Annotated in this window: 46 protein-coding genes and 1 tRNA gene (2 of these 47 cut by a window edge); 12 read left to right on the forward strand and 35 right to left on the reverse strand. The window is 70.5% G+C overall.

Annotated features, from left to right (window positions below):
* On the forward strand, positions 1-68 hold the final stretch of the coding sequence (locus Q9R13_RS08400) for an LLM class F420-dependent oxidoreductase (RefSeq protein WP_310964647.1). Its footprint begins 973 nt before the window's first position; 68 of the gene's 1,041 nt are visible here — the last part of the coding sequence; its start codon lies off the left edge, out of view; the stop codon is at positions 66-68.
* A gap of 63 nt (positions 69-131) precedes the next feature.
* On the opposite strand, the gene Q9R13_RS08405 is transcribed toward Q9R13_RS08400, so the two are convergent.
* A complete protein-coding gene (locus tag Q9R13_RS08405; RefSeq protein ID WP_310964648.1) occupies positions 132-3,350 on the reverse strand; it encodes a choice-of-anchor Q domain-containing protein in 3,219 nt (1,072 codons plus the stop codon).
* A gap of 138 nt (positions 3,351-3,488) precedes the next feature.
* On the opposite strand from Q9R13_RS08405, the gene Q9R13_RS08410 reads away from it, so the two are divergent.
* Positions 3,489-3,725: a hypothetical protein gene (locus tag Q9R13_RS08410; protein ID WP_310964649.1), complete on the forward strand. Its 237-nt coding sequence runs from the start codon at positions 3,489-3,491 to the stop codon at positions 3,723-3,725.
* Between the two features lie 60 nt (positions 3,726-3,785).
* On the forward strand, positions 3,786-6,323 hold the full coding sequence (locus Q9R13_RS08415) for a bifunctional FO biosynthesis protein CofGH (RefSeq protein ID WP_310964650.1): 2,538 nt from the start codon (positions 3,786-3,788) through the stop codon (positions 6,321-6,323).
* A gap of 27 nt (positions 6,324-6,350) precedes the next feature.
* Here the strand turns inward: Q9R13_RS08415 and Q9R13_RS08420 are convergent, their stop codons facing one another.
* The 5 genes from Q9R13_RS08420 to Q9R13_RS08440 form a co-directional block, all read right to left on the reverse strand.
* The gene (locus Q9R13_RS08420; RefSeq protein ID WP_310964651.1) at positions 6,351-7,220 is read right to left on the reverse strand and encodes a sugar phosphate isomerase/epimerase family protein; all 870 of its coding nucleotides are present in this window, start codon (positions 7,218-7,220) and stop codon (positions 6,351-6,353) included.
* A 10-nt stretch (positions 7,221-7,230) separates the two neighbouring features.
* Entirely contained in the window at positions 7,231-8,238 is a 1,008-nt protein-coding gene (locus Q9R13_RS08425) for an alcohol dehydrogenase catalytic domain-containing protein (protein ID WP_310964653.1), read from the reverse strand.
* Between the two features lie 36 nt (positions 8,239-8,274).
* The gene (locus Q9R13_RS08430) at positions 8,275-9,519 is read right to left on the reverse strand and encodes a sugar ABC transporter permease (RefSeq protein WP_310964654.1); all 1,245 of its coding nucleotides are present in this window, start codon (positions 9,517-9,519) and stop codon (positions 8,275-8,277) included.
* On the reverse strand, positions 9,519-10,283 hold the full coding sequence (locus Q9R13_RS08435) for an ATP-binding cassette domain-containing protein (RefSeq protein WP_458295168.1): 765 nt from the start codon (positions 10,281-10,283) through the stop codon (positions 9,519-9,521). The genes Q9R13_RS08430 and Q9R13_RS08435 overlap by 1 nt, the downstream gene beginning before the upstream one ends.
* Positions 10,284-10,415: 132 nt before the next feature.
* Positions 10,416-11,501 carry an ABC transporter substrate-binding protein gene (locus Q9R13_RS08440; RefSeq protein ID WP_310964656.1) on the reverse strand — a complete coding sequence of 362 codons (1,086 nt, stop codon included), beginning with the start codon at positions 11,499-11,501 and terminating at the stop codon, positions 10,416-10,418.
* 110 nt (positions 11,502-11,611) lie between these two features.
* On the opposite strand from Q9R13_RS08440, the gene Q9R13_RS08445 reads away from it, so the two are divergent.
* Together Q9R13_RS08445 and Q9R13_RS08450 are read left to right on the forward strand one after the other, a co-directional pair.
* Complete coding sequence (locus tag Q9R13_RS08445) at positions 11,612-12,691, forward strand: LacI family DNA-binding transcriptional regulator (protein WP_310964658.1); 1,080 nt, start codon at positions 11,612-11,614, stop codon at positions 12,689-12,691.
* Complete coding sequence (locus tag Q9R13_RS08450; protein ID WP_310964659.1) at positions 12,688-14,175, forward strand: FGGY-family carbohydrate kinase; 1,488 nt, start codon at positions 12,688-12,690, stop codon at positions 14,173-14,175. The genes Q9R13_RS08445 and Q9R13_RS08450 overlap by 4 nt, the downstream gene beginning before the upstream one ends.
* A gap of 49 nt (positions 14,176-14,224) precedes the next feature.
* On the opposite strand, the gene Q9R13_RS08455 is transcribed toward Q9R13_RS08450, so the two are convergent.
* From Q9R13_RS08455 to Q9R13_RS08480, 6 genes are all read right to left on the reverse strand, one after another.
* Positions 14,225-15,493: a cytochrome P450 gene (locus tag Q9R13_RS08455; RefSeq protein ID WP_310964660.1), complete on the reverse strand. Its 1,269-nt coding sequence runs from the start codon at positions 15,491-15,493 to the stop codon at positions 14,225-14,227.
* Between the two features lie 113 nt (positions 15,494-15,606).
* A complete protein-coding gene (locus Q9R13_RS08460; RefSeq protein WP_310964661.1) occupies positions 15,607-16,023 on the reverse strand; it encodes a hypothetical protein in 417 nt (138 codons plus the stop codon).
* A gap of 76 nt (positions 16,024-16,099) precedes the next feature.
* Complete coding sequence (locus tag Q9R13_RS08465; RefSeq protein ID WP_310964662.1) at positions 16,100-17,590, reverse strand: ABC transporter substrate-binding protein; 1,491 nt, start codon at positions 17,588-17,590, stop codon at positions 16,100-16,102.
* A 165-nt stretch (positions 17,591-17,755) separates the two neighbouring features.
* On the reverse strand, positions 17,756-18,529 hold the full coding sequence (locus tag Q9R13_RS08470) for an enoyl-CoA hydratase/isomerase family protein (RefSeq protein WP_310964663.1): 774 nt from the start codon (positions 18,527-18,529) through the stop codon (positions 17,756-17,758).
* A complete protein-coding gene (locus Q9R13_RS08475; protein ID WP_310964664.1) occupies positions 18,526-18,936 on the reverse strand; it encodes a carboxymuconolactone decarboxylase family protein in 411 nt (136 codons plus the stop codon). Before Q9R13_RS08475 ends, Q9R13_RS08470 begins: the two co-directional genes overlap by 4 nt.
* Complete coding sequence (locus Q9R13_RS08480) at positions 18,936-19,802, reverse strand: NAD(P)-dependent oxidoreductase (protein ID WP_310964665.1); 867 nt, start codon at positions 19,800-19,802, stop codon at positions 18,936-18,938. The genes Q9R13_RS08475 and Q9R13_RS08480 overlap by 1 nt, the downstream gene beginning before the upstream one ends.
* Positions 19,803-19,865: 63 nt before the next feature.
* Between Q9R13_RS08480 and Q9R13_RS08485 the strand changes: the two genes are divergently transcribed.
* Entirely contained in the window at positions 19,866-21,107 is a 1,242-nt protein-coding gene (locus tag Q9R13_RS08485; RefSeq protein WP_310964666.1) for a hypothetical protein, read from the forward strand.
* 19 nt (positions 21,108-21,126) lie between these two features.
* Here Q9R13_RS08485 and Q9R13_RS08490 read toward each other — a convergent pair whose 3' ends face one another.
* Both Q9R13_RS08490 and guaA read right to left on the reverse strand, forming a co-directional pair.
* On the reverse strand, positions 21,127-23,904 hold the full coding sequence (locus Q9R13_RS08490; protein WP_310964667.1) for an ATP-binding protein: 2,778 nt from the start codon (positions 23,902-23,904) through the stop codon (positions 21,127-21,129).
* 119 nt (positions 23,905-24,023) lie between these two features.
* Complete coding sequence (guaA, locus tag Q9R13_RS08495; protein ID WP_310965060.1) at positions 24,024-25,598, reverse strand: glutamine-hydrolyzing GMP synthase; 1,575 nt, start codon at positions 25,596-25,598, stop codon at positions 24,024-24,026.
* A 321-nt stretch (positions 25,599-25,919) separates the two neighbouring features.
* On the opposite strand from guaA, the gene Q9R13_RS08500 reads away from it, so the two are divergent.
* A complete protein-coding gene (locus Q9R13_RS08500; RefSeq protein WP_310964668.1) occupies positions 25,920-27,005 on the forward strand; it encodes an FUSC family protein in 1,086 nt (361 codons plus the stop codon).
* Between the two features lie 100 nt (positions 27,006-27,105).
* Here Q9R13_RS08500 and Q9R13_RS08505 read toward each other — a convergent pair whose 3' ends face one another.
* From Q9R13_RS08505 to Q9R13_RS08535, 7 genes are all read right to left on the reverse strand, one after another.
* Positions 27,106-28,836, reverse strand: coding sequence for a GMC family oxidoreductase (locus Q9R13_RS08505; protein ID WP_310965061.1), 1,731 nt, complete (start codon positions 28,834-28,836; stop codon positions 27,106-27,108).
* Positions 28,837-28,877: 41 nt separating this feature from the next.
* On the reverse strand, positions 28,878-30,500 hold the full coding sequence (locus tag Q9R13_RS08510) for a succinic semialdehyde dehydrogenase (protein ID WP_310964669.1): 1,623 nt from the start codon (positions 30,498-30,500) through the stop codon (positions 28,878-28,880).
* Positions 30,501-30,625: 125 nt separating this feature from the next.
* Positions 30,626-31,540 carry a non-homologous end-joining DNA ligase gene (ligD, locus tag Q9R13_RS08515; protein WP_310964670.1) on the reverse strand — a complete coding sequence of 305 codons (915 nt, stop codon included), beginning with the start codon at positions 31,538-31,540 and terminating at the stop codon, positions 30,626-30,628.
* A gap of 43 nt (positions 31,541-31,583) precedes the next feature.
* Entirely contained in the window at positions 31,584-32,180 is a 597-nt protein-coding gene (locus Q9R13_RS08520; protein WP_310964671.1) for an HAD-IA family hydrolase, read from the reverse strand.
* A 4-nt stretch (positions 32,181-32,184) separates the two neighbouring features.
* Positions 32,185-32,988 carry an inositol monophosphatase family protein gene (locus Q9R13_RS08525; RefSeq protein WP_310964672.1) on the reverse strand — a complete coding sequence of 268 codons (804 nt, stop codon included), beginning with the start codon at positions 32,986-32,988 and terminating at the stop codon, positions 32,185-32,187.
* Between the two features lie 156 nt (positions 32,989-33,144).
* Positions 33,145-33,726, reverse strand: a complete 582-nt coding sequence (gene pth, locus Q9R13_RS08530; protein WP_310964673.1) for an aminoacyl-tRNA hydrolase — start codon at positions 33,724-33,726, stop codon at positions 33,145-33,147.
* Positions 33,727-33,745: 19 nt separating this feature from the next.
* Positions 33,746-34,420: a 50S ribosomal protein L25/general stress protein Ctc gene (locus Q9R13_RS08535; protein ID WP_310964674.1), complete on the reverse strand. Its 675-nt coding sequence runs from the start codon at positions 34,418-34,420 to the stop codon at positions 33,746-33,748.
* Between the two features lie 215 nt (positions 34,421-34,635).
* Here Q9R13_RS08535 and Q9R13_RS08540 point away from each other — a divergent pair, with 215 nt between their 5' ends.
* Together Q9R13_RS08540 and Q9R13_RS08545 are read left to right on the forward strand one after the other, a co-directional pair.
* On the forward strand, positions 34,636-37,209 hold the full coding sequence (locus tag Q9R13_RS08540; protein ID WP_310964675.1) for a M1 family aminopeptidase: 2,574 nt from the start codon (positions 34,636-34,638) through the stop codon (positions 37,207-37,209).
* A gap of 170 nt (positions 37,210-37,379) precedes the next feature.
* Positions 37,380-38,123 (forward strand): GAF and ANTAR domain-containing protein, encoded by a 744-nt coding sequence (locus Q9R13_RS08545; RefSeq protein WP_310964676.1) that lies wholly within the window; start codon positions 37,380-37,382, stop codon positions 38,121-38,123.
* Positions 38,124-38,148: 25 nt separating this feature from the next.
* Here Q9R13_RS08545 and Q9R13_RS08550 read toward each other — a convergent pair whose 3' ends face one another.
* The 5 genes from Q9R13_RS08550 to Q9R13_RS08570 all read right to left on the reverse strand — a co-directional run bounded on the left by Q9R13_RS08550 (position 38,149) and on the right by Q9R13_RS08570 (position 42,178).
* Entirely contained in the window at positions 38,149-39,129 is a 981-nt protein-coding gene (locus tag Q9R13_RS08550) for a ribose-phosphate diphosphokinase (protein WP_310964677.1), read from the reverse strand.
* Between the two features lie 57 nt (positions 39,130-39,186).
* A complete protein-coding gene (gene glmU, locus Q9R13_RS08555; protein WP_310964678.1) occupies positions 39,187-40,671 on the reverse strand; it encodes a bifunctional UDP-N-acetylglucosamine diphosphorylase/glucosamine-1-phosphate N-acetyltransferase GlmU in 1,485 nt (494 codons plus the stop codon).
* A gap of 42 nt (positions 40,672-40,713) precedes the next feature.
* Positions 40,714-41,154, reverse strand: a complete 441-nt coding sequence (locus tag Q9R13_RS08560; protein WP_310964679.1) for an SRPBCC family protein — start codon at positions 41,152-41,154, stop codon at positions 40,714-40,716.
* A gap of 91 nt (positions 41,155-41,245) precedes the next feature.
* Positions 41,246-41,324: transfer RNA gene (locus Q9R13_RS08565), tRNA-Gln, on the reverse strand.
* Between the two features lie 149 nt (positions 41,325-41,473).
* Positions 41,474-42,178: an acetate uptake transporter family protein gene (locus tag Q9R13_RS08570; RefSeq protein ID WP_310964680.1), complete on the reverse strand. Its 705-nt coding sequence runs from the start codon at positions 42,176-42,178 to the stop codon at positions 41,474-41,476.
* Positions 42,179-42,312: 134 nt separating this feature from the next.
* Here Q9R13_RS08570 and Q9R13_RS08575 point away from each other — a divergent pair, with 134 nt between their 5' ends.
* The gene (locus Q9R13_RS08575) at positions 42,313-43,272 is read left to right on the forward strand and encodes an acyl-CoA desaturase (RefSeq protein WP_310964681.1); all 960 of its coding nucleotides are present in this window, start codon (positions 42,313-42,315) and stop codon (positions 43,270-43,272) included.
* Positions 43,273-43,405: 133 nt separating this feature from the next.
* Positions 43,406-44,002 (forward strand): TetR/AcrR family transcriptional regulator, encoded by a 597-nt coding sequence (locus Q9R13_RS08580; RefSeq protein ID WP_310965062.1) that lies wholly within the window; start codon positions 43,406-43,408, stop codon positions 44,000-44,002.
* A 15-nt stretch (positions 44,003-44,017) separates the two neighbouring features.
* Here Q9R13_RS08580 and Q9R13_RS08585 read toward each other — a convergent pair whose 3' ends face one another.
* Both Q9R13_RS08585 and Q9R13_RS08590 read right to left on the reverse strand, forming a co-directional pair.
* Positions 44,018-45,061 (reverse strand): tellurite resistance/C4-dicarboxylate transporter family protein, encoded by a 1,044-nt coding sequence (locus tag Q9R13_RS08585; RefSeq protein ID WP_310964682.1) that lies wholly within the window; start codon positions 45,059-45,061, stop codon positions 44,018-44,020.
* A complete protein-coding gene (locus Q9R13_RS08590; RefSeq protein WP_310964683.1) occupies positions 45,058-45,846 on the reverse strand; it encodes a methyltransferase domain-containing protein in 789 nt (262 codons plus the stop codon). The genes Q9R13_RS08585 and Q9R13_RS08590 overlap by 4 nt, the downstream gene beginning before the upstream one ends.
* Before the next feature lie 101 nt (positions 45,847-45,947).
* Here Q9R13_RS08590 and Q9R13_RS08595 point away from each other — a divergent pair, with 101 nt between their 5' ends.
* Positions 45,948-46,472 carry a MarR family winged helix-turn-helix transcriptional regulator gene (locus Q9R13_RS08595; protein ID WP_310964685.1) on the forward strand — a complete coding sequence of 175 codons (525 nt, stop codon included), beginning with the start codon at positions 45,948-45,950 and terminating at the stop codon, positions 46,470-46,472.
* On the opposite strand, the gene Q9R13_RS08600 is transcribed toward Q9R13_RS08595, so the two are convergent.
* From Q9R13_RS08600 to Q9R13_RS08630, 7 genes are all read right to left on the reverse strand, one after another.
* Positions 46,466-49,066, reverse strand: a complete 2,601-nt coding sequence (locus Q9R13_RS08600; RefSeq protein WP_310964686.1) for a hypothetical protein — start codon at positions 49,064-49,066, stop codon at positions 46,466-46,468. The two genes, Q9R13_RS08595 and Q9R13_RS08600, sit on opposite strands and share 7 nt — an antisense overlap.
* Entirely contained in the window at positions 49,063-50,490 is a 1,428-nt protein-coding gene (locus tag Q9R13_RS08605; RefSeq protein ID WP_310964687.1) for an FAD-binding oxidoreductase, read from the reverse strand. The genes Q9R13_RS08600 and Q9R13_RS08605 overlap by 4 nt, the downstream gene beginning before the upstream one ends.
* A gap of 142 nt (positions 50,491-50,632) precedes the next feature.
* A complete protein-coding gene (locus Q9R13_RS08610) occupies positions 50,633-53,434 on the reverse strand; it encodes an AAA family ATPase (protein WP_310964688.1) in 2,802 nt (933 codons plus the stop codon).
* A gap of 114 nt (positions 53,435-53,548) precedes the next feature.
* Positions 53,549-55,369, reverse strand: a complete 1,821-nt coding sequence (locus Q9R13_RS08615; protein WP_310964689.1) for an ABC-F family ATP-binding cassette domain-containing protein — start codon at positions 55,367-55,369, stop codon at positions 53,549-53,551.
* A 10-nt stretch (positions 55,370-55,379) separates the two neighbouring features.
* Complete coding sequence (locus Q9R13_RS08620) at positions 55,380-56,294, reverse strand: 4-(cytidine 5'-diphospho)-2-C-methyl-D-erythritol kinase (protein ID WP_310964690.1); 915 nt, start codon at positions 56,292-56,294, stop codon at positions 55,380-55,382.
* A 109-nt stretch (positions 56,295-56,403) separates the two neighbouring features.
* A complete protein-coding gene (gene rsmA, locus Q9R13_RS08625; RefSeq protein WP_310964691.1) occupies positions 56,404-57,282 on the reverse strand; it encodes a 16S rRNA (adenine(1518)-N(6)/adenine(1519)-N(6))-dimethyltransferase RsmA in 879 nt (292 codons plus the stop codon).
* A 32-nt stretch (positions 57,283-57,314) separates the two neighbouring features.
* Positions 57,315-57,671: the 3' portion of a transglycosylase family protein gene (locus tag Q9R13_RS08630; RefSeq protein WP_310964693.1), read on the reverse strand. Its footprint extends 801 nt past the window's final position; the window shows 357 of its 1,158 coding nt (coding positions 802-1,158); its start codon lies beyond the right edge, outside the window — the gene reads right to left on this strand; its stop codon occupies positions 57,315-57,317.

Consider the following 57,671-nt stretch of genomic DNA (forward strand, 5'->3'; position numbering starts at 1 on the left):
TCAATGTCACCCCCGTGGGCGACGACCCGGCCGCGATCGTCACCCAGCTCAAGGAGTGGGTCGGCTGAGCGGTGCAGCGTGAGGGTCGCGCCGAGTTGAGCGCAGCACGCCGATGCTCGCTGAAGACCCGCTCAGCGATGCACCTTCAAGATCACCCTGCTCGAGGTGCCAGCGGCGTTGGTCGCGGTCGCGGGTCGCAGGACCCGGAACCGGTAGGTGCCTGCCCGGCGCTCCTTGACCGCGATCACGAAGCCGACCCTCCTGGTGTGGTCGGGCATCCGCTGGCGTCGGATCCTCGCGTGGATTGCCAGGGTCTTCCAGGCCCCGTGCACGCGTCGCTGGAGATAGACGAGCTGGCCGCTGCCGGCCGGACGGACCGTGCCGTACACCCGCGCTCGCGTCTGCCGGGCCACTCGGCCCGGCCTCACGGCGGCCTGCACGACCTGGCGGACGGCGACCGTGTCCACCGCGCTGGTCGAGGCGCGCCGGGTGCTGCTGCCGGCGTACCGCCAGCGGTACTGCGTGTTCACCCTCGGCGAGACCCGAGCCGAGGCGGCACCCGATGCGTTGGTGGTGCTGGCGTGGCAGGAGCCGAACGCGCCCGTGGTGCCCATGCGTGAGCACAGCTGCACCTGCGCCCCGCGCACCGGCCCTCCCGCGCTCAGGACGGTGCGGACGGTGAGGTGACCGCCGTAGCCGATCGTGCTGTGCATTGCCGTGGAGGGTGTCAGGGTGGTCGCTCTCGGCGGCGCGGTTCGAGGATCGACTGCCCCGATGTCGCAGCCGGTCTCCGGCCTCGCCGTGCCGCGCTGGTCGACGCGGAACGCCGCACCAGCGCAGTCGGTGTCACCGGCGGCACCGATCGCCGGGCTGGTCCGGGCGGGCAGCAGCGTGTCGGTGGGTCCGCCGTTGTCGGCGAGCGCTCCGAGCCCTGCAGGCACCCCGACGATGTCGTGGTCGGCTGCCGATAGGGCACAGCTGGTGTCGTCGGACAGGTTGTGGCCATCGGACTCGATCACGCTCGCGACCGGGTCGTCGGCCGCGCAGTTCGCGGTGGTCGAGCCGGCCTTGTTCGACGCGATGGCAGTGTCGGCCAGCTTCAGCTGCGCGGCGAACCCGATCGAGGCGCCGGCCTGAGCGGGTCGACCCTCGCCCTCTTGCGCGGTGGCCAGATAGACCCCGGCGCCATGACCGCCCGCGTCCACGGTGTTGCCTGCGATGGTGCTGAACCCGAGCTCTGCGTCCGCTGCCAGCAGGAAGAGACCGCCGCCCGCGGAGCCCGCCCCGGTTGCCGAGTTGCCCGCGACCGTGCTGTTGGTCAGCTTCAACGAACCGAACTGTGCCCCGATCCCCGCACCGACACCGCTGGTGACCGTATTGGCGGCCACTGTGCTGTGACGCACATCGAGGCGACCTCCATCGACGAAGATCCCGCCACCGGCGTCGGTGGCGGTGTTGCCGGTGACGGTCGAGTGGTCGAGGACAAGGCTTCCCTCGACCTCCGCGCCGCCGCCCTGCTCAACTCCGGAACCGCCGCGGAGCGTCACGCCGTCAACGGTGACGCCAACGACGCCGACATCGACCACCCTGTCGCCGGCGGAGCTCTGCTTGATCGTGGTGAGTCGTGCTCCCGCGCCGTCGACGGTGAGTGCCTGCGCGAGATCCAGCTGACCCTGGGTCAGCGTGTAGGTGCCCTTCGGCAGCGTGATCGTGCCGCCGGGTGCGACGGCGGCGACAGCCTCGCGCAACGAGCAGCTGTCGGCGGTGTACCCGGGATAGTCGCCATAGCAGATCCCGTGACCGTCGGGGTCGTCGAACCGGGTGACGCTGAGCGTGGTCGGCTGCGGTGGGACACCCGCCATGGTGAGCGGAACCTTGACGTCACCCGAGAGGGCCTTGATCGTCAGAACGGCGTGATAGTCGCGCAGCGCGCCCGGGCTCGCGGAGACTCCCACGTCGCAGCCGCCACCGCCGAACTCCTCGGGAACCAGGACCGCCAGGCTGCAGCTGTTCCCGGTCGGGGTGAGCTGGAAGGAGGAGGCGTCGGGCCCACCGATCGAGACGTCACCGAGATAGTTCGCGCCCGTGACCGCGGAGAGGTGCACACCTCCGGTGGCCGTGCTGCCGATCCGCACCTGTCCCAAGTCCCCACCCGAGGGGGTCACGGTCGCCGCGACCTCCCCGACCTGGGCGTTGTAGGCGCCGATGTCGCAACCGTTGGACGCTTGCCTGAACTCGCGCTGGTCGGTGAGGCCGCACCAGCCGGACACGCCCCTCCCGCGGGCGTCGCCCGGCGAGATGATCGTCGGGGTCGGGCCGCCGTTCTCACTGAAGAACTGGACCTTGGTGATCGGGCCGTTGGGCACGATGTCGGGGTTCTCGCCGGTCATGAGGGTGCAGTTCCCGTCGACCAGGTTGTTGCCACTGGCCCCTCCACCCGACTCCCAGCCTGAGCCGTTGCAGTTCGCGGTGTTCGCGCCATCCGGGTTGTCGACCACGATCGTGTTGACCGCCGCCAGTGGTGCACTCGAGTCGATGCCCACCCCATTGCCCATGATCGTGTCGTTGGCCAGGTTTCCGTTGCCGTCGTTCTCCAGGCCCGCACCGGTGTTGCCGGTGAAGGTGGACTCATCGATCGAATACTCACCAGCGGCGTCGACTCCGGTCTGGTTCGCGGTGAACAGGCTGCCGTCGACCTGCATCTCGGAGTAGTCGGGGTCGCCGTAGAAGGAGACCCCTTTCGAGGTGAAGTTCTGGGCGACCACGTCGCGCAGGTCGAGGTTGGTGTTGCCGGCGCTGATCCCGATGGCCGGTGCGCCGGCGCCACTCCCGTCGACGGTCAGGTTGCGCAGGGTGACCGCACCGTAGGACGAGGTTGGCCCGTCGTACGCGCTGATCATCGCGTTCGGGACGTCGTGGCCGCAGCTGGAGTCCCAGGTGAAGCTCGCCATCTCGGCATCGGGAACGTTCTGGACGACGGGGCCGGGCTCATCGAGGAAGGCGCCCGGACCGATGCCCACCAAGGCGATGGAGCGGTAGATCGTGCTCCCGGTCGGCGGCGCGATCGAGATCGGGCAGTAGGCACCCGGAAGGAGCTCGATCGTCACGGGGCCGACCTGGGCGTTGTTCTGCTTCAGCGCAGCGGCCAGCGCCTCAGGCAGAGTCAGGCAGGCGGGTCCCCCCGTCGAAACGGTGCCTCGGCCGCAGGCCACGATGATGTTCGGGTCGGTGGGATAGCCCTCGATGCCGCTGCCGGCGTACGACGACGGGGCTGGGCCGAGGGCCACCAGCCCTCCGGCGAGCGCCAGGGCGAGGACTGCGACGCGGGCACGGAGAGCAGACAAGTGCATAGGGCCTCCAAGGCCGTTGACTTACCCAACCAACCACCGGCCCGTCGGGTCGTACATAGCCCGAACGGGTCAATCGGCTCACCACACAGGGGGCAGGTCGGCGCCGGGCGTCGGCCCGGGCACTTCCGTGAGGCAGGGGTGACCAGCCTCGGTGTCACCCCCCGTCGGCAAGTCGCTGATCACCAGCGCGCGGCAGAGCTCGGTGTTGGACAGGCCGCGCACCAGCGGGTCGAGGACGTCGGGTGGACGGCGCTGGTCCTCGGGATCGGCGTGATGGTGCCGGGCATCGCCGGGTTCCTCGTCTCCATGCTGGCGCTCGCGTGGTTCCTGGTCGTCGGCATCGTTCTCGCCGTCGGTCGACCCGTGACCGACTGAGCACCGACTGAGTCGCGGACCGCGAGCGAGGAGCGCCCGGCGTCTGGATAGCCTGCTGGGATGACTCCCACGGCTCACCAGGTACGCCGGGCGCTGGCTCGGGCCGAACGCGGCGCCCTGCTCGACGAGTCCGAGGCCGAAGTGCTGCTCGCCGCCCGCGGCGAGGACCTCGAGCGACTGTCCGTCGTGGCCGGGAGGGTGCGGGACGCGGGCCTGGTCGACGCGGGTCGGCCCGGAGTGGTCACCTACTCGCCGAAGGTGTTCATCCCGGTCACCCGGCTGTGCCGGGACAAGTGCCACTACTGCACGTTCGTGGAGACCCCCGGGCAGGCGGCCCGGGACGGCAGGGCGCCGTACCTCACGCCGGACGAGGTGCTCGAGATCGCGCGCCAGGGCGCCGCAATGGGCTGTGCGGAGGCGTTGTTCACCCTGGGTGATCGTCCCGAGGACCGCTGGCCCGAGGCGCAGGCCTGGCTGGACGAGCAGGGCTACGACTCGACGCTGGCCTATGTGCGGGCGTTGGCGATCCGGGTGCTGGAGGAGACCGGACTGCTGCCGCACCTGAACCCCGGCGTGATGTCGTGGCAGGAGATGAACCGGCTCAAGCCGGTCGCGCCCTCGATGGGGATGATGCTGGAGACGACATCGCGGCGGCTGTTCGAGACCCGGGGCGAGGCGCACTTCGGCTCACCCGACAAGGACCCCGAGGTGCGGCTGCGGGTGCTCGAGGACGCCGGTCGTCTCTCGATCCCGTTCACCACCGGGCTGCTGATCGGGATCGGGGAGACGCTGGCCGAGCGCGCGGAGTCGATCTTCGCGATCCGCAAGGTCGCGCGAACCTTCGGGCACATCCAGGAGGTGATCATCCAGAACTTCCGGGCCAAGCCCGACACCGCGATGCGGCACGCCGACGACCTCGGTCTGGAGGAGTACGTCGCGGCGATCGCGGTCACCCGGGTCGTGCTCGGCCCGAAGGTGCGCCTGCAGGCGCCGCCGAACCTGACCGACCTCGCTGAGTGCACCCGGCTGCTCGCCGCGGGCGTCGACGACTGGGGTGGGGTCTCGCCACTGACTCCGGACCACGTGAACCCCGAACGTCCCTGGCCCTCATTGGAGCGGCTCCGCTCGATCACCGCCTCCGCCGGCTTCGGTCTGAGGGCGCGACTGACCGCGCATCCGACGTACGTCCTCGGCGGCGAGCCGTGGCTGGACCCGCGGATCTCGTCGCACGTGGCCGCGCTGGCCGACGACGAGGGGCTGCTGCGCGAGGGCGCGCGGCCGGTCGGGCTGCCCTGGCAGGAGCCGGACGGCGGCTTCGCCCATGCCGGGACCGGTCACGTCGACCTGCACCGCGACGTCGATACCATCGGCCGGGCGGCGGACCGGCGCGGCGACTTCGACACCGTCTACGGCAGCTGGGACGAGTTGCGCGCCTCGATGGATGGTGCCGGGGATGGTGTCGGGGAGTCGGGCTCCGCATCCGCGACTCGGTCGGTGGCCGGGCGCCCGCTCGACGGCCGGGCCGCGCTCGCTGCGGCCGAGGCAGACCCGGGCAACCTCTCCGACGAGCACGCGATGACCTTGATGACCGCCGAGGGCGAGCTCCTGGACCAGGTGATCGGGCTGGCCGACCAGCTACGTCGGGACGCCGTCGGCGACGAGGTCACCTACGTGGTCAACCGCAACATCAACTTCACCAACGTCTGCTATGTCGGCTGCCGGTTCTGTGCGTTCGCGCAGCGTCGTACCGACAGCGATGCGTACTCGCTCTCGCTGGACCAGGTCGCCGACCGGGCCGAGGAGGCCTGGGGGCTGGGCGCGACGGAGGTGTGCATGCAGGGCGGCATCGACCCGGAGCTGCCCGGTACGGCGTACTTCGACCTGGCCGCGGCGGTCAAGAAGCGCGTTCCCGGGATGCACGTGCACGCGTTCAGCCCGATGGAGATCGTCAACGGGTCCTCGCGCACCGGGCTGTCGTTCGAGGACTTCCTGATCAAGGCCCGTGAGTCCGGGCTGGACACCATCCCGGGCACCGCCGCGGAGATCCTCGACGACGAGGTCCGCTGGGTGCTCACCAAGGGCAAGCTGCCCACCAGCACGTGGATCGAGATCGTCAGCACGGCCCACCGGGTCGGCGTCCGCTCCAGCTCGACGATGATGTACGGCCACGTCGACAACCCACGGCACTGGGTCCAGCACCTGCGCGTGCTGTCCCGCATCCAGGACGAGACGGGCGGCTTCACCGAGTTCGTGCCGCTGCCCTTCGTGCACAACTCCGCACCGATCTACCTCGCCGGCGTCGCCCGACCCGGCCCCACCCTGCGGGACAACCTCGCCGTGCACGCGATGGCCCGGATCATGCTGCACGGCCGGATCGACAACATCCAGACCAGCTGGGTCAAGCTCGGCGTCGACGGCACCCGCGCCATGCTCAATGCCGGAGCCAACGACCTCGGCGGCACCTTGATGGAGGAGACCATCTCCCGGATGGCCGGCTCGGAGTACGGATCGGCGAAGACCGTCGAGGAGCTGGTCGACATCGGCGCCGGGATCGGCCGCCCCGTCGTACAACGCACCACCACCTACGGCCGCCCCTGACGCCGAGACGTCTCGCCCAGCACGCAGTCAGTGCTGGTCGATGGACGCGACCGACCTCAGCTGGCCGCGGATGTAGGAGTTGGCGTGGGCGGCGAGGTCGTCGCCGTCCGACCAGAGGTTGCGCCAGATGCCGAGCGTGTTGCTCAGGTCCGGGTGCACCACCGCCGAGGAGAACGACTCGAAGACCACAGGCCCGTCGTACCCGATCCCGGCGAGGGCCCTGAAGAAGGCGTCGAAGTCGACGGTTCCCGACCCGAGGTAGCCCCGGTGGCTCTCGCCGATGTGGACGTAGCCGAGCCGTTCCCCGGCGGTGAGGACCGGGGTGAACAGGTCCGGCTCCTCGATGTTCATGTGGTAGGTGTCCAGGTGCACGCAGAGGTTGTCGCTGGCTGCCTCCTCGACGTACGCGACCGCCTGACGGCTGGTGTTCAGCAGGTTGGACTCGTAGCGGTTGACCACCTCGACGCCGACCCGGATCCCCAAGCCGGCTGCCCGCTCCGCGAGCCGGCCGACCGCGTCCACACTGTGCTGGCGACCGAGCGCTGTCGCGGGTTCGAGGTACTTGCGCATGGCGCAGTAGATGACACCGACCAGGTGGGTGCCGCCGAGCTCGGTCAGCACCTCCAGGCAGCGGCCGAGCAGACGGCCGCCGGCGGCCACGACCTCCGGGTCCTCGCTCGAGAGGTCCGTCTCGGCGCTGAGGCCCAGGGATGCGGTCACGCCCAGACCGGTCTCCTCGACCAGCGCGCGCACAGAGGCGGTGTCGAGCAGGTCAGGATCGAGCAGTGGGATCTCGATGAGGTCGAAGCCGGCGGCAGCGGTCCGCTCCACCGCGAGTCTGGTCCCCTCGGTGTCGAAGCTGCCGGTGAACACCGATCCGTGACATCCGATCTGCACGTCTGCCTCCTCAGCGCTGCGGGTGCACGAAGGCCTTGACCGAGTCCGACACCCGGCTGCTCAGCGTGAGGGCGTCGGCAGCCTCGTCGAGACCGAAGTGGTGGGTGATCAGCGGGGTGACGTCGACGCGCCCGGTCGAGACCAGTGCGATCGCCAGCGGCCAGGTGTGGTTGTAGCGGTTGACCAGGCTGAGGGTGAGCTCCTGTGGGTTGAGCTGGGACAGCGGAAGCCCGATCGCCTCCTCCTTCGACATCCCGATCATCGCCGCTCGACCGTGGGGTCGGAGCCGTCCCATCGCCTGACCGAGCACGCCCGGGGCACCCGAGCACTCCAGCAGCACATCGAAGCGGCGCTCGCTCGGCGCCTCGCTGTGCTCGGTGCCGAAGCCCATCCCCCGGGCGAGGTCCAGGCGGAACTCCGAGACGTCGGTGACCGTCACGCTTCCCGCGCCGAACGCCCACGCCGTCGCCGCAGCGAGGAGGCCCACCGGGCCGGCACCGGTGACCAGCACATCGTCGCCAGGCTCCAGCGACGCTCGGCGGCACCCCCAGATCCCCACCGAGAGCGGCTCCAAAAGAGCGGCCTCCTCATAGGACATCTCGTCCGGGATGAGGTGCAGGTTGCGGAAGTCGATCGCCATCCGCTCGACCAGCGCTCCGTCGTACGGCGGCGTCGCCAGGAACACCAGGTCGGGGCAGAGGTGGTAGCGCCCGGCCATGCACTCGCGGCAGTCGCGGCAGGGCGTCCCGGGCTCGATCGCGACCCTGTCGCCGACGGACACGTCCACCACGTCGCTGCCCACCTCGGTCACGACCCCGGAGGCCTCATGACCGAGGATGATCGGCCCGTCGACGACGTAGTCGCCGATCCGGCCCACCTTGAAGTACGCCGTGTCGGAGCCACAGACGCCGACCGCCTGGACCTGTACGACCGCCTCTCGCGGGCCCGGGCTGGGCTCGGGCCGCTCTTCGACGACGATCTTGTTCAACTCCGTCATGACGGCAGCACGGTTGGGCACGGGGTCTCCTCTCTGGGGCCTCGCATTGACGGGCGGTCAGGCCCGGCCGTGCGAGGCGCGTGACTTGCGGGCGAGCGAGTCGATCGCGACCGCGATCGCGAGCACCAGCCCGGTGATGACGAAGCGGTAGGACGAGTCGAGGTTCAGCAGCGTCAGCCCGTTGCTGATCGACTCGATGACCAGGATCCCGAGCAGTGCGGAGAACGCCGTACCCCGGCCGCCGAAGAGGCTTGTGCCGCCGATGACCGCCGCCGCGATCGCGTTGAGGTTGACGTCGCCCGTGCCGCTGCTGAGGTTCGCCGAGGCGAGCCGTCCGGCGGCAAGGATGCCGCCGATGCCGGCGAACAGGGAGCAGAGCACGAAGGCGCTGATGTAGACCCGGTTCACATTGATGCCCGCGCGCCTGGCGGCCTCGACATTGCCGCCGACCGCCAGCAGGGAGCGGCCCCAGCTGGTTCGGGTGATGCCGTAGTGGACGGCGAGCACCAGCGCCACGAAGAAGACGACCATCCAGCCGACCCCGCGGCTCTGGTTGAGGTACCACACGACCAGCTCGGCCACGACGAGGAGCAGCACGGAGCGAGCGACCAGCAGTTGGAGCGGCGTCGTGGAGAGGTTGGCCCGTCGGCGCCGCGCGTACGTGTCGAAGCCGCTGAGGAACAGGGCGAGCGAGGCCAGCGCGGCAAGCACGTAGGACAGCCACGGCGCGACGAAGTCGAGCTGGGCGAAGCTCACCAGCCACGAGTCGAACGGGAGGTTCACCGAGCCCTGGCCCCCGAGGATCGCCAGCTGCAGGCCCAGGAACGCCAGCAGACCGGCGAGCGAGGACACGAAGCTGGGCATGCCGAAGCGGGTCAGCAGCACGCCGTACAGCAGGCCGATGCCGCAGGCGACGAGGCAGGCCACGACCACCGCGAGCACCCAGTTCCAGTCGTTGCGCACGAAGAGCACGGCGACCACGGCGGCGGAGAAACCGCTGACCGAGCCGACGGACAGGTCGATCTCACCCACGAGGAGCACGCAGACGATGCCCAGCGCGATCACGCCGACGGCGCACGAGTCGAGGGTGAGATTGACCAGGTTGCCGCTGGAGAGGAAGACCGAGTTGAGGACCTGGAAGATGGTGCCGATCACGAGCAGACCGACGATCACCGGCAGCGGCCCGACGTCGCCAGCGCGGACGCTGCGCCAGAACGTGTCCGCGGCGCCGCGCAGGCCGGCCCCCTGCCGAAGCCGCTCGTCAAGCTGGTCCAGCGCCACCGTGGGCTGTGGTGCGCTCATCACTGCATCCCCTCGGTCGTCGTACGGCGTTGGTCACGCACCCGGTCGCGGCGCCGGGTGACCACGTTGTCGCTGGCGCCGGTGATCGCCGCCACGACCTCTTCCGAGGTGACCGTCGCGGCGTCGAACTCGCCGTTGTTGCGGCCCAGGCGCAGGACGACGATCCGGTCCGCGACCGCACGCACGTCCTCCATGTTGTGGCTGATCATGATCACGCCGAGCCCGCGCTCGCGGAGCCGCTCGATCAGGTCGAGGACCTCCGCAGTCTGCGCGACTCCCAACGCGGCGGTCGGCTCGTCGAGGATGATCACCCGCGGCTCGCCCAGGAGGGACCGTGCGATCGCGACGGTCTGGCGCTGTCCGCCGGAGAGCGACGCGATCGGCACCCGCACGGTGGCGATGCGCGCGGAGAGCTGCTGCAGGAGCTCCCACGACCTCACCTCCATCGCGACCTCGTCGAGGCGGAACGGTCCACGTTCGCGCCCGAGGAACAGGTTGCCGACAACGTCGAGGTTCTCGCACAGGGCCAGGTCCTGGAACACCGTGGCGATGCCGAGGCCGATCGCCGCACTCGGATCGGTGATCTCGACCTGGTGCCTGTCGAAGCTGATGACGCCCGCGTCGGCCTGGTGCACCCCGGCGAGCACCTTGACGAGGGTGGACTTGCCGGCACCGTTGTCGCCGACGATCGCGACCACCTCCCCGGCATCGACGTCGAGGTCGATCTCGGTCAGCGCGTTGACCGCACCGAAGGTCTTGCTCACCCCACGCAGGCTCAGCAACGAGGTGCGCGTGGGCGCTGGGGCCGTGCTGGTCATCTCATGCCTCCGTGTCTGCTTCCCTGTCCCGCTCGGGATCCGCCGGCCGCATCGTGCGCGACCGGCGGACCGACGAGATCAGGAGATGCCGAGCTTCTTGCAGGCCGCGGCGTACTCCGTGGTGCACAGGTCCGAGACCGTGTTGATCTTCTTGTCGATGATCTCGGCCTTGAGGTTCTGCGCGGTCACGAGCGTGGGCTGGTAGAGCTTGGTCGGCGACCCGAACAGCTCGGTGCTCGTGTCGGGCTTCTCGCCCTTCAGGAGCTTGGCCGCCACCTCGGCAGCCGCACCGCCCACGATCTCGCTGGGCTTGCTGATGGTGTTGTACTGGTCACCAGCGATGATCAGCTGCAGACCTGCGACGGTGGCGTCGTTGCCGCTGACCGGCGGGTTGGGGTTGACCCCGGCGGCCTTGAATGCCGCGATGGTGCCACCGGCGGTGCCGTCATTGGCAGCCACGACGCCGACGATCCTCTTGCCGAAGCGCGAGATCTGACCCGACACCCACTGCTGGGCGTTCTCGGGCTTCCAGTCGATGGTGTCGTACTCGGCGAGGACCTTGACGCCGCTGTTGTCGACACCCTCGTGGATGCCCTTCTTGATCAAGCCGGCCGCCGCGTCCGTCGGCGACCCGTTGACGATCAGGATCCCCGAGTCCGCCGGTACCGGGCTGCTCTTCACCTTCTTGATCAGCGAGGTGGCGATGTCCTTGCCGATCTGCTCGTTGTCGAAGGAGACATAGAAGTCGACCTTCGCCTTCGGGATCGGGCGGTCATAGGCGATCACCTTGGCGCCCTGGGCGTGGGCGGCGTTGACCATCGTCACGGCGGCCGCAGAGTCGACCGGGTCCAGCACGATCACCTTCGCCCCCTGGGCGAGCGCGGAGTTGAACTGCGACTGCTGCTTGGACGCGTCCGCGTCGGCGTTGTTGTACAGCGGCGTGCAGCTGCTGCACAGCTCCTTGAGCCGCTTCTCGAAGCCCGGGCGGTCGTGCAGCTCGTAGCGCGTCGACCCCTCGTCAGGCATCAGGAAGGCGACCTTCGCGCCCGAGCCCGAGCCGCTGCCACCACCATTGCCGCCGCCGCTGCCGCACGCGGCGGCCGTCGACGCGAGCACCACGACGCCGACCACTGCGACGGCCTTGCGCACCAAGTTCCTCGTCATCTGGGGGCAACTCCTTCACGTCTGCCGCCTATAGGCGACTGCCGGCACGATTCGTTTTTAAATCGTGCGAATTTTGCACTTTCGCTGATGTTAGGGACACACTTTGAAACGTGTCAAGGGTCACAGGGCGAAACTCCAGCGCGCAGGGCAGCTCAAGCCGGGTCGGCATCAAGGACGTCGCCCGGCTCGCCCAGGTCTCGCCTGGCACCGTCTCGAACGTGCTCAACCATCCCGAGCGCGTGCGCGCCGAGCGGCGGGAGGCGGTCGAGCGGGCGATCCAGCAGCTCGGCTACGTCCGCCACGAGGCCGCCCGGCACCTGCGCTCGGGCACCTCGAAGACGATCGGCCTGCTGCTCCTCGACGCGTGGAACCCGGGGTTCCTCGACGTGGCGCGCGGGGTCGAGGATGCCACGGCCCGGGACGGCTGGACCGTGCTGATCTCCAACAGCGCCCGCGACCTCGAGCGCGAGAAGACCTACCTCAGACTCTTCGCCGAGCGACGCGTCGCGGGCCTGATCGCCGTACCGCACGACCAGTTCGGCGAGAACCTGCGTCGGATCCGGGCCGGCGGCATCCCGGTCACCGTGGTCGACCGGGCCGAGTCGGGCGACGACGAGATGTCGGTCGCGGTCGACGACGTCACCGGTGGGGCTCTGGCCGCGCAGCACCTGCTCGATCTCGGCCACCGGCATCTCGCCTTCGTGGGCGACGAGGCCGCAGCGGCGCCGATCCACGAGCGGCTCACCGGCGTACGCCGCGCAGTCGACGCGATGAGCAACGGATCGAGACCCATCCGGCTCGACGTCATCCCCGCCGAGCTGACCGTCGATGCCGGCCGCGTCGTCGGTGACCGGCTCGCGACCGCCGTCGACCGGCCCACCGGGATCGTCGCGAGCATCGACCTGCTCGCCTTCGGCATCCTGCAGGCACTGCTGCAGCACGGCCTCGTCGTACCGGACGACGTCTCGCTGTGCGGCTACGACGACATCCCCTTCGCGCGCCAGCTCTCGGTGCCGCTGACGAGCGTCTATCGACCGCACTACGAGATGGGCACCACTGCCGCGGCGATGATCGTCGGCGCGCTCAGCGGCGAGCCACCCGAGCCCCGACACGCGCTGTTCACGCCCAAGCTGGTGGTCCGTGAGTCCACCGCCCCTCCCCCGGCCTCCGGAAGGCGGTCCACCGCATGAGTGCGCTCCTGCTCGGCATCGACCTCGGCACCGGCAGCAGCAAGGGCGTGCTCGCGGCCCCGGACGGAGAGGTGGTCGCGACCGCGATCCGCAACCGTCCGCACAGCATGAGCATGCCGCGTCCCGGCTGGGCGGAGGTCGACGCCGAGACGGTGTGGTGGGCCGACGTGGTGGCCCTTGCCCGCGAGCTCGTCGAGCGGGCCGGCGGCCAGCAGATCGCCGGCGTCTGCGTCAGCGGGGTGGGCCCGTGCCTGCTGATCTGCCGGGGCGGCGTACCCGTCCGGCCCGCGATCCTCTACGGCATCGATACCCGTGCGACCGCCGAGATCGACGAGCTGAACGCACGCCTCGGCGCCGACGAGGTGCTCGCCCGCGCGGCGACCCCCCTCACCACCCAGGCGGTGGGGCCCAAGGGTCTCTGGCTGCGTCGCCACGAGCCGGAGGCGTGGGCCGCGGCCGACGGATGGTTCAGCTCCAGCTCCTTCGTCGTGCAGCGTCTCACCGGGGAGTACGTCCTCGACCACCACACGGCCAGTCAGTCGGTGCCGCTGTACGACTTCCACGGCCAGGACTGGAACGACGCGTGGTACGGCGAGGTGATGGGCGACCTGCCTCGGCCGCGCCTGGTTCGACCCGCCGAGGTCGTCGGTACCGTGACACCTGCCGCCGCGGCGAAGTGCGGCCTCCCTGCGGGCACACCCGTCTGCGCCGGCACCGTCGACGCGTGGGCGGAGGCGTTCAGCGGCGGGGTCCGCGCTCCGGGCGATCTGATGCTGATGTACGGCTCGACGATGTTCTTCGTCCAGGAGCTGAGCCGCCCCGCCCCGCACCCCCAGCTGTGGAACACCGTCGGCGTCGACCCGGGCAGCCTCTGCCTGGCCGCAGGGATGTCGACCTCGGGGAGCCTCACCAGCTGGGTGCGGCACCTCGTCGGCGACGTACCCTTCGAGACGCTCATCGACGAGGCTGCCGCCACGCCACCGGGCGCCGACGGGCTCCTGCTGCTGCCGTACTTCGCCGGTGAGCGCACCCCGATCTTCGACCATCATGCTCGCGGCGTCGTCGTCGGTCTCACCCTGCGTCATGGGCGCGGGCACCTGTACCGCGCCGTCTACGAAGGGATCGCCTTCGGCATCCGCCAGATCCTGGAGCTGCTCGACACCGAGGCGAATCCGGTACGTCGGCTGGTGGCGGTCGGCGGCGGCACCCAGGGCGCCCTCTGGACCCAGGTCGTCAGCGACGTCACCGGAAGGGAGCAGCAGGTCCCCGAGCAGACCATCGGCGCGAGCTACGGCGACGCACTGATGGCAGCGATCGGCGTCGGCCTGGTCCCGGCGGAGACCGACTGGGCTCGCATCTCCCGGGTCGTGACTCCCGATCCGTCCACGAGGGAGCTCTATGACGAGCTCTACGGTCTCTACGGCTCGCTCTACCCGGCCACCCGCGACCACGCGCACGCCCTGGCAGCGATCCAGGAGTACTGACCCGGGTCGCAGGCTCGGTGAGCGCTCCGACGACGAATGGTCGAACAGGTCAGCCGAGGGTGACCGGGAGCGACTCCACGCCGTACACGATCGACTTGGCGTGGAACTCCAGCTCGGAAGGGTTGACTGCGAGGCGCATGTCGGGGAACCGGCGGGCCAGGGCGGGGTACGCGGCGCGGAGCTCCATCCGTGCGAGCTCGGCGCCGACGCACCGGTGCAGACCGTGGCCGAACGCGACGTGGTTCGACGACGCTGCGGACGGGCAGAACTGCTCGCCCGGGGTCGACCGTGGGTCCCGCGAGGCGGCGGGCAGGTGGGCCAGCATCACCGACCCCTTGCGGATCAGATGGCCGCCGACCATGACGTCCTCCTTGGCGAACCGCGGGAACGCCACCTGTACGACGGCCAGGTGCCGGAGCAGCTCCTCGACGATAGGGTCGACCGCCTCCGGCTCCTCGGCGATCCGTCGCCACAGCTCGCGGTCCTGCAGCAGCACCAGGGTGCCGAGCGCCAGCATCGAGGCGCTGGTCTCCATGCCTCCGTTGAACGCGCCGTCGGCGAGCCCGCCGAGGTCGAAGTCGTTGATCTCGTCGCCGTGCTCGCGGATGATCTGCCCTATCAGGCCCGGCCCCGGGTCGAGCCGCTGTCGCGTGGTCTCGGCGAGCAGGAACTCCCGTGAGCCGCTGATGGCGCCCACCGCGCCGACGCCGCCTTGGGAGACGTCGAAGCGCGCGGTGCCCAGCTGGCGGAACGTGTCCCGACGGTCCTCGGGCAGCCCGAGGAGGTCACAGATGACGCCGAACGGAACCGGGAAGGCGAAGGTCTGTACCAGGTCGACGACGCCGTCGACGGCAGCCGCGGCCGCGGTCTCGTCCATCTGCCGGGTGATGATCGTGTTGATCCGCGGCTCGAGACGCTGGAGTCGCCGCCGGGTGAACTCCGGGGTGAGCAGCTTACGCTGCCGGGTGTGCTCGGGCGGGTCGGTGAACCCCAGGCCGCCGATGTCTCCGCTCTGCACGTCACCGCTGGCTCCCATGAGGTGCCGGATGTCGGTGGAGTGGTGAACGTTGCCGAGGACCTCGCGCGCCTCGTCGTACCCGGTGATCAGCCAGATGTCGAGACCCATGAACGACGTCAGTCGCTGCACCGGGTCGACGGCACGGTCGCGGGCGAGTCGTGCAGGCGGGTCGACGCCGTCACGCAGCAGCGGCCACGCGAGGCGGTCCGGGACGCGATCGAGCTTGCTCAGGTCGATCACACCCGCACGGGCGATCAGCCGGGAGCGCACGGCAGCACGGAACGAGGCAACCACGCTCATTGCCCACTACCTTCCTGTTCCCCCGGATCGGACACGCAGAGGATACCGGGAGTACCTCCATCGTCCGCGCACGGCAGGCCGACGGCGCGGCCGCGCAGGGCCGGCGGTGGGAACTACCGGTCGGTGATTCGGCGCGACTGCGCCCGGCCAGTGCCGGTGTCACCCTCGTCGGCGAAGCGGACCGGGCCCACCTCCGCGCGGTCCCCTTCCAGGTTGATCCGGTCCTCTGCCTCGATCAGGCCCCGCACCCGCTCGCGCAGAGTCTCGGTGCCGCGCGGGCAGGGGATCAGCACATCGGTCGATCCGCCCGAGTCCTGGCTGTCGGGCAGCGCCTCGATGCCGCCCTGGCGCAGCGCGCTGAGCACCACGATCGGGTCCCGCCCCTGCGGCACCCTGTAGCGCAGCATCGGGACCTCGCGCTCCTTGAGCTCCTGGGTCTCCTTGCTCTTCTGGCCAGCGAAGGCGAAGACCGCCACGCAGGCGATCACGAACAGCACCAAGAAGACGAGACCGACGATGACGAACTGCACGGGGCACCTCCGAAGCCGACGCACCGCTCCCGTACCCGTGCCCGGACGCCACAAACACCGCAGAGCCCGGGCGAGGTCAGTTCAGCTTGGTCGAGCCGTGGCAGAGATACCTGCGCCCACCGACCGGTTGCCAGTGGCCGTTCTCCAGGCGCAGGAACCGCCAGCAGCTCGAGTTGACCTTCGGGCCGACCGCCTGCGGCGCGTGCATGCCGTGATCGGTCCAGCCGTCGACGTGCCGGACCCGGTCGACCAGGGCCGCCCTGGTGAGCCGTCCACCGAGCCCGGCGGCCTCCGCGCCGAACAGCCGGGCCGCGGACCAGGCGAAAATGCCGAAGTACGACGGCGCCGCTCCCGGCGCGACCTGCTGCAGCCAGGCCTCGTAGAGCCGCAGCTCCTTGCTGGTCGACGCCTCCTCCAGCGGCGTGAAGTCGATGAACACGAAGGCACCGTTCACCGCGCTTCCGCCGGACTTCACGAAGGTCGGGTCGTAGGCGGTCGGGTCGAGAAGGAACACGTCGGGCTTGAAGTCGGCGTTCTGCATCGCCTGGGCCAGGCGGACGGCCTCGTCCTGGGAGCCGACGAACTGGACCCAGCGGACCCCCTTCTGCTTCATCTTCTGCACGTACGGCGTGTAGTTGAACTCGGCCACGTCGAACGACGCGGAGTAGACGAACCGCATGCCCCGCTTCTGCTCCACGGCCTGCTGGGTGCGAGCGTTCTCGACCGACGCGGCTGCGTTCACGTAGAGCATCGCGGCGTGCTGGGTCGACGCGTGGTAGTGCGCGAGGAAGAAGTCCGGCACGGCGTTCTGGAAGGCGTGCAGGTCGGTGGCCTGGGCTCCGAAGCACGTGGTGCAGGCGTTGCGTGCGTCCGAGACGGCCGCGGCTCGAAGGTCGGGCAGGCCGCACTTCTGCGCCGTACCGGCGCCACCGGAGTCGAAGGCCGACATCGATCCGACTGCGGCGAAGGCGTTGCTGCACGCCTTCAGGTAAGCGGCCTGGTCGGCCGTCGGGTCGGTGCGGCTGTCCATCGGCAGCAGGGTGAGCTTGCGGCCGCACAACGAGGTGGTCGCGTTGAAGTAGGCGACGTACGCCTTGACCGCCTGCTGGGCCGAGGTGAAGATGCCCGGCACCGGACCGCTGATGTCGGCGACGTTGGCGATGGTGATCGTCTTGTCGGTGATCCCGGTCTGGTTGTGGAAGCCGGCGCAGGAGGCTCGTGCACCACCGGTGGCCGAGGTGCCGGCCGTCGCGGTGCGGGTCCCGCCGGACGGACCGGGCTGTCCCGACGCCGTACCGCTCGCCGTACCCGTACCCGCACTGGCGCCCCCGCCCGACGTCGAGGATCTGGTCGACCCAGCCGGGTCACCGGACGTGCTCTGTGCGCTCCCGGTGCCGCCGGCGCCCGGGTCCGATGTGGTGCTCGATGACCCGCCATCGGCTGCGCCGCCGGCGACCTGGCCCTGCACCGCGTCATTGGCGGCGCGCACGTACGACGGCGACAGCGCTGAGCCGCCGCACGCGGTGACCAGCGCCGAGACGGCCAGCGCGACACCCAGCAGCGCCACCGTGCGTCCCCGTGCACTGCGTCTCCGTGCACTCTGGCTCCGGCCCACCAACTGTCCCTCCCGAGGTCCCGGCATCGGCGACGTCCGCCGCTGTTGCCTCATCAACAGTGTCCGGAGTGCCCGGGTTATGCCCCGGTCATACTCAAGGCCGCGAGGGGGCGTCGCTCAGAGGCCGGTGAAGTCGGGCTCACGGCCCTCGGCGAAGGCGCTCAGCGCCTCCAGGTTGGCCGGTCCGCCCATCAGCGTGGCGAAGGCGGTGTTCTCGCGCTCTCGGGCGTCGACGATCCCGGCGCGCAGGGGCTCGGTCATCGTGTGCTTGACGGCCACGAGGCTGGCGACCGGCTGTCGCGCGATCACCTCGGCGTGCCGGCGTGCGGTCGACAGCAGCTCGTCGGGCGGGCAGACCTTGAACACCAGGCCCGCCGCCAAAGCCTCCTCCGCACTGACCCACTCGCCGGAGAGCAGCATCCACGCGGCGTTCTGTCGACCGATGAGACGCGGCAGCAGGTAGCTGGACGCCGCCTCCGGCGCGACGCCGAGGCTGGCGAACGGGAACCTCAGCCGTGCTGTGGAGGACATCAGCACCAGATCGGCGAAGCCGAGCACGGTCGCGCCGATCCCCAGCCCGATCCCATTGACGGCGCACACGAGCGGCTTGGGGAAGTCGACCAGGGCGTCCAGCAGGCCGGGGAAGCCGTGGCCTCCTCCGGGCGCCGCCGCGTCGGTGGCGAGCCGCCGCATCTCCCTGAGGTCCGTGCCGGCGCTGAACGCACGACCGGACCCGGTGAGGAGGACCACGGCCACCTCCGGGTCGGTCGCCGCATCGGCGAGCGCGGTCGCTGTCGCGTCGTACAGCTCCGCATTGAAGGCGTTGAGCGCCTCAGGCCGGTTCAGGGTGAGCGTGCGCACCCGAGCGCTGTCCGCGACCTCGAGGATCATGCGTCCTTCTCTGCTCCGTCCGCGCCCTTGCGCGCGGCGCGGGCGGCCTTGCCGATGGCCTCTTCCACGATGCCGTTCAGCCGAGCGCCCATCGGCCAGCCGGCGTAGTGACACAGGAAGATCACCACCTCGCGCAACGCGTCGGCGTCCAGCTCGTCGTTGGCCAGCGCCGCCGGCACCTGGATGCCCAGGACGTCGGCCTGGCCGGTGCCGGCGAGGAGACCGATCAGCAGCAGCCGCCGGTCACGGTCGGACAGGCCGGGCCGGTTCCAGATGTCGGCGAACAGGTGGTCGGCGGTGTAGCCGAAGAAGTCGCCGGCACCATCGGACATCTCGAATCCGTAGACCTTCTCCATGGTCTCCAGCCCACGGCGCCGCAGCTCCGGCAGTTCATCGAACGCGCCCATCAATCCTCCTCCGTCGTGCTCGCTGCAAGGCCGAGCCCAGGCCCCAGTCGTGCCAGCGCCAACCTCGCCAGGGGTACGTCGACGCCGAGGTCGTCGGCCAGGTCGGTGGCGAACCGCAGGTCCTTCTCCCCCAGCGCGCGGACGTGCTCGAAGATGCCCAGCCACGGGTCGTGCGCACCGATCGGCTCCGTCGTCGCCCGGTGCATGATCGCGCCGGGTCCGCCGGTGAGCGCGTCGGTATGCCGGACGACCCTGCCGAGCTCAACCAGATCGAGCCCGGAGGCCTCCGCCAGCCGCTGGGCCTCGGTGGCCGCGGTGAACGAGACGAAGTGCAGCAGGTTGCGGGCCAGCTTCATCCGGGTGCCGGCCCCGATCGGGCCGGCGTGCACGACATGGGACCCCATCACCCCCAGCGGCGCCGCACAGGCGCCGTACGCCGCGTCGCTGCCGCCCACCATGATCGCCAGCGTGCCGTCGGCCGCGCCCATGGCTCCGCCGCTGACCGGGGCGTCGACGACCTGGACGCCGTGCCATCGGCAGATGTCCTCCATGGACGCCGGGGTGTCGGGCGCGACGGTCGAGTGGATCGCCACGGTCAGGCCCTCCCGGCCGGTGCCGAGGATCTCACCGACGACGTCGCGGACCTGCTCGTCGTCGCGCACCATCACGCAGACCACGTCGACGTGGCCGGCCAGATCGGCCACGCTCGAGGCCACCGACGCTCCCGCCGCCGCCAGCTCGGTGAGCGGATCCGGTGCGACGTCGTACACCCACAGCGGGTGCTCGGAGCCCGCCAGCCTCAACGCCATCGGCTTGCCGATGTTGCCCAGCCCGATGAATCCGACCGAGGACACGATCTCGCTCACCTGACGCCTCCCCCTCGTGTGCACATGACCAGCAGACTAGAACGTGTTTCAATGTTTGGCACCATGTCCGCTCTCCCCTCTCACCCACCGAGCAGGTACGTCGGCCTGGCACGGGGTGACCTCGCCCGCCTCGTCCCGGAGCTGCTGCTCTGCGGGCATCTGATCGACCGCGCCGGGATGGCGTGGTGCATCGAGGCGTGGGGGCGGGAGGAGATGACCCGGATCGCGATCGAGGAGTGGATGGGCGCCAGTCCTGTCTACACCCAGCGCATGCAGCGCGCGATGGTGTTCGAGGGCGACGACGTGGTCACGATCTTCAAGGGCCTGCAGCTCGACATCGGAGCACCGCCCCAGTTCATGGACTTCCGCTACGCGGTGCACGACCGGTGGCACGGCGAGTTCTGGCTGGACCACTGCGGGGCGCTGATGGACGTCGAGCCGATGGGCCAGGAGTACGTCGTGTCCATGTGCCACGACATCGAGGACCCGACCTTCGACGCGACCGCGGTCGCCACCAACCCCCGGGCGCGGATGCGGCCGATCCATCGCCCCCCGCGCAGTCCGGCCGACCGGAGGCCGCACTGCGCGTGGACCGTGACCATCGACCCGAGCCACTCCGAGATCGCGCCGTCGGCGGCCACCGAGGCGGTGGCCCGCACCCGGGCGGCCACGACCGATCTGCAGGCGGTCGACCCCTCGGACGACGGGGTCCCCGACTACGCCGGCCCGTTGCTGGCCGACCTCGACTTCGCCACCTTCTCCCACGCGGCGCTGGTCCGGCTCGCCGACGAGGTCGCGCTGCAGATGCACCTGCTGAGCATCTCCTTCGTGCTCGCGCTCGGGCGGCGGTGCGGTCCCGATCAGGTGCGCGCCATCGCCACGCGCCAGTTGATCGGCAGCGCCGGGCTGACCGCCTCCCGGCTGCACCGCGCACTGGGCCTCGGGCGTGACGTCAGTGGTGCCGCGCGACTGCTCGCACTGCACCCGGCCCTCAACCCCGCGGCGTACGTCGCGCTCGAGTCCACCGGCGACGGGGTGGTCGTGCACCGCTCACCGGCGCACGAGGACTCCGGCTGGCTGCCGCTGTGCGGCCCGCACGAGATCCGGCCGCTGCAGGCCGTCGTGCGGTCGGTCGCTCCGCACCTCGACGTTGAGGTCACCGGCAGTGCCACCGACTGGACCGCCCGCGTGGTCGAGCGGGACGCCCCGGTCCCCGAGTTCGAAGAGGTCGCGGTGGCCCGGTTGAGCACCGGCGCGGGCTTCGAGCTCACACCGCGCCGGTCGCTGCCGCTGACGCCCCTCTGAGGGACGCGGCCGACAGGGGTCAGGCCGGTCGGTGGTCCCGCAGCACCGTGACCGTCTGTGCGAGCGCCTTCTCGAGCTGGTCGACCAGGCCGACAGCATGGCCCACCCGATCGGCCGAGCCGAGCTCCTGGAGCTCGAGGCTGATCCGCCCGACCCGCATCGCGCCCAGGTTGAGCGCACTTCCCTTGAGCTTGTGCGCGACGAACTCGAAGCGCTTCGCGTCGCCACGCTTGGCCACCTCGCGCAGCTCCTCGACCTGCTCGAAGGCGTCGGCGACGAAGTTGTCGATCGCCCGCTGAACCAGCGGCGTGGCCGCCTCGCCCATGTCGAGGAGATCCTCGAGTCGCTCGATGTCGAGGATCCGATCGTCCTCGGGCAGGTCGGGGGCGGCGGCCGCGGCGGCGACCGCGCGGACCTTGGCCTGGGCGCGTTGTCGGACCGCGGTGGGCGCCCGGTGCGGCACGTGCTCGTGGAGCACGGCGCCGAGCCGGTCCATCACCAGCGGCTTGGTCAGGAAGCCGTCCATCCCGGCGGCGAGGCACCGTTCCCGCTCCCCCTCGGTCGCCGAGGCGGTGACGGCGATGATCGGCACATGGACGCCGGAGCGCTCACCGCCACGGATCATGCGGGTCGCAGCGAACCCGTCGACCATCGGCATCTGCAGATCCATCAGCACCGCGTCGTACCCGCCGCTGAGGGCGCGTGAGGCGCCCACCTCGCCGTTCTCGGCGACGTCCGCGGAGATCCCGAGGGCCTCAAGCATGCCGAGGGCGACCATGCGGTTGACCTCGTTGTCCTCGACAACGAGCACGTGCCCCGTCAACGGGGTGCGCTGGGCGGGGGTGCTGCGCAGCAGGCCGGTGCCGCGACGGCCGGCACCGAACCAGCCGGTGAACCAGAACGTGCTACCGGCCCCGATACCGCTGGTGGCGCCGAGCTCACCATCCAACGCCGCGACGATCTGGCGCGCGATGGCCAGGCCCAGCCCGGTGCCGCCGTGGGTGCGTGTGGTGGAGGCGTCGGCCTGCCGGAACGGCTCGAACACCCGCGACAGCTGGTCGGCGTCCATGCCGATGCCGGTGTCGCTCACCTCGGCGCGCACCAGAACGCGGTCGCCGTGCTCCTCGGCCTCGACGCGGACCTCGACCCTGCCCTCGGACGTGAACTTGACCGCGTTCGAGGCGAGGTTGGCCAACACCTGGCCGAACCGGCTCGGGTCGCCGACGATGCGGTCCGGCACCGACTCGTCGATGTTCACGACGAGCTCGATGCCCTTCTCGGCGGCTGTGGGAGCGAGCAGGTCGAGGGCCCGTTGGACAGTCGCGGGAAGGTGGAACTCCAGGAGCTCCAGCTCCAGCCCGCCGGCCTCGATCTTGGAGAAGTCGAGGATGTCGTTGACCAGGGCGAGCAACGAGCTGCCCGCATCGCCCATGCCGTCGACGAGACGACGTTGGTTGTCGTCGAGCGGCGTCCTCAACAGCAGGTCGGCCAGTCCGATCACGCCGTTCAGGGGAGTGCGGATCTCGTGGCTCATCGTCGCGAGGAACTCCGACTTGGCCCGGGAGGCCTCCATCGCCTGGTCGCGCGCACTCGCGAGCTCCTGGGCGGCCGCCTCCCGCAGCGCGACATGCGCCAGCTGGGAGGAGACCTGGTCGACGAGCGAGCGGAGCATCGCGTGCCGGACGAACGGCGAGCACGCAGTGATGACCAGGACTACCGCCGGAGTGCCGCCCGGACTGACCAGGAATCCGATCGACGGCTCGTCGGGCACCTCGTCCTCGTCGAAGACCGTCGCCCCGGTCAGCAGGGTCTGTGTCGCGATCCGCCGCTCGCGGTCGGTGTGATCGGCCGCGATGCCGCCGACCTCGAGTGGCACCAGGCGGTCGCCGACGATCGAGAACGCCACCGCACGACCCCAGTCGTCGTCGACCAGGAGCAGATCCCGGAGCCGGACCAACGCGTCAGGAAGGGTGCCGGTCTCGTTCGCCGCCGTCGCCATGAACTGCATCATCGTGTTCAGCACCACGGCGTCGCGCAGTTGGAGCTCGGTCTCCTTGGCTTCGTCGATGTCCTGGATGGTCCCCGTCACCCGCAGCGGGTTGCCCTGCTCGTCGCGGGCCTGCACCTGCCCGACGGCACGCACCCAGCGGAAGCTGCCGTCCCGGAGCCGGATCCGACCGTCGACCGTGCGCTCCCCACCGTCGACGAGAGCGGCCTCGTAGATCGCGCGAACGCGCTCCGAGTCGTCCTTCTCGAGCAGGTCGAAGAAGATCTCAGCGTCGGGCTTGACCGAGGCGGGATCGAGGTCGAGGACGTTGTACATCTCGTCGGACCAGGTCACGTCCCCCGCGACCAGGTCGATCTCCCAGCTGCCCAGCCGCGCAAGCGACTGCGCCTCGGCGAGCTGGGACCGGCTGCGGACCAGCTCCCGCACCAGGGTTCGATGCCGGGTGCTCTCCGTCAGCCGGTGGAGGTGGCCGACCAGGACGCCGTCCGGGTCGCGGACGGCGCTGTGACGCACGAGGACGAACACCGAGGTGCCGTCGGGTCGATGGCAGACCTGTTCGGTCTCCGATGCGGTGGCGGCGCCGGAGCGGAACGGCTCCTCCAGGCCATCCATGCCGACACGCTCGAGCAGGTCGTCCAGGCGAGCCTCGGCAAGCTCGTCGGCCGATCGGCCCAGGATCTCCCCGGTCCGGCCGTTGACGTGGAGCGTGCGTCCATCCAGATCGACCAACCACAGGCCATCGCCCGCGGACTCCACGATCTGCCGGTACAGCTCAGCCTCAGCAACCACCTGTCTCCACCCCGGCCGCGCGAGTCACGCCACCCCTCCCGACGCCAACGATAGGGCAGCGGCAATAGGGGCGACCGGGATATCCCGGGCCGGGACGGCGGCGGCCTAGACCAGCAGGTTCATTCCCACTCGATCGTGCCCGGCGGCTTGGAGGTGATGTCGACGGTCACCCGGTTGACCTCCCGGACCTCGTTGGTAATCCGGGTCGAGATCCGCTCGAGGACGTCGTACGGCAGCCGAGCCCAGTCAGCGGTCATCGCGTCCTCGGAGGTCACCGGACGCAGCACCACCGGGTGGCCGTAGGTGCGGCCGTCGCCCTGCACGCCGACGGACCGGACGTCGGCGAGCAGTACCACCGGGAACTGCCAGATGTCACGGTCCAGGCCGGCCCGGGTGAGCTCCTCGCGCGCGATCGCGTCGGCCTCGCGGAGGATGTCGAGCCGCTCGCGAGTCACCTCGCCGATGATCCGGATGGCCAGCCCGGGGCCGGGGAACGGGTGCCGCCAGACGATCTCGGCGGGCAGGCCGAGCTGTTCGCCGACCAGACGGACCTCGTCCTTGAAGAGCGTGCGCAGCGGCTCGACCAGCGCGAACTCGAGGTCGTCGGGCAGGCCGCCCACGTTGTGGTGGGACTTGATGTTGGCGGCACCGCTTTGCCCATCGTGAAGGGCGCCACCTGACTCGACCACGTCCGGGTAGAGGGTGCCCTGCACCAGGAACGCGACCTTGTCGTCGGCGCCCTGGAGCACTTCGGCCTCCGCGGCCTCGAAGACCCGGATGAACTCGCGCCCGATGATCTTCCGCTTCTGCTCCGGGTCGCTCACTCCAGCGAGGGCGTCGAGGAAGCGCTTCTCGGCGTCCACCACATGCAGCCGTACGCCGGTCGAGGCGACGAAGTCGCGCTCCACCTGCTCGGCCTCGCCCTTGCGGAGCAGCCCGTGGTCGACGAAGACACACGTCAGCCGGTCACCGATCGCACGCTGGACGACCGCTGCCGCCACCGCGGAGTCGACGCCGCCGGACAGTCCGCAGATGGCCCGCCCGTCACCGATCTGCGCACGGACCTTGTCGACCTGCTCCTCCACGATGTTCACCATCGTCCAGGTCGGCCGGCACCCGGCGATGTGGAGCAGGAAGTGCTCGAGGACCGCCTGGCCGTGCTCGGTGTGCATCACCTCGGGATGCCACTGGACGCCGGCGAATCCCCGCTCGACCTGCTCGAAGGCGGCCACCGGGGTCGCGCTGGTGCTCGCCAGCACCGAGAACCCCTCCGGCGCGTCGGTCACCGAGTCGCCATGGGACATCCACACCCGCTGCTCGGTCGGCAGGTCCGCGAGGAGCGTGCCGCCGAGGCCGACCTGCAACTCGGTCCGGCCGTACTCCGAGACGCCGTTGCGGGCCACCTCGCCCCCCAGGGCGCGGGCCATCGCCTGGAAGCCGTAGCAGATGCCGAACACCGGCACCCCAGCCTCGAACAGGGCCGGGTCGACGCCGGGCGCGCCCTCGACATACACGCTCGACGGGCCACCCGAGAGGACGATCGCCTTCGGCTCCCTGGCCAACATCTCGGCGACCGGCATCGAGTGGGGCACGATCTCGGAGTACACCTTGGCCTCGCGGACGCGCCGGGCGATGAGCTGGGCGTACTGGGCGCCGAAGTCGACGACGAGGACGAGGTCGTGGTCGGTCACGATCGCTGCCTTCGGGGTTGCGGTGATGAGGGTCTGGAGTCTAGTTGCGCACCCCGGGACGACGCAGCCGGGCCCGGATCGGAGTACGTCCGAAAAAACTTTCGTCACCGCCATAACCCCCGTCCGAAGGCCTCGTTTACGGTGTCGGATCCGGTGCTTTTGCTCCCTCCCAGGCCGGATCACACCAGGTCCGCGGCAAGTGGACTCGCCAGGGCCCGACCCCCTCCCTCCCCGGTCGGGCCCTGGATCCATTTCCGGACCATTTTCCCCTCGGCCCGTGTCGCATCCGGGCATGCGCGCGTCGCGCTCGGGCACGAGGGCTGCATGCGGCTCACCCTCCCGCGGCTGCGGATCCTCGAGCGTCGACCCGGCGTGGCACGCGCCGTGCGTGCAGGCCTGGCAGCCGCGATCGCCTGGCTGATCGTGCGACCGCTCGGAGGCGCCGCGAACCTCTACCCCTACTACGCGCCCTTCGGCGCGGTGATCGCCGTGACGACCACGGTGGCGGGGTCGATTCGCGACTCGCTGCGTGCGGTCGCAGCCGTGATGATCGGCGCGGCCCTCGCCCTCGCGATCCACGCGGTGACCGACAACGATGTGCTCGGGCTGCTCGTGGTGATCGGTGGCGGCTCCCTGATCGCGAACTGGTCGGTTCTGGGCCGCCTGGGGAGCTGGGTGCCGGTCGCCGGATTGTTCGTGCTGATCCCCGGAGGGGCGGACTCCGAGGAGTTCCTGATCGGCTACCTCGGCCTGACCAGCCTGGGCGCCGCGATCGGGATCGTGGTCAACCTGGTCTTCGCCCCGCTGCCCCTGTCCCGCACCGGACTGCGCGTGCGGGAGGTCCGCGACGCCCTGGCCGAGCAGCTCACCGAGCTGGCCGAGGGACTGCGCGGCGACAGGGCCCCGACGCCGGAGGAGTGGCAGGAGGGGCATCGTGCGCTGATCCCACTCTCCCGACGGATGAGTGAGATGGTCGGCGAGGCGTCAGAGGCTCGCCGTGCGAACTGGCGGGCCCGGCACTGGCGAGACACCGCGAACCGGCAGTACGCACTGGCCCGGGCCCTGGAGCAGCTCACCTTCCTCGTGGAGGACGTCTCCACCCTGCTGTCCACCCACGAGGTGAGCGGATCGGAGCACATCGCGCTCGGCCCGCGGCTGCGCCCTCAGGCGGCGGAGCTGCTGGCCGCCGCCGCCGACCTGCTGGCCGGGCTGGACTCCCCGATCGCTCCCCTCGAACCGCTGCGCAGGGTCGACGCTGCGATGGCCGAGCTCGTCGAGGAGATCCGGCGTACTCGCGGGGAGACCGGTGACGACCTCTTCACCGCCGGCGCCCTCGTCATCGCCGTACGCCGTGCCGTCAGCGCCCTGGTCCCCGACGACCACGCCGACGAGCTCCCCTCCCGCCACTGACCCCCCACCCACCCGGTCGAGGCGGCTCGACTTTGCAACCCAGAGACGCCGAGGCGGCGCAGATGTGCGGTCCTGCACGGCCACACCGCCTCGACAGGGCTCAGGAGACCGCGACGATCGGGAGCCGCAATGCCGCAGGGGCGTCGTCCGGAACGACCGGGGAGCGCGGTGCGACCGGCGCCAGCGCCTCGTACGCCGACCCGAGCGACGGGCGCGGGTCGGCCTCACCCTTGTTGGGCCAGTAGGCCATCGCGCGCTCGGCCTGGGCGGTGATGGTCAGCGACGGGTTCACCCCGAGGTTCGCGGAGATCGCCGACCCGTCGGCGATGTGCAGGCCGGGGTAGCCATACACGCGCTGCCACGGGTCGACCACGCCGGTCTCCGCCGAGTCACCGATGGTGCAGCCGCCGATGAAGTGCGCGGTGAGCGGCCGGTTGAACGGCTCGCCGATGTTGCCGCCAGGGGTGCCGCCGAGCAGGGCAGCCATCCGGCGTACCGCCTCGTTGGCCTTCGGAATCCAGGTCGGGTTCGGCTGGCCGTGCCCCTGCTTCGACGACAGCACCCAGCCCAACGGTGTCTTCTTCGGGAACGTGGTGATGGAGTTGTCGACGGTCTGCATCACCAGGGCGATCACGGTCCGCTCCGACCAGTGCTTGAGGTCATAGAGCTCGAGCACCTCCCGACGCTTGGACCACATCTCCTTCAGCCACGCCTTCCAGCGTGGGTCGGGACCGTCGCCGTCGGTGAGCACGGTCTGCATCATCGCCATCGCATTCGAGCCCTTGCCGTAGCGCACCGGCTCGATGTGGGTCACCTCGTCGGGGTGCCACGACGACGTGATCGCCACGCCCTGGCTGTAGTCGACGCTGGTGTCGGGCGCGAGGGCACCGAGGATGGACTCGGAGTTCGTCCGGGTCAGCTCGCCGAGCCGGTCCGACAGGCCGGCCAGGTCTCCTTCGGCCTTGAGCCGGTGCAGCAGCTTCTGCGTGCCCAGGGCCGCGGCCGCGAAGACGACCTGCTCGGCGGTGAAGCTGCGCGTCGCCGTACGTCGGGACGCCTTGGCCTTGGTCCACCGGGCGTCGACCCGGTAGCCACCACCGTCGAGCGGGCGGACCCGGGTGACCGTCGTCAGCGGATGCACCACCGCGCCGTTCTGCTCGGCGAGGTAGAGATAGTTCTTCACCAGCGTGTTCTTCGCGTTGTGCCGGCACCCTGTCATGCACTCACCGCAGTTGAGGCAGGTGTTCCGCTCGGGGCCCTTGCCACCGAAGTACGGGTCCGCGACCCGCTCGCCGTCGGCCTGCCCGGGTCCACCGAAGAACACCCCGACCGGCGTCGGGTGGAAGGTGTCGCCGACGCCCATGTCGTCGGCCACCTTCTTCATCACCTCGTCCGACGGGGTCAGGTGTGGGTAGGTGACCACGCCGAGCATCCGCTTCGCCTGGTCGTAGTACGGCGCCAGCTCGGTCTTCCAGTCGGTGATGTGCGCCCACGACTTGTCCCGGTAGAACGCGTCGAGCGGCTCGTAGAGCGTGTTCGCGTAGACCAGCGATCCGCCACCCACGCCGGCACCGGCCAGGATCATGCAGTCCTTGACCATGTCGATGCGCTGGATGCCGTAGCAGCCGATCGCGGGGTTGAACAGGTAGCGCTTGAGGTCGAACGACGTGGACGCGAAGTCCTCGTCACGGAACCGCGCGCCGGCCTCGAGAACCGCGACCCGGTAGCCCTTCTCGGTGAGCCGCAGGGCGGTGACCGAGCCGCCGAAACCCGAGCCGATGACGATCACGTCGTAGTCGAAATCCGTGCCGGCGTCGGTCGTCGGGTCCATCTCCTCGGCACGATGCTTGCCCGCGCCGCTGTCCGTCGTACTCATGGGCGCCCCATCTTCTTCATCAGCCGCAGCGACAACGTCATCACCTTGGCGTACTGCTCATCGCTCATTCCGAACTGCGGCCCGAACCGAAGCAGCGCCTGGGACGCGACCGACTGGGTCTCGGTGTAGCGCAGGATCCCCTCGCCCCCTTGACGACGGCCCTGCCCCGACTCGCGCATCCCCCCCATCGGCGCGTCGACGCTGGCGAAGGTGGCGCCGAAGGCCTCGTTGATGTTGATGGTCCCGCACCTGATCTGGCGGGCGATCATCCTGGCCCGGGCGGTGTCACGGCTGTAGATCGCGCCGTTCAGGCCGTACTCCCCGTCGTTGGCACGCGCGACCGCATCGGCCTCGTCGTGGAAGCGGTAGAGGCTGATCACCGGGCCGAAGGTCTCGTTGCCGAAGCAGGTCATCTCCGGCGTGACGCCCTCGAGGATCGTCGGCTCGTAGAAGTACGGGCCGAGATCCGGTCGCGCCCGTCCGCCGGCGAGTACCGTCGCACCCTTGGCGACGGCGTCCTCGACGTGGGCGGTGACGGTGTCGAGCTGGTCCTGGCTGATCAGCGAGCCCATGTCCGAACCCCAGCCGATCCCGGCGTCGAGCCGCATCGCCTTGGTCCTCTCGACGAACTTCTCCTTGAACCGGTCGTAGACCTGGTCGGCCACGAACATCCGCTCGGTCGAGACGCACAACTGGCCGGCGTTCGAGAAGCAGGCGCGTACGGCGCCCTCGGCCGCGCGCTCGAGGTCGGCGTCGCGCAGGATGAGGATCGGGTTCTTCCCGCCGAGCTCGAGCGACGCGCCGATCAGGCGCTCTGCGCACTGCCGCGCGATGTGCTTGCCGGTCGCGGTCGAGCCGGTGAAGCAGATGTAGTCGGCACGCTGGATCATCGGCGTGCCCAGCTCGCGGCCGGGGCCGGCCACGACGTTCCAGAGGTCGCGAGGGAAGCCGGCCTCCTCGAGGAGCTGCGCGCCGAGCAGCGCGCTGAGCATCGTCTGCGCGTCCGGCTTGGCCACCACCGCGTTGCCCGCGAGCAGCGCCGGGATGCCGTCGCATAGCGCCATCGTGAACGGGTAGTTCCACGGCGAGATGATCCCGACCACGCCCTTGGGCACGTGGTTGACCTCGGCGCGGGTGAGCACCGGGATGACACCGATCCGGCGCTCGGTGTCGAGGTGGCGGTGCGCCGTACGCGCGTAGTAGCGCGCGGTCAGCGCGATGTGCAGCGGCTCGTCGAACGCGTGCTTGCGGGCCTTGCCCGACTCCCAGCAGATCAGGTCGATGATCTCGTCCTGCCGGTCGAGCACGATGTCGTGCAGCCGGAGCAGCATCGCGGCCCGGTCATCGATGCTCACCCGCTGCCAGGCCTGCTGCGCCCGTCGGGCCCGCTCGAACGCCTCGGCCACGTCGGCCTCGCTGGACTGCGGAATGATCGCCAGCGGCTGCCCGGTCGCGGGCGCGTACGCCGTGACGGTCTCGCCGGTGCTGCTCACAACGCGATCGGTCAGGGCCTTGACGTAGCCCGGCTCGAACGCGTACGACGCCTTCGGGTCGTGCTCGGGGTCGAAGGGCAGCTCACCGGCGGAGGCCGGTCCGGGTCCGGACGTTGGCTGGGTCATGTCGCGGAGAATACGCGCCGGTAACCACTTGACACAATGCCCGATCTTGTAAAGCGGACGCCCGCCGAGTGGTCACAGATTGCCCGCGAGCGGTCCCAGATTGCCCGCGAGTGGTCACGGATGGCTCAGTTGTCCCGGTCCGACCACTCCAGCAACGGCGCGAGGTCGAAGACGTGCGCGTCGATGTCGCGGTGCAGGTCGCCGATCTCGGCGTACCGCCTCGGCACGGTCGCGATCGTGAAGTCATCGGGCTCACAGTCATCGACCTCCTCCCACCGCACCGGCGTGCTGACCGTGGCGCGGGCGTTCCCCCGCACGGAGTACGCCGCCGCGATGGTGTGATCGCGGGTGTTCTGGTTCCAGTCGACGAACAGCTGAGCGGGGTCCCGGTCCTTGCGGAACCAGGCGGTGGTCACCTCGGACGTACGGCGAGCCACCTCGTCGGCGAACGCCTTCGCGGCCCGGCGTACGTCGGCGAAGCCGTGCTCCGCCGGGATCCGGACGTAGACATGGAGCCCGTTCCCGCCGCTGGTCTTCGGGTAGCCGAGCGCCCCCAGCTCGTCGAGGATCTCGTGGACCACGTGGGCGACGCGCTGCACCGTGTCCCAGCGACACTCCGGCCCCGGGTCGAGGTCGATGCGCCACTCGTCGGGCGTCTCCACATCGGCCCGACGGCTGTTCCACGGATGGAACTCGACCGTCGACATCTGCACGGCCCAGACAACCTGGGCGAGCTCGGTGACGCAGAGCTCGTCGGCCGTCCGCTTCCAGCGGGGGAAGAAGACCTCGACCGTCTCCATCCACGCGGGCGCACCCTTCGGCAGCCGCTTCTGGTGGACCTTCTCGCCCGTGACGCCGGTCGGGAAGCGGTGCAGCATGCAGGGCCGCTCGAACAGGGCGTTGACGATCCCATCGCCGACCGACAGGTAGTAGTGGACCAGGTCGAGCTTGGTCGCGCCGAGCTCGGGGAAGTAGACGCGCTCAGGGTTGGTCACACGGACGACCTTGTCGTCCACCTCGATCTCGACTGCGTCGCTCACGGTGCCGACAGTAGCCACCACCGCGGCCTTCGGTGGATGGCACTCAGATCGCGAGGCCGTGGTCGACGAGGGCGCCGCGAAGGCCGTCGATGTGGGCGGAGTGGTGCCACTGGGTCGCGCAGAGCCCGGCGGCACGGGCGCCTGCAACGTTGTCCGCGCTGTCGTCGATGAACAGCAGCTCCTCCGGCTGTACGGCGAGGTCCGTGGCGATGTGGTCGAAGAACGCGGTGTCGGGCTTGGCCACGCCCAACGCGGACGAGAAGTAGCAGCGGTCGACCAGCGCCGCGTAGACCGGGCGCATGTTCGCCTCGCGAAGGGTGTCCTGATTGGTCGCGAGGACACACATGGTCCCGGCACGGCGGACCCGGGCAAGCAGATCCCGAGCCGCCGGCACCGGCGGGAAGCGGCTCCACACGGCCAGGATCTCGTCGCGATGCGCGCCCAGCCCGTGCCGTGCGATGACGGCGTCGACGTGCTCAGCCATGTCGATGCGTCCAGTCAGCACATCTCGGCCGTCGCTGCCGAACGTGTCCGCGACGAGCGCCGATCTCGTCTTCTCGGGAAGGAACGCCCAGAGGCTGTCGAACGGCGGCAGCACCTGCAGGACACCGTCGGCGTCCCACAGGACGGCCCGGATCATGGGACTACTCGGTGCCGTGCCGGGCGATGAAGTCGAGGATCTGGTCGCTCAGCTCCGGCCGGCACACGACGAGGTCAGGGAGGCTGACCTCGTCCTGGTTGTAGGCCAGCGGCGAGCCGTCGACCCGGCTGGTGAACAGCCCGGCGGCGCGGGCGACGGCCACCGGAGCGGCGGAGTCCCATTCGTACTGGCCACCGGCGTGCACGTAGGCGTCGCTGACGTCGCGGACCACCGAGATCACCTTCGCGCCGGCGGAGCCCATCGGCACCAGCTCGCCCCCGATCTCCTCGGCGAGGGCCTCGACGAAGGCGGGCGGGCGCGTACGGGACACGACGAGCCGGGGCCGGTCGGAGGTGCGCGGCGGTACGACGGGCGGGTTGCCGGTGTCGAACGTCATCCCCAGGCCGGGCTGGGCCACCGCACCCGCGACCAGGTCACCGACACCGGGGCCTGATGCTGCCCACAGTGCGACGTGGACGGCCCAGTCCTCGCGCGGCGGCTCGGAGAACTCGCGGGTGCCGTCGAGCGGGTCGATGATCCACACCCGCTCCGTCGTACGGCGGTCGTGGCGCGAACTGGTGCCCCGGTGCTCCTCCTCCGAGAGGATCGCATCGTCAGGACGGTGCTCGGCGATCAGCCGCATCAACAGCTCGTGCGCGGCGAGGTCGCCGGCGTCCTTGAGTGCCCTGCCCTCCAGGCCCTGGCTGCGGACCTCGGTGAGCAGGTTGCCGGCCGCAGTCGCGGCCCAGGCGGCGAACTGGTGGTCGTCGGCGTGAGCGGGCGGTGTTCCGGGATCGAAGTCAGTCACGCGCCCACCCTAGGGGCGTCGAGTCGGCTCCGGTCCACATGCCCTCCCACGGCCCGGCACGTCGCTGCAAAGTTGCGCCGCCTCGACGGCTCTCGGCTGCAAGGTTGCGCCGCCTCGACGACGGACGGGCGAGCGGGCGGACGGACGGACGGACGGTCAGCGGTTGAAACGCTGCTGAGTCTCCGCGAGGCCCTTGTCGACCAGGCACTCCACGGCGTCGGCGGCATCGCCGATCTGGAAGGGGAGCTCCTTGCGCTCGGCCGCCGAGTAGGGGGACAGCACGAAGTCGGCGGGGTCCTGACGTCCGGGCGGTCGGCCGATGCCGGCACGGACCCGGAAGAAGTCGCCGGTGCCGAGCGACGAGCGCATCGAACGGAGCCCGTTGTGCCCGTTGTCCCCGCCGCCGAACTTGACCCGCAGCGTGCCGAACGCGATGTCCAGCTCGTCGTGGATCGCGACCACGCGCTCGGGAAGCACGTGGAAGAACTTCGCGACCGACGAGACCGGGCCGCCGACCTCGTTCATGTAGCTGCGCGGCCGGACCAGCACCACCTTGGGGCCACCGAGCATCAGCCGCCCCTCGACCACGTCGGCCCGGACGGACTTGTGTCGTCGGAAGCTGGAGCCCATCCGAGCGGCCAGCTCGTCGGCCACCAGGTAGCCGATGTTGTGCCGGGTGCCGGCGTACGTCGGACCGGGGTTGCCCAGCCCTACGACCAGCCAGGTGTCGTCGGCCACGCCGCGATCACCCCTCCGGTCACTCGGAGTCGGAGGACTCCTCTGCCGGAGCCCCCTCGGCAGCCTCGGCGGGAGCCTCCGCCGTGGCCTCCTCGTGCTCGATGCCTGCCTCGGCCTCGGCTTCCTCCAGCTCGGCCTCCACCTCGGCAGCCGTCGGCGCGTGCGTGATGTTCACGATCAGCGTCTCGGCGTCGGTGAGCAGCGTCGAGCCGCTCGGCAGGTCGAGCTCGCCGGCGGTGATCTGGGTGCCGACCTCGGCGTCCTCGATCGAGACCTCGATGGACTCGGGGATGTGGGTCGCCTCTGCCTCGAGAGTGATCGTGTTGGCCTCGGTCACCACCAGGGCGTCGGACTTCGCCTCGCCCACGACGTGGATGCGCACGTCCACAGTGACCTTCTCGCCCTTCTTCACCGAGACGAAGTCGACGTGCTCGATGAAGCCCTTGATCGGGTCGGCCTGGACCTGCTTGGTCAGCGCGAGCTGGACCTTGCCCTCGACCTCGATGTTGAGCACCGCGTTGGACCCGCCGTGCTTGAGCGCCATCATCGTGTCGTGGCCGGGCAGGGTGACGTGGATCGGGTCGCTGCCGTGACCGTAGATGACGGCGGGGATCTTGTCGGCTCGGCGGATGCGGCGCGCGGCACCCTTGCCGAACTCGGTGCGGGACTCGGCCTTGATCAGGTCCTCGGACATGCAGACTCCTCGATGTGCGTTGAACAGGTTCGCGGGGTGCTCGGTCAGAGACGACGCATGCACCGCGCGACGGGCAGCACGGTGCATGGATTTCCTGCGTACCGGCCGCGTCGATCACGGAGCATGCCCACGTGGGGCGTCCCTCGCCGAGGCAACCAGGGAATCCTACCGAATCCCTTGTGGGATCGGCGAATCGGTCGTCGTAGGCTCCGGGGATGTCGCTCACGCTGCACGAGGCACGAGCCCGCGCCACCGCGATCGCGGTGCGCTCGTACGACGTCCGCCTGGACCTGACCCGGCCAGACGCGTTCACCTCCGAGACCCGGGCGTGGTTCACCGTCGCGGGCGGCGCGGAGGAGGGACTGTTCATCGACCTTGCCGGGGCCAGCACGCTCGCCGCCACCCTCAACGGCGCCGAGCTGCCCACCGACACCACGTACGACGGCCATCGCCTGCTGCTCCCCCGCCTCGGTCCCGAGAACGAGCTCGTGCTGCGGGCCGAGCTGCCCTACGTGACCACCGGCGATGGCATGCACGCGTTCACCGACCCCGCCGACGGCCAGCGCTATGTCTCGGCGTACTGCGGGATGGACCTGGCCAGCCACGTCTTCGCCTGCTTCGACCAACCCGACCTCAAGGCCCCGATCACCCTCGAGGTCGAGGCACCTGAGGAGTGGACGGTGCTGGCCAACGGCGTCGGCGCCCGCGAGCGTGGCCACTGGCGGTTCACGACCACCCCACCGATCTCGACGTACCTGTTCGTGGTCTGCGCCGGACCGTGGACCTCGGTCACGTTCGAGCACGCCGGCCTCGGGTTCGGCTGGCACACGCGCGCGTCGAAGCGGGCCGAGCTCGAGCGGGACGTCGAGGAGCTGCGCGCGATCACCACCCGCTGCTTCGACTACTACACGAGCATCTTCGACGAGCCCTATCCGTTCGACTCCTACGACCAGGTCCTGGTCCCCGAGCTCAACTGGGGCGCGATGGAGACGCCGGGGTGCATCACCTTCCGCGACGAGCTCCTCGCCCCGGACGAGCCGACGGCCGAGGAGCGGCTGCTGCGCGCCGAGGTGATCGCCCACGAGATGGCGCACATGTGGTTCGGCGACCTGACCACGATGCGCTGGTGGGAGGACAGCTGGCTCAACGAGTCCTTCGCCGACTACATGGGCTACGAGGTCGCCGGCCGCGCCGCCGGCTTCACCGGCGCGTGGGTGGGCTGTGCGTTGATCCGCAAGCCCACGGCGTACGTCGCCGACGCCCGCCGCTCCACCCACCCCATCGCCGAGGACACCGAGGCGATGACCGACGTGGACACCGCGTTCGGCAACTTCGACATGATCACCTACGCCAAGGGGAACGCGGTCCTCCGCCAGCTGGTCACCTGGCTCGGCGAGGACGACTTCCTGGCCGGGGTGAACGCCCACCTCACCCGGCACGCCTTCGGCAACGCCACCCTCGCCGACTTCCTCGACTCCCTCGCGGGCGATCGACCCCCCAACCCGACCGGCCGACCCCTGAGCCCGACCGACCGACCCCCGAACCCGACCGGCCGACCCCTGAGCCCGACCGACCGACCCCCGAACCCGACCGACCGACCCCTGAGCTTGTCGAAGGGCCGCGACGTCCGTGGATGGGCCGCGCAGTGGCTGCGCACCACCGGGTTCGACACGATCCGGGTCGAGCGCGATGGCGACGTACCCGTGCTGCACCGAGCGGGCAGCCGCGCGCACAGGTTCCACGTCGCGGCGTACGACGAGTCCGGCACGCTGGTCGACCAGCGGCTGGTCGACCTCGCCGACGATCCGCTGAGGCTGGAGGGCTGGAGCGAGCTGGCCGTCGTGCCCAACAGCCAGGACGAGACCTACGCACGGGTGCTCCTCGACGACAACTCGTGGAGCACGGTGGCGCGAACTCTGTCCCGGGTGGCCGATCCGCTTACCCGGGCCGTGCTGTGGGCCAACGCTCTGGACCGGGTGCGCCACGGCGAGCTCCGCGTCACGGCCCTGCTCGATCTCGTGGGCGCCCACCTGGTTGTGGAGACCGACCCGGTGATCGTCGAGGGTGTGCTGGCCCCGGTCACCGGCCGGCTGCTGGCCCAGTGGACCGCACCGGAGGCGCTCGACGACGTGGAGCGGAGGGTGGCCGCGACCGCGCGTGCGCTGGTCGCAGGCGCTCCTGATCTGCAGCTGCCTGCGCTGCGGGCGCTCGCCCGCACGAGTCTCGAGCCGGCAGAGCTGCGAGGCTGGCTCGACGACGGCCGGACCGACATCGGTCGGCCCGTTGAGCGCGACCTCCGCTGGCTCGCCCACTGGCGGCTGGCCGAGCTCGGTGAGGCCGACGAGCACGACATCGAGGCGGAGGTGACTCGAGACCCCTCGGCCGTCGCGGTGCTCGGTGCTGTCCGCGCTCGAGCGGCACAGCCGACCTCGGAGGCGAAGAGGCGGGCCTGGGCTGCGATGCACTCGTCGTCCTGCTCGAACCGCGACTATGTCGCGCTCAGCGAGGGGTTCTGGTCACGTCGACAGGTCGCGCTCACCGCGCCCTGGCTCGACCGGTACCTGGACGAGTCCCCCGCCCTGGCCGGCCGCCGCGGACAGGCGTTCTCCCAGGTCATCGGCGCCCAGCTCCCCACGCTCGCACGCCCGGTGGAGCAGGTGCAGGGCTTCCGGGAGCGGCTCGCGGCAACCGTCGACGGCGAGGTTCCCACCGTGCTGCGACGGAGCTGGAACGACCGCCTCGATGACGTCGACGTCGCTCTGCGGGTGCGGACCGCGGGCCTCGGCTGACTCGCCGGAGCCCGGCGGTGCACTCACGGTCCGACTGTGTCTCCCGGCCCTCCGGCAGCCGGCGGGAGCGCTGCATCCGCCATGGGTCGTAGGGTGGCGACAGCGGATATCGACCTCGAGAGATGCCTCACGCCGCCTCACGCTTCACCCCGCCTGGAGGAGAACGTCTGATGGATGGTGCTGAGCTGGCCGCCGAGCTTGCCGAACTCGCCGAGCGGATGTACCGCGCTCCCGACCCCGAGCAGACCGCCGAGCAGGTGGTCGCCTATGCCCGCGAGCAGCTAGGGGCCGATCATGCGGGGATCACCCTGATCGGGCGCGGCGGCCGGCTCGAGACCGTCGCCCCGACCGAACCGATCGTCGAGCAGGCAGACATGCTGCAGAACGAGCTGGCAGAGGGCCCCTGCTACGACAGCGCATGGCACGGCTCAACGCTGGTCTCTCAGGACCTGGCCGCCGAGCGACGCTGGCCGACGTGGACGCCGAAGGCGCTGGCCCTCGGGATCAGCAGCGTCCTCGGCGTCGAGCTGCTCGACCAGTCCGGAGAGCACCGTCTGGGCGCGATGAACGTCTACTGGGCGACCGACCGGCTGATCACCGCCGACGAGGTTGCCGTCGCGCACCTGATCTCCCGGCATGCGGCCCTCGCGTTGGATGGATCACTCAAGGTCAAGGGCCTCAACGTCGCGCTCGACGGCCGCAAGCGGATCGGCCAGGCCCAAGGGATCCTGATGGAGCGGCATGGCCTCGACGAGGACCAGGCGTTCGCGGTGCTGCGCCGCTACTCCCAGAACCACAACATCAAGCTGCGCGCCCTCGCGGAGACGCTGGTGGTCACCCGCAAGCTTCCCGCATACGGCCCCGCCGAGAAGGACCCGGGCCCGGACGCGGGCGGTACGCCGACAACGAGCTGACCGGCCGGGGATCCGTCCGCCTGACTCAGGCGTGCCCGTCGAACATCGAGGTGACCGAGCCGTCCTCGAAGACCTCCTTGATCGCGCGCGAGATCAGCGGCGCGATCGACAGGCAGGTGAGCTTGTCGAACTCGTGCTCGGGGGCGAGCGGCAACGTGTTGGTGACCACGACCTCGGCAGCCGGGCAGTTCTTCAGCCGGTCGACCGCAGGGTCGGAGAGGATCGCGTGGGTCGCCGCGATGACCACACCCGCGGCGCCGTCGTTCATCAGCGCCTCGGCGGCCTTGACGATGGTGCCACCGGTGTCGATCATGTCGTCGACAAGCACGCACATGCGACCGGCGACCTCACCGACGACGCGATTGGCGATGCTCTCGTTGGGACGGTCGACGTTGCGAGTCTTGTGGATGAACGCCAGGGGCGCGCCGCCGAGCCGACTGGACCACTGCTCGGCCACCTTGATCCGACCGGCGTCCGGGGAGACCACCGCCAGCGGCTGGTCGCCGTACTTCTCCTTGACATAGGTCGACAGGATCGGCAGCGCCATCAGGTGGTCGACGGGGCCGTCGAAGAAGCCCTGGATCTGCGCGGTGTGCAGGTCGACACAGATCAGCCGGTCGGCGCCGGCGGTCTTGAAGAGGTCGGCCATCAGCCGTGCGGAGATCGGCTCGCGGCCGCGGTGCTTCTTGTCCTGGCGGGCGTAGCCGTAGAACGGCATCACCACCGTGATCCGCTTCGCCGAGGCGCGCTTGAGCGCGTCGACCATGATCAGGTGCTCCATGATCCATTCGTTGACCGGAGCGGTGTGGCTCTGGATGACGAAGGCGTCGCAGCCGCGCACCGACTCCTGGTAGCGCACGTAGATCTCGGAGTTCGCGAACTCGTAGGCCGAGGTCGGCACCAGGCCGGTGCCGAGCTGCTCGGCCACCTCTTCGGCGAGCTCGGGGTGAGCCCGTCCGCTGAACACCATCAGGTTCTTCTCGGTGGTCTTCTTCAGTCCACTCACGGCCGGATGCGCTCCTTCGGTGGCCGCTCGCCCGGGCGACCTCGCTCGCCCCTAGTGTCACCCACCGACCGGCTCGTCCCCAACACCGGGGCCTACCTCACCAGCATCCGAGACGGCATCCGTCCCGGCGGCCTCGGCGGCCGCCGCCTGCTCGGTGCCGGCCCGCTTGCGCTGGGCCCAGGCGTCGTAGTGACGCTGCGGTCCGCTCGAGACCGCGAGCGCCCCGGGCGGCACGTCCTTGCGGATCACGCTGCCGGCCCCGGTCGCCGCACCATCACCGATCGTGACCGGGGCGACGAAGGTGTTGTTGCTGGCGGTCTTCGCGTGCCGGCCGACCACGGTGCGGTGCTTGGCGACGCCGTCGTAGTTGGCAAAGATCGTGCCGGCGCCGATGTTGGCGCCCTCGCCGATCTCGGCGTCGCCGACGTACGACAGGTGCGGCACCTTGGCGCCGTCGCCGATCTGGGCGTTCTTCGTCTCCACGAACGCGCCGATCTTGCCCTTCGCCCCGAGGTCCGTCCCCGGGCGGAGGAAGGAGAACGGTCCCACGCTCGCGCCCGCGCCGATCACCGCCAGCTCGCCGTGGGTCCGCACCACCTTCGCGCCCACGCCGATCTCGCAGTCCTTCAGCGTGCAGTCGGGTCCGACGACCGCGTCCTCAGCGACCACGGTGGTCCCGAGCAGCTGTACGCCGGGCAGGACGGTGACGTCGGCCGCCAGCGTGACGTCCACGTCGATCCAGGTGGTGGCGGGGTCGATGATCGTGACGCCCTCGGCCATCCAGTGCCGGAGGATCCGTGAGTTCTTCTCTCGCGCGAGCGCCGCGAGCTGGGCCCGGTCGTTGGCCCCCTCGGTCTGCAGCACGTCATCGAGGGGGAACGCCCCTACCGTCCGGCCGGCGGCCCGCGCCAGCGCGACGGTGTCGGTGAGGTAGTACTCACCCTTGGCGTTGTCGTTGCCGATCCGCGGCAGCGCCGAGTCGAGGAACTCCGCGTCGAAGGCGAGGATGCCGCTGTTGATCTCGCTGACCGCGGCCTGCTCGTCGGTGGCGTCCTTCTGCTCGACGATCGCGGTCACGCTGCCCTGCTCGTCGCGGATCACCCTGCCGTAGCCGAAGGGATCCTCGACCACTCCGGACAGGATGCTGACCGCGCCGCCAGTGCTGACGTGGGCGTTGACGAACTGGCGCAGGCTGTCGCCCTCGAGCAGAGGCGTGTCGCCGTACGCGACCAGCACCGTGCCGTGACGATCCTCCGGCGACAGTGACTCCCAGGCGATGCGTACGGCGTGGCCGGTGCCGGACTGCTCCTCCTGAACGGCCAGCACGGCGTTGGGCAGCTGCTCCTGGATGTGTGGCGCGACCTGCTCACGCTGGTGGCCCACCACCGCGACGACCGTGGCCGGCTCGAGCGCCGAGACAGCGGCGAGCACGTGACCGACCATGCTGCGGCCCGCGATCGGGTGCAGCACCTTCGCGGTCTTCGACTTCATCCGGGTGCCGCCACCGGCGGCGAGGACGATCACCGTGATGTCGTTGAGCACACCGCCACCCTACGTGCGTCAGCCGCCCACACGCCGCGGCGGTCAGCGCTCCTCGATGTTCCGGACCAGCGCCTCGCTGGTGTGCGCGATCGCGATGCTGACGAAGGGCTTGACTGCGCTGGCGATCGCTCTGCCGGCGGGTCCGCCGGGCAGCGAGTAGTTGATCCACGCCTCGACCCGGGTCCGGTCCGCGGCGAGGTCGGTGAAGGTCCAGCGCTGCGTGTTGCGGATGCCACTGATCGAGGTGAGCTCGATCAGCCGGTCCTGTTCCCAGCCGGTGCACCGGATCCGGGAGCTCAGCGACACGCCCAGCTTCATCACGCCGTCGTAGGTGGCCCCCACCCCGCGCAGCTGCTCGCCGACCGGATCGATGCGGTGCAGGCCGTACATCCAGTCCTTGGTGGTGGTGAAGTCATCGACATAGGCGAACACCTCCGCGACAGGCGCGGCGATCTCGACCGACTTCTCCACGATCGTGGGCACGCGCGGGAGTGTGGCACGACGTACGGCGCGGTGACACATGTCGTCCGTCAGGTCGGCGTGCTGATCGCGCGGTCGCGGCACGTCACCGAAGCTCCCCGGGTAGGAGTCGAACCTACGTCGCTAATCCTGATTCAAAGTCAGGCGGGCCCTGCCGGCAGACCAACCGGGGATCGGTGCGAGACAAGGCTAACGGTCCGCACGGGTCAGTCGTCCGGGCCCAGCGGACGGGCCCAGCGGACGACCCCGGATCGGTCCGGGATCAGGGCAACGCTCGGCACAGGCCTGCCGCGGTGGATCCACTCCGGCGTACGGCGGCGCCCTACAGCTGCCGCCGTACGCCGGCCTCGCGAACGAGTGCGGCGTGCTGCTGGGACAAGCCGACGTGCTCATCGTCGATCCGCGCGGGTCCCAGACGCGGCACCGGGAGCACGGCCCTCTTGGCGATGCTCTCGAGCTCGAAGGCCAGGGCGGCGTACAGCGCGATCACCGCGAGCGCGATTCCTACCCAGCCGGCCACGTGCGCCCAGGTGAGCGCACTGCTCCATCCCGACGACGACGCCAGCCCGGCCACGGCCGTGACGACGAACCGAGCGGCACTCACCAGCATCACGAGCGCGGCAACGGGCTTCCCCCAGCCTGCGACACAAGGCACCAGCAGGCACGCCGCGACGGTGAAGAGCACCACCGCGAGCACGGGCGCGGGGAAGGGTAGCCCGGTGGTCAGGGTGCCGAGGGCGATCGTGCCCCAGCCGGCGGCCAGCATCCCCATGCCGGTGCCCGCCACGGGGTCGCGGCACAGAAAGCCGAGGACCATCGCGACCAGCTGGAGCGGGACGCACAGGACAAGCACCACCTCCGCGGCGAGCCGGCCCTGCGCCGGGCTGATCCAGCCCAGCTGCATCGCGGCATAGACCGTCGTGGCCGTCACGAGCGCGAGGAACCCCAGGGGGATCGGGTTGGCCAACGGCCGCAGGAAGATGCGGGAGTCCGGCACCGGGAGGGCTCGCAGGTCCGACTGGGTCATGCGCGACGAGGTACCCGGGCGACGACCACGGAAACGATCGGGCGGTCCGACGTCGTGGCGTTGTGAGCGCCCGCGGGCTGAGTTACGGTTGCGTAGGTTGGACCATCTCCCCTCGAGCAGCGCAGGACTTGTCTATGACGACCACCGCAGAGCCCATCTCCCCCGTCGAGGTGCCCGAGCGGGCGACCCTCGGTGGCGACCACCAGTCGCGCAAGGAGCAGTTCGCGCTGGCTCTCTTCATCCTCGTCCCGTTCCTCGCGGTCCTGGCCGCGATCCCGATCGCCTGGGGCGGCTGGCTGAGCTGGACCGACGTGGGCATCACCATCTTCATGTACTGGCTGACCGGGCACGGCGTGACCGTCGGCTACCACCGGCTGTTCACCCATAAGTCGTTCAAGCCGAACCGCGTGACCAAGAACGTGCTGGCCATCTGCGGTTCGATGGCGATCCAGGGCCCGGTCGTGCGCTGGGTGGCCGACCACCGCAAGCACCACAAGTTCTCCGACCGGGACGGCGACCCGCACAGCCCTTGGAAGTACGGCACCAACCTCCGGGCGCTGACCAAGGGCTTCTTCCACGCCCACATGATGTGGCTGTTCGACACCGAGCAGACCCCGCAGCGCAAGTACGCCCCGGACCTGATGAAGGACCGCGACATCGTCCGGATCTCACGGCAGTTCCCGATGTGGGTCGCGGTCTCGCTGGCCACCCCGGCCGTCCTCGGCGGACTGATCACCTGGTCGTGGCAGGGCGCGCTGACCGCGTTCTTCTGGGGCTCGCTGGTGCGGGTCTCACTGCTCCACCACGTCACCTGGTCGATCAACTCGATCTGCCACACGATCGGCGACCGCCCCTTCGTCTCCCGCGACAAGTCAGCGAACGTCTGGTGGCTGGCGATCCCCTCGATGGGCGAGTCGTGGCACAACCTGCACCACGCCGACCCGACCTGTGCGCGGCACGGCGTGATGAGGGGTCAGCTCGACACCTCGGCACGGGTGATCTGGGCGCTGGAGAAGTGCGGCTGGATATACGACGTCCGCTGGCCGGTCCAGGAGCGGGTCCAGTCCAAGCTGGTGGCGAACCAAGCCGCCTAGGCCCCGCTGAGCCGGATCTGGTCGGTCAGCACGACCAACCCCCCGGACGGCGCCCAACCGCCGCGCGGGTACCGCGGCGATGCGCGAGGATGCAGGGGTGACCGCAGAGCAGAAGCGCCTCCCACGCAGCCGGATGACGGCCGCCGAGCGCCGCGAGCAGCTCATCGAGATCGCCCGCGGTCTCTTCGCCGAGCGCGGGTACGACGGTGCCTCCGTCGAGGAGATCGCGGCGCGAGCCGAGGTCTCCAAGCCGGTGGTCTACGAGCACTTCGGCGGCAAGGAGGGCCTCTACGCGGTCGTGGTGGACCGGGAGGTGCAGCGGCTGCTGGAGCTGATGCGCGGCGCGTTGTCGGCGTCCCGCCCGCGGATCCTGATCGAGCAGGCGGCGGTGGCACTGCTCACCTATGTCGAGGAGCACCCCGACGGCTTCCGCATCCTGGTCCGCGACAGCCCTCCCGGCTCCGCGTCCGGGTCCTACGTCTCGATCATCGGCGACACGGCCACCCGGGTCGAGCACATCCTGGCCGAGCACTTCAAGAGCCGGGGGTTCGACGCGAAGGCGGCTCCGATGTACGCCCAGATGCTCGTCGGCATGGTGGGTACGACGGGCCAGTGGTGGCTCGATGCCCGCAAACCGGCCAAGGAGGTCGTCGCCGCCAACCTGGTCAACCTCGCCTGGAACGGACTCGCGGGACTGGAGAAGTCACCGTCACTGCGCTCCGGGGACTGAGGAGGGACCGGGCGGTCAGCCCAGCAGCACGTCCATCACGACGTGCCGCACCCCGGCCAACGCGGTCAGCAACCAAGCGGCGAACGCCACCCAGGTCCAGACGTGCCCGACGTCGGCCAGCCAGGGCAGCCCGTCGAGCTTCCCGATCGTGGTCGAGGCCATCGCGTACATCCCGAGCGGGAAGACGATGCTCCACAGATTGGCGTCGTACCGCAGCGGGATGCGATGGGTGACGTGTCGCCACCAGCCCATCGCGAACAGTGCCGGCACCAGCCAGGTGGCGATCACCCACGCCAGCAGGCTTCCGGCCCTGATGGTGTCCCGCGCGACGTCCGCGAAGGGGCCCGGTGGTAGGTGGGCGACCAAGGACCCGGCGAGGGCAGTGATGGCTGCGGCACCCATCGCCACCCAGTACGGCGGAGTGAGGTCGGCCGCGCCGAAGTCGTAGGCGAGCAGCCGCATCGCCACGAAGACCCCGTCGACGACGTAGAGGAAGAGTCCCAGCCCCCAGGCGATCAGTGCGATCAGCGGCAGCGCCTGCCCGTGCTCGTACGGCGCCAACGTGGCGGCGGCGACCGAGATGGACTGGCCGCCGACCGCCCACATGAACCAGGTCCCGTTGGCAGCCGCGACGATCGGATGCTCGCCGGCTCCGAGGTGGGTAGTCCACGGCACGGCGTACCCACGCAGCAACCAGGCCACCGAGGCCACCGCGAGCAGGCCGATCGCCACGCCGCGGTGCTCGACGGCGATCCGGACCGCGAGCACGTTCGCGGCCGCGACGAAGGTGTAGAAGCCGAAGCCGCGCAGCGGGTGGGTGAAGTCCTCGGCCATCTCGTGGCGGTAGCGAGCGAACCGCCAGCCGTTGAGCACGATCAGGCCGAGGAACGATGCCGCGGTCAGCACCAGCAGCGCTCGCGATAGAGCGGTCGCACCTTCGTCGCGAAGTCCGATCGAGCAGATCCCGGTCGCCATCACCGCGGCGAAGTAGCCCGGTGACAGCTCCCGCAGGGCCTGGCCGATCTGGCCGATCTGCCCGCCCGAATCAGCTGGGGTCACTCCTGAACGATAGGACGCCGCGAGACCCGGGCGACGACGAAGACCCTCCGGAACGGCAGCACCACACCGCCTCCGTCGTCGGGGTAGGCCACCCGCAGCCGACGCCGCAGTTCGGCGCTGAACGATGCGCGGAGCTCCTCGTCCAGCGCGGCGAGCGTCGGCCGCAGGCTGGTGCCGCTGATCCAGTCGAAGACCGCATCCTCGCCGTGCAGGACGTGCAGGTAGGTGGTCTCCCACGCATCGACGGCGCAGCCCAGCCCGCCGAGCGCGCGCAGGTAGGTGGCGGCGTCGTGGGCATCGGGCGAGGCGGCCTCGACGGTCTGCGCGGCGTACGGCGGCTCGGCGGCGAGCGCGCGACGGATCGTGTGGCTGGGCTGGTCGAAGTTCCCGGGCACCTGGAAGGCCAGCCAGCCCCCAGGCGCCACGGCGCGGACCAGCGTGGGCAGCAGGTCGAGGTGCCCGGGGACCCACTGGAGGGTGGCGTTGCAGATCAGTACGTCGACGGGATCGGACCCGGCTGCGACGTACTCACGGAGATCCTGCACCACGAAGTCGAGATCCGGGTGGTCGGCACGGGCACGCGCGATCATCTCCGCGCTGCTGTCGACGCCGCTGAGGCGAGCCGATGGCCACCGGCGCGCCAGCAGCGCCGTCAGGTTGCCCGGCCCGCAGCCGAGGTCGACGACCACGCCCGGCTCGTCGGCGTCGATGCGGGCCAGCAGCTCGACGAACGGGCGGCCCCGCTCGTCGGCGTAGGTCAGGTAGCGCCCGGGGTCCCAGCTCATCGCACCTCCACGAGTCTCGATGTCCCGGCAGTCTGGCCACCACATTCTCTCGATGTCAAGAATCTTTTCGATCGAGATGCCTGTCGCTAGGATGTCCGATCGTGGTCAGTCCCAAGCATCTGAGCGGAGAGCCGGACGAGGTCGACGAGCTGGTGGGCGCCTGGCAGCGCGAGCGCTCCGACCTCGATCTCACCCCGGTGGAGGTGTTCAGCAGGCTCAGTCGGCTGAGCAGGCGGTTGGACCTGGCCCGGCGGGAGGCCTTCGCCGAGCACGGCATCGAGACGTGGGAGTTCGACGTGCTCGCGGCGCTACGGAGGGCGGGGCGTCCCTACCAGCTCAGCCCCGGGGCGCTGATCCGCGAGACGCTGGTGACCAGCGGCACGATGACCAACCGGATCGACCGGCTTCAGCAACGCGGCTACGTCGTACGCTCCCCGGCGCCGAAGGACCGCCGTGGTGTCCTCGTCGGACTCACCGACCGGGGCCGACGGGTGGTGGACGGTGCCTTCGAGGGCCTGATCGATCGCGAGCGCGCCCTCCTCGCGGTGCTCTCCCCCGCCCGGGCCGAGCAGTTGGCCGAGCTGCTCAAGGCCCTGATGGCCCCCCTCGCGCCGAGGTCTCAGTAGTCCTTGTACGGGTCGGCGTAGGTGTTGATCGCGCTCATGTGCACATGGTCCGAGAACAGCGACAGGTGCCCCGGCCCCGCGGCCGCCTCCCCGTCGAAGCCCGCGTCCACGCCGATGTCCACCGGCGTCTTGGCCGACTGGTCGAAGGTGACGTAGAACGCCGAGGAGAAGGACGTGCCGATGTGGTGCACGCTCGCGGACAGCTTGGAGCCGACCATGACGGTGATCCCTCCGGTCGGCGTGGTGGAGATGTCCACGAAGCCGGCCAGGAACGGCAGCGCGTTCAGGTCGATCTCGAAGTCGACCTGCTGGCAGCTGACCTTCGCCGAGAAGCCGACCGGCAGCTCAGGGTCGGTCTCATCGCTCCAGTCCAGTGACAGCGCCAGTTTGCTCGCCACCGACCCGCACTGGGCCGCGGCAGCGTCCGGCGCTGTCGGATCCTTGGGGTCGGTCCCCGCCGCGCCGCCACAATGGTCGGGCAGGGCCGAGGAGTTGTTGAACTCGGAGTAGGTGAGCTGGAGAGAGAAGTAGACGTCTGCCTGGCGCGCGACGTCGAAGTACTTGCGCGCCGCCGCGTTGGCGATGTTCGCCTCCACCCCGGTGGAGACCGGCCACATCGCGTTGATGTAGGCCGCCTCGGAGTCGATGAAGGCCTGCATCCGCTCCTTCCACTGGGTGAAGATCGCCTGGTCCTCCGCGCAGTCCTCGTCGTCGCCGCCGACGAGCGCTGCGCACCACTGGACGTCCTGATACTGCCCGTCGCAGTTGTTGGCGCTCCACAGATTGCCCTCGGCCGTGAGGATCTTCTGATCGGCCTTGAGCACCGACTGCTCGCCGTCGGTGGAGTAGTTCGTCATCAGCGCGGTCAGCCGGGTCCGCTCGGCCACGGTCGTCGACTGTGTGCGCACCTGGTCATAGAGCTGGTCGAGCTGCTTGCGCAGCGCCTGCAGGTGAGCGCTGACCCTCTGGCTCTCTGCGCTGTAGTAGCCATCGTCGGCGCGGGCGTCCTCCTCGGCGATGCTCGAGGGCACGACGGGCATCTGGAACGGGCCTGCCTGCACCCCGGCGGAGATGTCCATCAGCCGGGAGGCGTTGATGTTGGTCGGCTCCGCGAAGGGATCGTCCGAGCCGGAGTTGCCGTTGACCTCGTCGGTGGTGTCGTCGGCGCGGATGGACTTGCCGAACGCGGTCAGCGCGGAGTCCTTGTTGCCGACGCAGTAGTCGACGACGAAGGCCTCCTGCTCCACCTGGGGGCTGGATCCGTCCGCGGCGACCGCTCGGTCGAGCCAGGACTTCGCGGTCGTCCAGTCACCCATCAGCGCATAGCCGTGCCCGAGGTTGGTCAACCGGACCGCCGAGGTCTTGGCGCCCACGCTGCCGGCCTGAGGGAGGCTGCCGGCCTTGGTCTCCAGGGCGATCGCCCACCCCGGATGCCCGGCCATGTTCGCCGAGGCGCCCGCGATGTTGAGGTAGTTCGTCTGCTCCGCGGGGACACTGCCCCGATAGCCGGCGATCGCGGCGGCCAGCGCCGCCAACGGCTGCTGGGCGGCGAGCGCGACCGCGGCCACGTCGTCGGCGTCCTCAGGGTGACGGGCCAGATCCAGTCTCTGCCAGCCAGCGGCGCGTGTGCCCGGCCTGGTCGCGGCGTCGATCGCCGCGAGGGTGTCCTCGAACGAGACGACCCGCTGCACGCCGGTGCGCGCGGTGCAGTCGGCGTACAGGTGACCTCCGTTGACCCGCTGCGGCTTGCCGATCGCCTGGCGCATGAACGTCAGGTTGCCGTCGAAGTGGAAGCTGCCCCCGGCACCGGCCCGCACCCTGACGGTGACCTCCGCGGACTGCGTCACCCCACCGGCCGCAGTCAATCTCACCTGGTACCTCAGGCTGGTCACCTCGGTCGGTGCCTGCCAACGCAGCTTCGGCTTCCACGTCGTGCCCTTACGCACCTCGTTCGTGCTGATGCTGCCGCGGTGGGTCGTGGAGTCGATGGCGGGCTGGCTCGGCTTGACCTGGGACCCGGCCTTGGGTGCGGTCACGGTCAGCGTCGCCTGCTGCAGCGACTGTTCGTTGCCCCGGACGTCGAACTCGACGATGAACACCGACCCCTCCGCGACGGTGCCCGGAGCCTTGACCGACAAGAACTCCCCGGAGATCCTCCGCTTCACCGCCTTCGAGGTCGTGGCCCGGCGGGTCTTGGTCGCGGACACCTTCACTCGCAGCTCTGCCGTGCCCGCGGGCATGGCCCGCCACGACAACCGGCCACTCCCAGATTTGTGCGTGTGCGCCGCGCTACCGACCGAGCGCCAGCTCCCACCGGAGACCTTCTCCTGCAAACGCACCTTCCGGCGGCCGCGCGGCTGGACCCGCACTTCCAGATGCACGCGCTGCCCCACCCGCCATGGGCCCCTCGGCCACGACACCGACACCCCCGTGTGGCGCAGCCGGGGGGCGACCGGGGCACTTCGAGCGGTCGGCGCCCCGCTTGCTGGCACCACCGGGGCCATCAGGGCGGCGATCACCACGCTGGCGAGCAGGATGAGGCCGCGCACCAGCCAGGTCTTCGGGGGGCGCTCACGTCGCGGTGCAGCCGTCATCGTGGCGTCTTCGTGGCGGCGGCCGACGCGGCGGGCACACCGATCACGTGTCCGGCCTGCAACAACCCTGCCGGGTCGTATCGCCTGCGCAGCTCACCCAGTCGGCGATGGCCTTCGGGATCCCAGGCACGGGCCCGGTCGACCTCGCCGGCCGGGCGCCCGTGCATGTTGAGCAGGGTCTGGCCGGTCGACCACGGCGCCGCAGCGGCCATCAGCGCGTCGGCAGCGGCCGGACCGGAGTCGGCGGCCGGGCCGGCGAGCACGGCGATCGCCACCAGGCTGTACGCCGCGTCACGCCCGCCGACGGCGTTCGGCACTGCGGGCGGGCGGCCCAGCGCTCCGCCGAGCTGGCGCAGCTCGCCCATCAGCAGGGGGGACGTGACGCCGGGGCCGACGCGGCCGAGCAGGGCAGTCACCGTGTCCGGAGTCAGGTCGCGCAGCAGCGCAGAACGCTCGAAGAACGGCACCGGATGGTCCGGGTCACGGTGGATGCTGTCCACCTCGGCATAGGGCATGGTGTCGACTGCGTCGACGACCGCTGGCCCTACCCGTCGCATCGCAGCCACCAGATCCCGGCCCTCCGCCTCATCGCCCAGATGGCATACCCGCAGGTGGGCCAGGGTGCGCCCGCGCAGCGGCTCAGGGATGTCTGGCAGTGGCGGCAGCCGAAGTGCCGCCACCGAGGTGCAGCAGGTCTCGGGCAGGTCGGCACTCCAGGCGCGATAGGCGTCCAGCACCGCCGGCAGGTGCTCCTCGGCCCAGAAGATGCCGCCGCCGTACACCGTGGTGATCGGGAGCAGGTCGACCGTGATCGCGGTGACGATCCCGAGGTTGCCCTTGCCGCCGCGCAGCCCCCAGAACAGGTCCGGCTCGTGGTCGGCGTCGACCTCACGGAGTCGGCCATCCATGGTGACCACCTCAACCGACCGCACGTGATCGGCCCCGTAGCCATGGGCACGGCCAGTCACCGGGAGCCCACCACCCAGGGTGAATCCCACCACGCTGACGTCCGACGACGAGCCCACCAGCGGGGCGAGGCCGTGCGGTGCGGCGGCATCGATGAGAGCACGCATCCGCACACCGGCGCCCACCCTCGCGGTGCGCGCCCGCGGATCCACCACGACCTGGTCCATCCGTCGGGTGCTGATCAGGATGCCGGCCTCGACAGCTGCGCTGGCACCGTGGCCGGTCGCGTGTACCGACACCGCCAGGTGGCGCGAGGCGGCGTATATCACCGCGGCACGGACGTCCTGAGCACTCATGGCACCGACCACCAGAGCCGGGTGATGGACGACCGCGGTGTTGAAGCCGGACACCTCCGCAGACCAGCCGGCCGAGTCGGGACGCAGCAGTGGTCCGGACACGTCCGGGTCCGGCACCCCTGCGAGGCCGTCGCCGGAAGGGGGTAGGTCGATCGTGGTCATGAGGGCAACTCCATCCAGCCACCGGCGCCGAGCGGCACCCAGAAGTGCATCGCCCCGAACCTAGGCTCGGCCGGCCCCCAGGGCATCGTGGAAACCCACGAACCTTGCGGTACGGCTCCAGGTTCGCGAGGAGGCTGCCCGGCTATTCGACGGCATCGACCGTCGGTGCTGTCGGCGTCAGCCGGCGGGCGAGCTCGACCCGCGATCGCACTCCGAGCTTGGCGTAGACCCGGGTCAGGTGGGACTCGACCGTACGTGCGGTGACCACCAGGGCGGCGGCGACCTCCCTGTTGCTGAGTCCCTGAGCAACGAGTCCGGCGACCCGTGCCTCGCTCTCGGTGAGGTCGTTGCCGCTGGAGGTCCGGCCGCCGAGCCGGGCCAGCTCGCGCTCGACCTTGTCGAGCCACAGGGGCGCACCGAGGCCAGAGAACGTGTCCCGGGCCGAGGTCAAGGTCTCCCGGGCGTCGCGCCGGCGGCGGACGCGGCGCAGCGCACTGCCCAGGGCCAGCTCGGAGCGGGCCTGCTCGAACGGAAGCGGCAGCGTCTTGAACAGGGTCACCGACTCCTCCAGACATGCCACCGCGTCCTCGGCCCTACCCGTGGCGTGAGCCAGCAGGCCCGTGGCCCGGGCGGTGGCCGCCGACGGCCAGGTCGTCGCCATCCCGTCTGCCCAGCGCCGCATCCGGTCGAGCCGGTCCGCGGCCCGCTCGACCTCTGCGCAGCGGACCAGCGCTTCCACGTGATCGCCGAGGTATCGCCACTGCCGGGGCTCGGCGAGCACGTCGGAGGCTTCGAAGAACGCGTCGACCTCGTCGAGGTGCCTGAGCGCTGCCCGCGGGTCGTCACAGGAGAGGTCGATGAAGCCCAGCGCGGTACGGGCGAGGGCGACGCTCCACCCGTCGTCACCGCTCATCCCCTCTTCGAGCGCGAAGTCGGCGTCCCTCCGAGCCTGCGCTATCCCTCCTGTGTGTGCGTGCACCAGGGAACGGAAGTAGGCCGACAGCCCAAGCCGCCCCCTCTGCTCACACTGTCGGGCGTTCTCAACCGCCTGGCCGGCTGCCGTCTCCGCGTCCGTCCAGCGGCCGAGCCACAGCGCCAGCTCTGCGCGGTGTCCAGCGATGTCCGACATCGAGCTGAGGTCGCCCTCACGCTCGGCGCGCTGCCAGGCATCGAGAAGCAGCTCGTCGGCCGCCGCGAACTCATCGAGGTACTTGATGCACTCCCCCTGGCAGGTCCGCGCTCGCCAGGCGACAGGAGGCAGCGACGCCGACTGGTCCTCCATCTCGGTGGCCCGCTGCATCAGCTCCGGCGGGATGACGTTGCCCTCGCGCCAACTGGCGATCGCAACCTGCTTGAGGGCGCTGGCGAGCAGTGCTGGGTCCGGATCCGGCAGACCATCGAAGAAGTCCAGGGCAAGCTGTGCGTGCCGACGGGTCTCGCCGATGGGCAGCTCGGCGCGCTCGGCCAGGATCAGATGTGCCGCAGCCTCCGCGGCCGGGCTCCCCTCCGCCTCCGCCAGGGCCTGCCAGGCGACCTCGCGCATGGCAGAGACGCCTTCCTGCTCGAACAGCACCGCAGCGAGCGCCGTCAGCGTCCGCGACCGCTCCGGGCCGGCCTGCTGGTCTGCGCGCAGTCTTTCGAGGGTACGGCGGGCTTGGACCGCATCACCGGCCTCGAGCAGGAACTGGGCGACTGCTCGGGCGCGGGTGGCACGACCCACGGCGTCGGCCGCCGGCGTCAGCACTCGCGCCAGCTCGGCCAGATCGGCGGCGGTGCGGGGCGCTCCGCGGGCGCGTGCACAACCGGCCCCCACGTCGAGGTGCTCGGCGACCACCCGGTCGGGTCCGGGCGCGGCCAGCGCCAGATGGCGGGCCCGGCGCTCCGGGTCGGTGACGACACCGGCGAGGCGGGAGTGGACAGAGGCACGCAGGGCGACTGGGGCCTCCCGGTAGCAGGCGGTGGCATACAGCGGGTGGACGAACCAGAGCCGGTCACCGACCCGTCGCAACAGGCCGGCCGCCTCGCCCTGGCCCACCAGGGCCTCCGCCCGCGGTCCGTAGGCCGCGAGCAACGGACCGATGGCCGGTCGGGACATCGCGGCGACCGCCACCAGCAGCTCCCGGGCGTCGTCGGCCAGCTCCGCGACCCGTTGACGCACCAGCTCGGCCAGATCCGATGGCGGCACCACGGAGTCGGCGGCCCACGGCCAGCTGCGGGCGACCGAGCGGCCCAGCTCCAAAGCGTGCAGCGGATTCCCGCGCGCCGACTCGTGCAGCCGCCAGCTCAGACCGGCAGTGGCCCGTTCGCCGAGCTCGCGTGCCAGCAGCCGCTGGGTCGCATCCAGGTCGAGCGGGCCGACGTGGATCGTGTGCACCTCTCTGGCCAGGACAAACGGCGCCGCGGTCGGCTCACCGGTGCGCATGGTGAACAGGGCACGGACCCGGTCGGGCGGAAGCCGGCGCAACGCGAAGGCAACCGCCGTACCCGAGTCGCGATCCATCCACTGCACGTCATCCACGGCGAGCACCAGGCGACACTGCTCCGCGAGAGTCCGCAGCACGGCTGTGGTGGCGAGCGCGACCGCGTGCGGCTGGGGCACGGCCCCGTCGACGGGCCGACGGAGCAGGGCCACCTCGACCGCCCTCAGCTGGGGGTCGGGGAGGTCGGGCCGGGCCGCATCCAGACATCCACCGAGCAGGTCGCCGAGCACGGCGTACGGCATGTCGGCCTCCGCCTCGGCCGGCATTGCCGACAAGACCCGCCAGCCGGCGTCGCGGCAACGCTTGAGGACCGTCTCCCACAGCACGGTCTTGCCGATGCCCGCCTCGCCCGCCAGGCAGAGCGCGCCAGCACCGCCGGACCAGGCCTGGACGACCTGTGCGAGCTCGGCATCGCGCGCGAGCAGCGCCCCGGAGTCCGGCAGCCTCAGATCGTCCTCGCGCACCCGTCCACTTCCCGCAGCACCGTCACCGGCGGCCGCCCGGGAACCGCTCACCGGTGTTGCCGAGTATGCGCCTGCTCCTGCCCGGTTGTCGGCGGTTCTGGCCGAGTCCTGCTCTCAATCCACCGCGTCGGCGGCGTCGAGCCACTCGTCCTCGAGTCGCTGTCTCTCCTCGGCCAGCACACGCTGGGTAACACTCAGCCCGGCCAGGCGTTCGGGATCGTGAGCATGGTCGGCCATCTCGGCGTGCAGCTGCTGCTCCTTCGCGCTGAGGCGATCCAGCTGTCTCTCGACCCGGGCGAGCGTCTTGCGGGCAGCGCGCTGCTCCGCCGATCCCGCTTTCGTCGGGGCTGGCGCCGGCGCACCGCCGCTGCGCGCCTCAGCAGCACGTCCCCGCCCGCGCTCGCCGGTCCGCGGCGCAGTCACCGCGCGGCGCTGGCCGAGGTACTGGTCGACCCCACCGGGCAGCATCGAGATCTGGCCATCGCCCATCAGTGCCCAGATGGAGTCGGTGACCCGCTCGAGGAAGTAGCGGTCGTGGGAGACGACGACGAGGGTGCCGGGCCAAGAGTCGAGGAAGTCCTCGAGCACGGTGAGCGTCTCGATGTCGAGGTCGTTGGTCGGCTCGTCGAGCAGTAGCACGTTGGGCTCCTCCAGCAGCAGCTTCAGCAGCTGGAAGCGGCGACGCTCGCCCCCGGACAGGTCGCTCAGTCGCGCGGTGAGTCGGTCGCCGGTGAAGCCGAAGCGCTCCAGCAACGAGCTCGCGGAGACGTCCTGCCCGCTCGCGGTGCGGGTCAGCCGCCGGATGCCCTCGATCGTGGACAGCACCCGCGCCTCCCCGGTCGGATCGACGTCCGGGGTCACCGCCTGGGTCAGGTGCGCCAGCGCCACGGTGCGGCCCAGCCGCACCCGACCGGCCGACGGCGCCAGCTCACCGGCGACAAGGTTGAGCACCGAGGTCTTGCCGGCGCCGTTGACGCCGACGATCCCGACCCGGTCCCCCGGGCCGAGCCGCCAGGTGGCGTGCCGCAGCAACTGTCGATCGCCGCGGACGAGGTCCGCGTCCTCGACGTCGATGACGTCCTTGCCAAGGCGCTGGGTGGCGAACCGCTCGAGAGTCAGCCGGTCGCGCGGTGGCGGCTCGTCGGCGATCAGCGCCTCCGCGGCGTCCATCCGGAACTTCGGCTTCGACGTCCGGGCAGGCGCACCACGTCGCAGCCAGGCCAGCTCCTTGCGCATCAGGTTCTGCCGTCGCGACTCGGTCGCTGCTGTCTGTCGCTGCCGCTCCGCCTTGGCAAGGACGAACGCGGCGTAGCCACCGTCGTAGCCGTCCACGACGCCTGCGCCGTTCGCCGCTGGGTGCACCTCCCACGTCGTCCGACAGACCGCGTCGAGGAACCATCGATCGTGCGTGACCACGACGACGGCCTCCGAGCGGCCGACGAGGTGCTCGGCCAGCCAGGTGACCGCCTCCACGTCGAGGTGGTTCGTGGGCTCGTCGAGAATCAGCAGGTCGTGCTCCTCGAGGAGCAGCCGCGCCAGCGAGCAGCGCCGACGCTCACCGCCGGACAGTCCGTGCACCACACGGTCCAGGTGCACGCCCTCGAGCAGCACCTCGGCGACCTCGCGGGTGGTGGCATCGGCCGCCCACTCGTGGTCGGACCTGCCCGCGAGGACGGCCTCGCGGACGCTGTGGGTGTCGTCCAGCACGTCGCGCTGGTCGAGGTACCCGACCCGCAGACCTCGCGCCGTCGACACCCGACCGCTGTCGGGACCGATACGCCCGGCGATGAGATTCAGCAGCGTGGTCTTGCCGTCGCCGTTGCGCCCGACCACGCCGATCCGATCCTGCGCCCCGACACCGAGGCTGACCTCGTCCAGCAGGATCCGCACCCCGTAGGACTTGGTGACCCGTTCCAGGTTGACCAGGTTGCTCATCGTCCGCACCTCACGCGTAGGTGACCACGTGCGCGCCAGCGACGGGCCCGGTCGCGACCTGCACGCGTTCGTGACCGGCGGCGTGGAGGACGGCCCGCACCGACTGCGCGCTCTCGTGATCCGCGCACAGCAGGACACAGGTCGGGCCAGACCCGGACACGAGACCCTGCAGCGCCCCTGCCGCCACCCCCAGCGCCAGCACGTCGCGCAGGTCGGGGCGGACGTGCAGCGCGGGCTCCTGCAGGTCGTTGGTCAATGCGCCGGCCAGAGCCGTCGAGTCCCCCGCGGCGAGCGCATCGAGCAGGGCGACGCTCACCTCTGGGTCGGGTACGGCGTCACCCCGCATCTGGTCGAGCTCGGCGTAGATCCTGGGGGTGGACAGCCCGATGTCGGACTCGACCACCACCCACCACCAGCTCCCCGCGTCGGCCACCCGGGTGACCTGCTCACCGTGCCCGTCACCCCGGGCGGTGCCGCCGAGTAGCGCGAACGGCACGTCGCTGCCGAGCTCCCCGGCCAGCCGAAGGAGTTCCTCGTCGGGCGTGTCCAGCCGCCAGAGACGGTCGAGCGCGAGCAGAGTCGCGGCCGCGTCGGCGCTGCCGCCCGCCAGTCCCCCGGCCACCGGGATGCCCTTGTCGATGTCCAGCGCGGCGGCACGATCCAGGCCGTGGTGGGACGCCAGCAGCCGGCCCGCGCGCAGCGCGATGTTGCTGTCGTCGAGCGGCACCTCGGTGACATCGATGCGTTCGTGGGCCGAGACGCGGAGGGACCAGCCGTCGGCCTCGGTCGCCGTCACGTCGTCGTACATCCCGATCGCCTGGTAGACGGTGGCCAGCGCGTGGTAGCCGTCGTCGCGCACCGGCCCCACCCCGAGGCAGAGGTTGATCTTCGCCGCAGCGCGGACGGTCACGGGTGCGGCACTCACCCGGCCGAGCCTAGACGGCAGTCGTGGCCAGGGCGGTGCCGGCCGGACGCTGCGGATCTTCGGCACACCGATGCGGCCCTCGAGCCCGCCCGTCGCATGATCGGTCGGCTCAGGCAGGCAACGCCTCGGCGATCCGAGCGAAGTCCTCGACCGCGAGCTGCTCGCCACGGGTCATCGGGTCGATGCCGGCGGCCGCGAGTGCTCCCGTCGATGCCTCGGCCGAGCCGAAGAGGCCGCGCAGGGCCGGGCGGAGCGCCTTGCGGCGTTGCGCGAACGCGGCATCGACGACCGCGAAGACCTGCGTGCGGGTCGCGGTGGTCGAGGGCGGCTCCCGCCGGGTCCAGGCGACCAGTCCGGAGTCGACGTTGGGTGCGGGCCAGAACACGTTGCGGCCGATCGCACCGGCACGCCGTACGTCGGCGAACCAGGCGGCCTTGACCGAAGGGATCCCGTAGGTCTTCGACCCCGGCCGGGCGGCGAGCCGGTCGGCGACCTCCGACTGCACCATCACCAGCCCGTGCTCCAGGGAGGGCAGCAGCGCGAGCAGGTGGAGCAGCACCGGCACGGAGACGTTGTAGGGCAGGTTGGCGACCAGCGCGGTCGGCGCAGGTCCGGGCAGCGAGGTCACCCGCATCGCGTCGGCATGCACCACCTCGAAGCGGTCTGCGAGGTCACCGGCGTACGTCGCGATGGTCGCCGGGAGCGCGTCGGCCAGCACCGGGTCCACCTCGATGGCCACGACACGGCGCGCCACCCCAAGCAGGGCAAGGGTGAGGGACCCCAGCCCGGGCCCGACCTCCACGACGACGTCGGATGGCGTGATCCCCGAGTCGCGGACGATCCGGCGCACGGTGTTGGGGTCGATCACGAAGTTCTGCCCGCGCTGCTTGGTCGGGCGCAGGCCGAGGGCGGACGCCAGCGAACGCACCTCTGCCGGACCGAGCAGGCTCGGTCCGGCAGAGGCTGGGTCAGCAGAGTCGGTGGGCATCGCAGCCACACCGTATGACTCCCGGTACGGCGTCAGGCGCGCGACCCGCAGACCGGCCAGGCGCCGTAGCCGCCACTGGCGGCGCGGACCTTCTCGGCGATGGCGATCTGCTGTGCCCGGCTGGCCTGGTCCGGGCGACCGGTGCCGCCGTAGGCCTGCCAGGTGCCCAGGTTGAACTGGAGTCCACCGTAGTAGCCGTTGCCGGTATTGGCGGCCCAGTTGCCGCCGGACTCGCACTGGGCGATCCGGTCCCACACGGTGCCACCGCTGGCGTAGTTGGTGCTCGGCGCCGGCGCAGCGGTACCGACCTTGACGATCGCCGCCACCGGCTGGCTGAACACGTGCTGGCGGAGCACCTTGCGCTTGAAGACGTGGCCGTTGTGGAAGGT

Origin of the sequence: Nocardioides marmorisolisilvae (genome assembly GCF_031656915.1) — a bacterium.
GTDB lineage: Bacteria > Actinomycetota > Actinomycetes > Propionibacteriales > Nocardioidaceae > Marmoricola > Marmoricola terrisoli.

Bases quoted from the DNA above. Each gene is read 5' to 3' on its own strand.
- Q9R13_RS08405 (WP_310964648.1), bottom strand. From the start codon at position 3,350: ATGCACTTGTCTGCTCTCCGTGCCCGCGTCGCAGTCCTCGCCCTGGCG.
- Q9R13_RS08415 (WP_310964650.1), top strand. From the start codon at position 3,786: ATGACTCCCACGGCTCACCAGGTACGCCGGGCGCTGGCTCGGGCCGAA.
- Q9R13_RS08430 (WP_310964654.1), bottom strand. From the start codon at position 9,519: ATGAGCGCACCACAGCCCACGGTGGCGCTGGACCAGCTTGACGAGCGG.
- Q9R13_RS08440 (WP_310964656.1), bottom strand. From the start codon at position 11,501: ATGACGAGGAACTTGGTGCGCAAGGCCGTCGCAGTGGTCGGCGTCGTG.
- Q9R13_RS08450 (WP_310964659.1), top strand. From the start codon at position 12,688: ATGAGTGCGCTCCTGCTCGGCATCGACCTCGGCACCGGCAGCAGCAAG.
- Q9R13_RS08455 (WP_310964660.1), bottom strand. From the start codon at position 15,493: ATGAGCGTGGTTGCCTCGTTCCGTGCTGCCGTGCGCTCCCGGCTGATC.
- Q9R13_RS08470 (WP_310964663.1), bottom strand. From the start codon at position 18,529: ATGATCCTCGAGGTCGCGGACAGCGCTCGGGTGCGCACGCTCACCCTG.
- Q9R13_RS08475 (WP_310964664.1), bottom strand. From the start codon at position 18,936: ATGGGCGCGTTCGATGAACTGCCGGAGCTGCGGCGCCGTGGGCTGGAG.
- Q9R13_RS08485 (WP_310964666.1), top strand. From the start codon at position 19,866: ATGTCCGCTCTCCCCTCTCACCCACCGAGCAGGTACGTCGGCCTGGCA.
- Q9R13_RS08500 (WP_310964668.1), top strand. From the start codon at position 25,920: ATGCGGCTCACCCTCCCGCGGCTGCGGATCCTCGAGCGTCGACCCGGC.
- Q9R13_RS08505 (WP_310965061.1), bottom strand. From the start codon at position 28,836: ATGGACCCGACGACCGACGCCGGCACGGATTTCGACTACGACGTGATC.
- Q9R13_RS08510 (WP_310964669.1), bottom strand. From the start codon at position 30,500: ATGACCCAGCCAACGTCCGGACCCGGACCGGCCTCCGCCGGTGAGCTG.
- Q9R13_RS08520 (WP_310964671.1), bottom strand. From the start codon at position 32,180: ATGATCCGGGCCGTCCTGTGGGACGCCGACGGTGTCCTGCAGGTGCTG.
- Q9R13_RS08535 (WP_310964674.1), bottom strand. From the start codon at position 34,420: ATGTCCGAGGACCTGATCAAGGCCGAGTCCCGCACCGAGTTCGGCAAG.
- Q9R13_RS08540 (WP_310964675.1), top strand. From the start codon at position 34,636: ATGTCGCTCACGCTGCACGAGGCACGAGCCCGCGCCACCGCGATCGCG.
- Q9R13_RS08545 (WP_310964676.1), top strand. From the start codon at position 37,380: ATGGATGGTGCTGAGCTGGCCGCCGAGCTTGCCGAACTCGCCGAGCGG.
- Q9R13_RS08570 (WP_310964680.1), bottom strand. From the start codon at position 42,178: ATGACCCAGTCGGACCTGCGAGCCCTCCCGGTGCCGGACTCCCGCATC.
- Q9R13_RS08575 (WP_310964681.1), top strand. From the start codon at position 42,313: ATGACGACCACCGCAGAGCCCATCTCCCCCGTCGAGGTGCCCGAGCGG.
- Q9R13_RS08580 (WP_310965062.1), top strand. From the start codon at position 43,406: ATGACGGCCGCCGAGCGCCGCGAGCAGCTCATCGAGATCGCCCGCGGT.
- Q9R13_RS08590 (WP_310964683.1), bottom strand. From the start codon at position 45,846: ATGAGCTGGGACCCCGGGCGCTACCTGACCTACGCCGACGAGCGGGGC.
- Q9R13_RS08600 (WP_310964686.1), bottom strand. From the start codon at position 49,066: ATGACGGCTGCACCGCGACGTGAGCGCCCCCCGAAGACCTGGCTGGTG.
- Q9R13_RS08605 (WP_310964687.1), bottom strand. From the start codon at position 50,490: ATGACCACGATCGACCTACCCCCTTCCGGCGACGGCCTCGCAGGGGTG.
- Q9R13_RS08615 (WP_310964689.1), bottom strand. From the start codon at position 55,369: ATGAGCAACCTGGTCAACCTGGAACGGGTCACCAAGTCCTACGGGGTG.
- rsmA (WP_310964691.1), bottom strand. From the start codon at position 57,282: ATGCCCACCGACTCTGCTGACCCAGCCTCTGCCGGACCGAGCCTGCTC.